Origin of the sequence: Archangium sp. (genome assembly GCF_036277355.1) — a bacterium.
Taxonomy (GTDB): domain Bacteria; phylum Myxococcota; class Myxococcia; order Myxococcales; family Myxococcaceae; genus Archangium.
This window is the reverse complement of the sequence record NZ_DASUNC010000085.1, coordinates 1-51,009: the sequence shown is the minus strand read 5'-3', so window position 1 is coordinate 51,009 and position 51,009 is coordinate 1. Positions and strand designations below refer to the sequence as shown.

The following is a 51,009-nucleotide window of genomic DNA, read 5'->3' as shown; positions in this document are numbered from 1 at the left end:
CGACCTGATGGACGCCATCGACAGCTATATCCCCGAGCCGGTCCGCGAGGCCGACAAGCCGTTTTTGATGGCGATCGAAGACGTGTTCTCGATCGAAGGCCGCGGCACGGTTGTGACCGGCCGCATCGAGCGCGGCATCGTCAAGGTTGGCGACGAGATCGAGATCATCGGCCTGCGCCCGACGCAGAAGACGGTCGTCACGGGCGTGGAGATGTTCCGCAAGCTGCTGGACGAGGGCATGGCGGGCGACAACATCGGCGCGCTGGTGCGCGGCCTGAAGCGTGAGGACCTGGAGCGTGGCCAGGTGCTGGCCAAGCCGGGCTCCATCACCCCGCACACCAAGTTCAAGGCTCAGATCTACGTGCTCACGAAGGAGGAGGGTGGCCGTCACACCCCGTTCTTCAAGGGCTACCGCCCGCAGTTCTACTTCCGCACCACGGACGTGACGGGCACGGTGAAGCTGCCCGACAACGTGGAGATGGTGATGCCCGGCGACAACATCGCCATCGAGGTGGAGCTGATCACCCCTGTGGCCATGGAGAAGGAGCTGCGCTTCGCCGTTCGCGAGGGTGGCCGTACCGTGGGCGCCGGCGTCGTGGCCGAGATCATCGCGTAGTTCCGTCGTTTTCTCCGCTTCCCCGGGCTTTTGTTCAGAAAAGTTCGGAGAAGTCGGAATAAGGTTGCATCCACCAGGGGCCGGTGGTACAAGCCGCGCCCCTTCGTTCGAAGAAATGGCTCTGTGACATCCAGGGGACGTTGGTCGTAGCGCCTCCCGAAGGCAGAGGCCGTTTAAAGAGGTTTTTGCGAATGGCGACACAGAAGATCCGCATCCGGCTGAAGGCGTACGACTCCAAGCTCCTGGATCAGAGCGCTGGCGAGATCGTGGAGACGGCTCGGCGCACGGGCGCCAAGGTGGCCGGTCCGATCCCCCTGCCCACGCGCATCAACAAGTTCACGGTTCTGCGCTCGCCGCACGTGGACAAGAAGAGCCGCGAGCAGTTCGAGATCCGTACTCACAAGCGCCTGCTCGATATCCTCGAGCCGACCCAGCAGACGCTGGACGCGCTGATGAAGCTGGATCTCTCGGCCGGCGTTGACGTGGAGATCAAGTCCTGAGGAAGCGGGGCTGAGCCCTCGCGGTTCCACTCCGTTCCCCAGAGGAAAGAGCCATGGCGAAGTTCGACGTAGTCGACTTGGATTTGAAGAAGGTGTCGGAGCTTGAGCTCTCCGACGATGTTTTCGGTGCCGAGCCGAACGCGAACCTCTTTTATGAGGTCGCGAAGATGCAGCAGATCAACCGGCGCCGGGGTACGGTGGGTGTGAAGAACACCTCGCTGGTGAGCGGCGGTGGCAAGAAGCCCTGGAAGCAGAAGGGCACTGGCCGCGCTCGTCAGGGTTCCATCCGCGCCTCCCACTGGGTGGGCGGCGGTAAGGCGATGGCCCCGAAGCAGCGGGACTACTTCTACCGTCCCCCGAAGAAGGTCCGTCGCGGTGCGCTCAAGGCGGCTCTGTCGCTGCGCGCCCGGGAGAAGACGCTCATCATCGTGAGCGACTTCAGCCTGTCGGCTCCCAAGAGCAAGCAGGCCTTCGAGGCTCTGACCAAGCGCCTGAAGCTGTCCGGCGCGCTGGTCATCGACGCCAAGGACAACACCAACCTGCACCGCAGCGTGCGCAACCTGGCGAAGTTCGACGTTCTGCCCCCCGAGGGTCTGAACCTCGAGTCCGTGCTCCGCCACAAGCACCTGGTGCTCACTTCCGCGGCCGCGAAGGCCATCGAGGGGGCGCTCTCGTGAATATCAACGACGTCATCAAGGGACCGCTCATCACCGAGAAGCTGGACGCGGCCCGCGAGAAGTTCCGGCAGTACTCGTTCATCGTCGACAAGAAGGCCAGCAAGTACGACGTGGCCAACGCCGTCGAGAAGCTCTTCAAGGTGAGCGTCGAGGGTGTGCGGACCAACATCGTGCGCGGCAAGACGAAGCGCGTGGGTCGCTCGATTGGCAAGCGGCCGAACTTCAAGAAGGCGGTCGTGACCCTGAAGGAAGGGGACAAGATCGAGCTCTTCGAGGGAGGCGCGGTCTAGCGCACTGCGCTGACCGTCGTTGAGGAACCACCATGGGCATCAAGAAGTACAAGCCGACCTCCGCCGCCCGTCGTCTGATGACCGCGTCTGACTTCGCGGACATCACCAAGGGCAAGCCGGAGAAGAAGCTCACCGAGTCCCTGTCGAAGTCCGGCGGCCGTAACGTCCACGGCCACATCACCCGCCGCCACCAGGGCGGTGGTCACAAGCGCCGCTACCGCGTCATCGACTTCAAGCGTCGGGACAAGGACGGCGTGCCGGCCAAGGTCGCCGCGGTCGAGTACGACCCCAACCGCTCCGCCAACATCGCCCTCCTGCACTACGCGGATGGCGAGAAGCGCTACATCCTCGCCCCGGTCGACCTCAAGGTCGGTGACACCGTCATGGCGGGTGAGGGCGCGGACATCCGTCCGGGCAACAGCCTCCCGCTGATCAACATCCCGATCGGTACCATCATCCACAACGTGGAGCTGAAGCCGGGCCGTGGCGCCCAGATCATCCGCTCCGCCGGTTCCTCCGGCCAGTTGATGGCCAAGGAGGGCCGCTACGCCCAGGTTCGTCTGCCCTCGGGCGCCGTGCGCATGGTCCTCATCGAGTGCCGTGCGACCGTGGGCCAAGTGGGCAACCTGGAGCACGAGATCATCCGCATCGGCAAGGCCGGCCGCAGCCGCTGGCTGGGCATCCGGCCCACCGTCCGCGGTCTGGCGATGAACCCCGTCGATCACCCGCACGGTGGTGGTGAGGGTAAGTCCGGCCAGGGTAATCCGCATCCGGTGTCGCCGTGGGGCCAGAAGACCAAGGGTCTCAGCACGCGCACCAACAAGCGTACTGACAAGTTCATCGTGAGCGTCCGCCGTCCGGGCGCGCGCAGCCAGTAGTCGAGGGTTCACACAATGGCGCGTTCGATCAAGAAGGGTCCGTTCGTCGATGGTTTCCTCGTGAAGAAGATCGAGGACATGATCAAGACGAACAAGAAGAGTGTTGTGAAGACGTGGTCCCGGCGTTCCACCATCCTGCCGGAGTTCGTGGGCCACACCTTCGCGGTGCACAACGGCCGCAAGTTCATCCCCGTCTTCGTGACCGAGAACATGGTGGGCCACAAGCTCGGCGAGTTCGCCCCGACGCGTACGTTCGGCGGCCACTCGGCGGAGAAGAAGGTCGCCAAGGGCAAGTAGCCGGCCCCGCTGACCAGCGGCGTCCGCCAGAGGAGATGACATGGAGTCGAAGGCACATCTGAGGTTCCTGCGCATGTCGCCCCGGAAGGTTTCCACGGTGGCGGCACTCGTCCGGGGCAAGCCGGTGGGGCAGGCCCTGAACATCCTGCGCTTCACCAGCCGCGCTGCGGCCGTTCCCGTGGCCAAGCTCATCAAGAGCGCCGTGGCCAACGCCACCGACCTGTCCAAGGGCCAGGTCGATGTGGACCGGCTGATCGTGAAGACGATCTCGGTGGATCAGGGTCCGACCCAGCGCCGCTATATGCCGCGCGCCATGGGCCGCGCCACGCGCATCAACAAGAAGACCAGCCACATTCACGTGGTGCTGGAGGAGGCGGCCAAGAAGTAAGGCCGCCCCCTGGCGCCCCACGCAACCGATTCGAAGGAGAAGCACGTTGGGCCAGAAAGTCCATCCCATTGGGTTCCGCCTCGGGGTCATCAAGACCTGGGACTCCAAGTGGTTCGAGCACAAGAACTACGCGCAGTGGCTGCATGAAGACATCCGCATCCGCGAGTTCGTGAAGAAGTCGCTCGCCCACGCGGGTGTCTCCAAGGTGGAGATCGAGCGCGCGGCGAACAAGGTGAAGGTCAACGTGCACACCGCGCGCCCGGGCATCGTCATCGGCAAGCGCGGTGCCGGCATCGAGACGGTGAAGAAGGACCTCCAGCAGTTCACCAAGAACGAGGTCTTCCTCAACATCGTCGAGGTCCGCAAGGCCGAGACGGACGCGCAGCTGGTGGCCGAGAACATCGCCACCCAGCTCGAGCGCCGTATCGCCTTCCGCCGCGCCATGAAGAAGGCGCTGCAGACGGCGATGAAGTTCGGCGCCAAGGGCATCCGCGTCTCCTGCTCCGGCCGTCTCGGCGGCGCGGAGATGGCCCGCTACGAGTGGTACCGCGAGGGCCGCGTGCCCCTGCATACCCTCCGCGCGGACATCGACTACGGTTTCGCCGAGGCCAAGACGACCTACGGCAAGATCGGTTGCAAGGTCTGGATCTGCCGCGGCGAGGTGCTCCCCACCAAGGGTGGCCAGGCCGCGCCGGCCGCCAACCGCTAACTCTTCCCCGGGAGCCGCTCCGTGAGGGGCGGCTCGCTCGGGCCTGAAGGACACCGACGATGCTTCAGCCTGCTCGTACGAAATACCGCAAGATGCACAAGGGCCGCACGCCCGGCCAGGCCCACCGCGGCAGCGATCTCACCTTCGGTGAGTACGGCCTGATGTCCCTGCAGCCGGGGTGGATCACCTCGCGGCAGATCGAGGCGGCCCGTATCGCGATGACGCGCCACATCAAGCGTGGCGGCAAGATCTGGATCCGCGTGTTCCCGGACAAGCCGATCACCAAGAAGCCCGCCGAGACCCGCATGGGTACCGGTAAGGGTGGTGTGGAGTTCTACGTGGCGGTGGTCAAGCCCGGCCGCATCCTCTACGAGATGGAGGGTATGACGCCCGAGGTTGCCACGGCCGCCATGAAGCTGGCCCAGGCGAAGCTGCCCGTGCTGACGAAGATCGTCAGCCGCAGCGAGCTGGCCCTCTAGTTTTCTGCCTCCGGGCGGCCCACCTGGTGTAGAGGGGCCGCCCGCTGGCTTGAAGGAGATTTGAAGATGGCGACTGCGAAGGAACTCAAGGAGCTCTCGGCGGACGACCTGCAGCGGCGCGCGGCCGAGCTGCGCGAGACGCTGTTCCAGGATCAGCTCAAGCGGGCCACCGGCTCGCTCGACAACCCGTCCGAGCGCACCCAGCACAAGCGCGACCTGGCGCGCATCCTGACCGTCCTGGGGGAGAAGTCCCGGGCGGAGAAGAAGGCTTAGGAGCTTTTCTCATGGCTGAAGCGACTCAATCCACCTCTGCCAAGATCTCCACCCGCGGCCGTCCCAAGACCCGCGTGGGGATCGTGACCTCCAACAAGATGCAGAAGACGGTGGTCGTCACCGTCTCGCGCCGCGCGTCTCACCCGAAGTACGGGAAGATCATGAGCATGCGCGAGAAGTACAAGGCGCACGTCGAGGATCACGACTATCCGGCCAAGATCACCATCAACGAGGGTGACCGGGTGCGGATCGCCGAGACCCGTCCTGCTTCCAAGGACAAGCGCTGGCGCGTGGTCGAGGTGTTGGAGAAGAGCAAGAACGTCTGAGCCGTCCGAGCTCGCGCAGCCCACAGGCGCGCGAGGCCGTGGCTCGAGCCGCGCGGTGCCCGTCCTCACCGGATGGGCCTGCCGTAGCTGAGATAGGAGATTCCAGATGATTCAGATGACGAGCGTGCTCGACGTGGCCGACAACTCGGGCGCCAAGAAGGTGTTCTGCATCAAGGTGCTCGGTGGCTCGAAGCGCAAGTACGCGTCCATCGGCGATGTGATCGTCGTGTCGGTGCGCGAGGCGCTGCCGAACTCCAAGGTGAAGAAGGGTGACGTGGCCAAGGCGGTCATCGTGCGCACCGCGCGCGAGGTGGGCCGTCCGGATGGCAGCTACATCAAGTTCGATGGCAACTCCGCCGTCCTCATCAACAAGGACATGGAGCCCATCGGGACGCGCATCTTCGGGCCGGTGGCCCGCGAGCTCCGCGCCCGCAAGTTCATGAAGATCATCTCGCTCGCTCCCGAGGTCCTCTAGTAGGGCATCAGGCGGTCCGCGAGGAGGGAGAGGAACCATGGAGAAGCTCAAGGTTGGAGACACCGTCCAGGTCATCGCCGGCGCCGAGCGCTCGGAGAAGACCCCGGCGACCAAGCGTGGCAAGGTGCTGAAGATCGACCGGGAGGCCCAGCGCGTGACCGTCGAGGGCCTGCGCCTGGTCAAGCGCCACCTCCGCAAGACGCCCCAGCAGCCCGAGGGCGGCATCGTGGAGAAGCCGGGCACCATCCAGATCTCGGACGTGCAGGTGGTTTGCGCCAAGTGCGACAAGCCCACCCGCGTCGGTGTCCGGGTTGATGGGGACAAGAAGAAGCGGTTCTGCAAGAACTGCGACGCCCTGATTGACTAGGGGTGCCGGTTCGGGCATGTATGCGCGCCCTTTGCCCTACCTCGGGTGAGGGGAGGGCGGGCGAGCATACCCGGGGCCCCGAAGGACCCGTGGGGGCTCCGGTGTTTCCAGTTTCCACGCAGCACTGATCGGCGCGCTGGGTCCACGGCGGCGCTCCGAAGCAGAGGACAAGACGATGGCTGAAGAGAAGAAGGACGCGGCGAAGAAGGAAAAGAAGGGCCGCAAGAAGGAAGAAGTCAAGAAGGCCGGTTTCGCGGCGAACATCGAGGAGGGTCTGAAGGTTGGCCCCGCGCGTCTCAAGGTGCGCTTCCGCAAGGAGGGCATCCCGGCGCTCATGAAGGACCTGGCGCTCAAGAACCCGATGCAGGTTCCCCGCCTCGAGAAGATCGTCGTCAACATGGGTCTGGGCGAGGCGCTCGCCAACAACAAGATCCTTGAGTCCGCCGTGGACCAGCTGGGTGCCATCACCGGCCAGAAGCCCGTGGTGACCCGCGCCCGCAAGTCCATCGCGAACTTCAAGCTGCGCCAGGGCCAGGCCATCGGCTGCGCCGTCACGCTGCGCGGCGACCGCATGTACGAGTTCCTGGACCGCCTCATCACCGTGGCGCTGCCGCGCGTGCGTGACTTCAAGGGCGTGTCCCCCAAGGCGTTCGACGGGAAGGGCAACTACACGCTCGGCGTCCGCGAGCAGATCATCTTCCCGGAAATCAACTACGACCAGATCGAGAAGGTGAAGGGGCTCAACATCAGCTTCGTCACCACCGCCGCGAACGATGAGCAGGGGCTGGCGCTGATGCGTCACTTCGGCATGCCGTTCCGCACGTAACGAGGATTCGCATCCATGGCCAAGCTCTCGAAGATCGCCCAGGCGAAGCGCAAGCCGAAGTTCTCCGTCCGCGCGTACAACCGCTGCCCGCTCTGCGGCCGGCCCCGCGCGTTCCTGCGGAAGTTCAACATGTGCCGTATCTGCTTCCGGCACCGCGCGCTCCGCGGCGAGATCACCGGCGTCACCAAGTCGTCCTGGTAGTCGGACGCGGGCTTCCGGACCTCGAGCAGGGGTCCGGGTGCCTGGTCCGCCCCTGAAGGGCGGGCCGAAGCAGTGAAATGCATGGCAGCCGTGGCGAACCCCCGGGATGGGCCCGGCAGGCGCGGCGGTTGCGAGCGCGGACGCGGTGAAGCCGCTCCGCACGGAAGGTACTTTCATGTCGGTTGTCAACGATCCCATTGGCGACATGCTGACCCGCCTGCGCAACGGCTCGCGCGCGCGTCACGACAAGGTCGTCATGCCCCACTCGAACCTCAAGGTCGAGATCATCAAGGTTCTCAAGTCCGAGGGCTTCATCGGGGACTACACGATCCACGAGCGCGCCCCGCAGAACGAGATCTCGGTCCAGCTGAAGTACGGCCCGGATCGCTCCCCGGCCATCACCGGCATTCGCCGCGTGTCCAAGCCCGGCCTGCGCCGTTACGTCAACGTGCGTGAGATTCCGCAGGTTCTCGGCGGCCTGGGCATCTCCATCCTCTCCACCTCGAAGGGCGTGATGGTGGACTCCGAGGCTCGCAAGCAGAAGGTCGGCGGCGAGCTGCTCTGCACCGTCTACTAGCCAGCCCCCCGGGTGCCGCGGCTCACCGCCGCGACCTGGACTGACTGCACTGAGGAAATCATGAGTCGGATTGGAAAGCTTCCGGTCAAGCTGGCGGACAAGACGAAGGCCACTGTGTCGGGCCGCCAGGTCAGTTTTGAAGGCCCCAAGGGCAAGATGGTCGTTCAGCTTCCCGCCAAGGGCGTGAAGGTGACGGTCGCGGGCGGTGAGGTCCGGGTGGAGCGCGAGGATGAGTCGCGCGAGGCCCGCAGCCTGCACGGCCTGACGCGCACGCTGCTGGCCAACGCGGCCAAGGGCGTGTCCACGGGCTTCGAGCGCCGCCTGGACATCCGCGGCGTCGGTTTCCGCGCCGAGGTCAAGGGCAAGACGATCAACATGTCGCTGGGCTACTCGCACCCGGTGGTGTTCAACCTGCCCGAGGGCGTGACGGCCGAGGTCGACAAGGCCGCGCGCACCGAGGACGGTCTGCCCACCCTCGGTCTGACGCTCCGGTCCGCGGACAAGGAGGCCCTCGGGGCCGCCGCCGTGAAGATCCGCGCGCTGCGCCCGCCCGAGCCGTACAAGGGCAAGGGCATCAAGTACTCGACCGAGAAGATCCGTCGCAAGGAAGGCAAGACGGGCACCGCCTAGTCGGAGTGAACACCCAACCGCGCGGCGCCACCTGGTGCCGCGCAATCATCCGGCGGTGGAAGTCCCCATCACCGCCGGACGGAGAAGGAATCATCCATGTCGAAGAAACTCGATCCGCGCCTCAAGAGGAAGGACCGCATCCGCCGGAAGCTCTCGGGTACCACCGAGCGCCCGCGTCTGTCGGTCTACAAGAGCCTCAAGCACATCTACGCCCAGGTGGTGGACGACACCACGGGCCGCACCCTGGCGTTCGCCTCGTCGCTCTCCAAGGAGCTCAAGGGCAATACCGAGGGCGACAAGAAGGCCGAGGCCAAGCGCGTGGGCGCCCTGATCGCCCAGAAGTGCAAGGCGGCCAATGTCGACGCGGTGGTGTTCGATCGCAACGGCTTCCCCTACCATGGCCGTATCGCCGCCGTGGCCGATGCCGCGCGTGAGGGCGGGCTGAAGTTCTAGAAACCTTTCGAATAAGGAAGTTCCCAAGTGGCAACTCCGATCAATCCAAACGATCTCGACCTCACCGACCGCGTGGTGAATATCAACCGCGTCGCCAAGGTGGTGAAGGGCGGCCGGCGGTTCTCGTTCGCCGCGCTGGTGGTGGTGGGCGATGGTGCCGGCCACGTCGGCATCGGCCTGGGCAAGGCCAACGAGGTCCCCGAGGCCATCCGCAAGGGTGGCGAGAACGCGAAGAAGAACCTGTTCCGCGTTCCGCTGCAGGGCCACACCATTCCGCACGAGGTGCTCGGGCACTTCGGCGCGGGCTGGGTGCTCCTGAAGCCGGCCGGTGAGGGTACGGGCGTCATCGCCGGTGGTGCGGTGCGCGCGGTTCTCGAGGCGGCGGGTATCCGCAACATCCTGACCAAGAGCCAGGGCTCGCGGAATCCCCACAACGTGCTGAAGGCCACGGTGGCCGGTCTGAAGACGCTGCGTTCGCCGGAGCAGGTGTCGCGCCTGCGCGGCAAGGACGTGGGTCCCCAGAAGTCCGAAGAGGCGAGGGGTTAAATCATGGCGCTCAAGGTCAAGCTGACGAAGAGCTTCGCGGGTTCGTCCGTGGACCAGCTCGCGACCATCCGGAGCCTCGGGCTGAAGAAGTTCGGCGACGAGCGGCTCCTCCAGGACACGCCGGCGATTCGCGGCATGGTGAACAAGGTGCGTCACCTGGTGACGTCCGAGACGGTGCAGGGCGACGCCCCGAAGACGACCCGTCGCAAGCCCCGGCACATCCGGGAGCGCGACGCCGCGCGCGCCAGCCAGGCCTCCAAGGCCTAGGAAGAGGGTTCAGACAATGACTACGCTCAACAACCTGAAGCGCCCGGCGAACTCGTGGCACCGCAAGAAGCGGGTGGGCCGCGGCCAGGGTAGCGGTCTGGGCAAGACGGCCGGCCGCGGTGGCAAGGGCCAGAAGGCCCGTTCCGGCAACATGCGGTTCGAGGGCTTCGAGGGCGGTCAGAGCCCGCTGCAGCGCCGGCTGCCGAAGTTCGGCTTCATCTCCCCCAACCGCACCATCTACGCGGTGGTGAACCTGGCGGACCTCGAGGCGTTCGACGCGGGCGCCACGGTGGACGAGGCGGCGCTGAAGGCGCGTGGCCTGGTGAAGGGCCGCTACGACGGCGTGAAGGTGCTCGGCAACGGCACCCTCACCAAGAAGCTGACCGTCCGGGCGCACAAGCTCTCGGCCACGGCTCGCGAGGCGGTCGAGAAGGCGGGCGGTTCCGTCGACGAGCTGCCGCTCGTGGCCCACAAGCCCGAGTCCGCCGCGAAGGCCCACAGCGGTAAGGGTGTCAAGAAGGCCAAGTCGTGAGGGTAGGGCGCATCACACTCCTAGTGGTGCGCGCCGCTCTATCCGTGTAGGATTCCGCGCCCCTGTCCGAATTCGGATGGGGGCGCTGTTGTTCTCGCTGAAACCTTTTTGGGGGATGGTTCCCACGTGGCTCTGAACGCCTTCGCCAACGTCTTCCGCATCGCGGAGCTGCGCAGCCGGCTCATCTATACGCTGGGGCTGCTCGCGGTGTACCGCATCGGTATCTTCATCAACACGCCCGGCGTCGACCGAGCGGCGATGAACGCGTTCATGGACGCTCAGCGCCAGTCGGGCGGCCTGTTCTCGCTCTTCAACCTCTTCTCTGGCGGCGCCCTGGACCAGATGTCCATCTTCGGTCTGGGCATCATGCCGTACGTGTCCTCCTCCATCATCATCCAGCTGCTGGCGGTGGTGGTGCCCAGCCTGGAGCGTCTCCAGAAGGAGGGGGCGGGTGGACGGCAGAAGATCAACCAGTATACCCGCTACGGCACGATCCTCCTGTCCGTCATCCAGGGCATCGGCATCTCGCGCTGGCTGGCCTCGCTCGGCCGCTCCGACGCGGGACAGAACGGCTTCAACCAGATTGTCGTCCCCAACGACAACGCCTGGTTCACCTTCATGACCGTCATCTCCCTGACGGCGGGCACCGCGTTCATCATGTGGCTGGGTGAGCGCATCACCGAGCGCGGCATCGGCAACGGTATCTCCATCATCATCTTCGCGGGCATCGTGGCCGGTCTGCTGCCCAGCGGTAAGACGCTGCTGGACATGATCTCCCAGGAGATCATCAGCGTGGCCGCCGTGGGCGCCCTCCTGGCGTTCATGGTGCTGGTGGTGGGCGTGGTCTGCTACGTCGAGCGCGGCATGCGGCGCATCCCCGTGCAGTACGCCAAGCGGATGGCCGGGCGGCGGATGTTCGCGGGCCAGGCCACCTACTTCCCGATGAAGGTCAACACCGCGGGCGTGATTCCGCCGATCTTCGCCGGCGCGCTGCTGTCCTTCCCGGCCACCCTGGGCACCTGGTTCCCGGCGCTGCAGACGGTGCAGCGCAGCATCGAGGGCAGCCCCTGGGTGTACAACGGCATCTTCGTGCTGCTCATCATCTTCTTCTCGTTCTTCTACACGGCGCTGACCTTCCGGCCGGACGACGTGGCGGACAACATCAAGAAGCAGGGCGGCTACATCCCGGGCATCCGTCCGGGCCGTCAGACGGCGGACTTCATCGAGGGCGTGCTCAACCGCATCACCTTCGGTGGCGCGCTCTACCTGGCCGCCATCTGCGTGATTCCGTCCATCATCAGCAACGTGCTGGGCGTGCGCTTCACCTTCGGCGGCACCGCCCTGCTCATCGTCGTGGGCGTGGCGCTGGACACGGTGCAGCAGATCGAGGGTCACCTCATCAGCCGCAACTACGAGGGCTTCGCCGGTCCTCGCGGCCCGCGCATCCGCGGCCGGGTCCGCGTGGCGGCCTAGTCGAGTCAGTAGTTTCCCTGGCGCTCCTCCCCCCTCACCCCGGGGAGGAGCGCCTCGTCGTTGCAGGGGTGTGTTGAGCATCCTTCCTGACGAGCTGAGAGGAATCGAATGAACCTCATCCTGTTTGGCCCGCCCTTCGTGGGGAAGGGGACCCAGGCGAAGAATCTGTACGCGGAGTTCAAGCTTCCGCAGATCTCCACGGGCGACATCCTCCGCAAGGCGGTCCGCGAGGGCACCGAGCTGGGCAAGCTGGCCGGTCCGCTGATGGCCGCCGGTGCCTACGTGCCCGACGAGATCGTCATCGGCATCGTGGAGGAGCGCCTCAAGGAGCCGGACTGCGCCCATGGTTTCGTCCTGGACGGCTTCCCGCGCACCCCTCCCCAGGCCGAGGCGCTCGAGCGCATGCTCGCCCGGCTGGGCAAGAAGCTCGACGCCGTGGTGTCCCTCAAGGTGCCCCACGAGAAGCTCATCGAGCGTGGCTCGGGCCGGCGCTCGTGCCCCACCTGCGGCTCCGTCTACCACGTCTACCAGAACCCCCCGAAGCGGGCGGGCTACTGCGACAAGGACGGCACCGGCCTGGTGCAGCGCGATGACGACAAGGCGGACGTCATCGAGAAGCGCCTGAAGAAGTACGACGCGGAGACCGCGGCCCTGGAGCCGTTCTACGCGCAGCGCGGCCTGCTCAAGACGATCGACGGTGTCGGCTCGCCCGAGGGCGTGTACGCCGACATCAAGAAGGCCCTGGGCAGGGGCTGAGCAGGCGGGCAGGGGCAGCCGTGGGCCAGGTCGCGATCAAGAGCCGGGAGGAGATCGCCCTCATGCGCGAAGCCGGGCGCATCGTGAGCGAGATCCTGGACGAACTCGAGAAGGCCGTGGCCCCGGGTGTCACCACCTGGGACCTGGATGCCCTGTCCGAGAAGCTCATCTACCAGAAGGGCGCCAGGCCAGCCTTCAAGGGCTACCATGGCTTCCCGGCCTGCCTGTGCGCCTCCGTCAACGACGAGGTGGTACACGGCATCCCCTCCAAGCGGCGCAAGCTGCGGGAGGGGGACCTGATGAAGCTGGACTTCGGGGTCGTCTACCGGGGCTTCTTCGGGGACTCGGCCCGGACGGTGCCGGTGGGGACGGTGAGCTCCGAGGCCCAGACCCTGGTCAACACCACCCGGGAAGCCCTCCACAAGGGCATCCAGGCCATGGTGCCCGGCAACCGGCTCGGCGACATCGGCCATGCCGTCCAGCGCCACGTGGAGGCCCGGGGCTTCTCCGTGGTCCGGCTCTTCAGCGGCCATGGCATCGGCCGCCGCCTCCACGAGGAGCCGGATGTGCCCAACCACGGCCAGCCAGGCAGTGGCCTGAAGCTTCGTCCAGGAATGGTCCTCGCGCTCGAGCCCATGGTGAACCAGGGCACGGATGAGGTGATGGTCCTCGAGGATCAGTGGACAGCCGTGACGCGCGACAGCAAGCTTTCCGCTCACTTCGAGCACACCGTGCTCATCACCGAAGGAGGGCCGGAAGTCCTCACCCGGCACAGGGCCGGGTAGGCGAGCGGAATATGATGTGGTATACAGGGGTTCGTAGAAATTCGGTTTTACCGCGCGAGGATGCTTGCCACTTCTGGACCAAAGTGTTATCCCGCCGCGCTTCCAGAGTTCCGGTGGTCCGCGAGAGGGTTATCTGATTGCCGAAGGATGATTCCATCGAAGTCGAGGGGACCGTGATGGAGCCCCTCCCGAACGCGATGTTCCGTGTGGTGCTGGACAATGGCCACAAGGTGCTCGCGCATATCTCGGGCAAGATGCGGATGCACTTCATCCGAATCCTCCCGGGCGACAAGGTCAAGGTCGAGCTGTCCCCGTACGATCTGTCCCGGGGCCGGATCACCTACCGGGCGAAGTAGCAAGGGCTCGGTTCCGCGGAATGGCGGACCGGCCCTCGAGGCTTTTCTTTTCTAAAGCGAAGGAAGGGAAGTACCGCCATGAAGGTTCGGGCGTCCGTCAAGAAGATCTGCGACAAGTGCAAGGTTGTCCGCCGCAAGGGCATCGTGCGCGTCATCTGCGCCTCCAACCCGCGGCACAAGCAGCGCCAGGGCTAGGCCCCTCAGGGACCGAGCTCCAGACCAACTCACCAGAAGGAACGACTCAAGATGGCTCGTATCGCCGGCATCGACCTCCCGCCCAACAAGCGCGCGGTGATCTCGCTCCAGTACATCTACGGGATCGGCAACAAGTCCGCCCACGACATCATCACCGCGGCGGGAATCGACCTCGCCACCCGGACCAAGGACCTGACCGAGGAGCAGACTCGCAAGATCCGCGAGATCCTCGAGGCGACCTACAAGGTCGAGGGTGACCTCCGTCGCGAGGTGACCATGAACATCAAGCGGCTGATGGACCTGGGTTGCTACCGGGGTCTGCGTCACCGCAAGGGTCTGCCGGTCCGTGGTCAGCGGACGCACACCAACGCGCGTACCCGCAAGGGCCCGAAGCGCGGCATCGTGCGCGCCAAGCCGGCGACGGCCGCTCGCTAGTTCTTCCACCTGCGCCGGCCCCCTGAGGCGCCGGCGTCGATCACCTACCTCACGGAGCAACGAGTTCCATGGCTGAAGAGACCAACGCGCCTGCGGCCCCGGCCGCTGCGGCCCCCGCGACGGGCGACACCGCCGCCGCTGCGCGCAAGAAGGGCAAGAAGGGCAAGAAGAGCATCCTCAATGGCGTGGTCCACATCCAGTCCACGTTCAACAACACCATCATCACGATCACGGACGTGTCCGGGAACGTGATCTCCTGGTCCTCCGCTGGCGCCCGCGGCTTCCGCGGCAGCCGCAAGTCGACGCCGTTCGCCGCCCAGGTGGCCGCCGGTGACGCCGCGGCCAAGGCCATGGAGCACGGCTTGAAGAACGTGACGGTGCTGGTGAAGGGTCCTGGCGCGGGCCGTGAGTCCGCCCTGCGTGCGCTCGCCGCCGCCGGCCTGAAGATCGCGCTCATCCGCGACGTGACGCCCATCCCGCACAACGGCTGCCGTCAGCCCAAGCGCCGCCGCGTCTAGTTCCATCCCGGGCCGCTCTCCTGAAGGGGAGCGGTCCAGACCACCTCTACACGGAGAAGCATCGTGGCCCGTTATACCGCCTCCGCCTGCCGTATCTGCCGGCGTGAGAACCTGAAGATGTATCTGAAGGGTGACCGCTGCTACACGGACAAGTGTGCCATCGAGCGGCGTCCCTATCCCCCCGGTCAGCACGGCCAGGGCCGCGTGAAGTTCTCCGGCTACGGCGTGCAGCTGCGCGAGAAGCAGAAGGTCAAGCGCATGTACGGCCTGCTGGAGAGCCAGTTCCGCGGCTACTACCACCGCGCCTCCGCCGCCAAGGGCAAGACCGGTGAGAACCTCCTGCAGCAGCTGGAGCTCCGCCTGGACAACGTGGTGTTCCGCATGGGCTTCGCGGACACCCGCGCCGAGGCCCGCCAGCTGGTGCGTCACGGCCACTTCACGATCAACGGCAAGCGGGTCAACATCCCGTCCTTCGCCGTGAAGCCGGGCACCACCATCGAGGTGGCCGAGAAGAGCCGGAAGATCCTCCGCATCTCCGAGGCGCTGGAGACGGTGGATCGCCGCGGCGTGCCGCAGTGGATCGACCTGGACAAGAAGGGCTTCAAGGCCACGGTGCGCACCGCGCCGAACCGCGAGGACCTGACCATGCCGATCCAGGAGCAGCTGATCGTCGAGCTGTACTCGAAGTAATCGGCCTGGCTCGCCTCTCCCGGGCGAGACCTACCGCTGGAGCTGTCGTACGCGCCCTGGCCTCACCGCCGGGGCGTCGTGCTTCTACCGCAGGCCCCTCCGTGCAGCCCCGGGGCCGGCCGTTATTCAAAGCAACCCCGCGTGGCCATCCTCCCACCACCCCGGTGGGTAAGTCGGTGGTGGCGCACGTTCCCAGGAGCAGAAGACCATGGCTGACTCTTTCCTCGCGAAGAACTGGCGTGACCTCATCAAGCCCCGCCGGCTCGAGGTCGATCAGGACTCCCTCACCCCTACCTACGCCAAGTTCGTGGCCGAGCCGCTCGAGCGCGGTTTTGGCACCACGCTGGGCAACTCGCTGCGCCGCGTCCTGCTGTCGTCCCTGCAGGGTGCCGCCATCACCACGGTGAAGATCGAGGGCGTGGACCACGAGTTCACCACCATCTCCGAGGTGGCGGAGGACGTCACGGACATCGTGCTGAACCTGAAGGAGGTCCTCCTCCGGATGCACACGAATGAGCCGAAGACGATCCGCATCGAGGCCGAGGGCCCCAAGGAGATCAAGGCCGGTGACATCATCACCGACCAGGACGTGGAGATCCTCAACCCGGGTCACCACATCTGCACCGTCTCCGAGGGTGGCAAGGTCCGCATGGAGCTGACGTGCCGCCGCGGCCGCGGCTACGTGCCGGCCATGGCCAACAAGGTGGCGGGCTCGCCCATTGGCACCATCCCCATCGACTCGCTGTTCTCGCCCATCCGCAAGGTGAACTACCAGGTGACCAACGCCCGCGTCGGCCAGGTCACCGACTACGACAAGCTCGCCCTCGAGGTGTGGACGGACGGCTCCGTCACGCCCCAGGACGCCGTCGCCTACGCGGCCAAGATCATCAAGGAGCAGCTCACCGTCTTCGTCAACTTCGACGAGACCGAGGAGCCCGTGGCGGTCGAGGCCCCGAAGGAGGAGGCCAAGCTCAACGAGAACCTCTTCCGCTCGGTGGACGAGTTGGAGCTCTCCGTGCGCTCGGCCAACTGCCTGCAGCAGGCCAACATCAAGACCATCGGCGACCTGGTGCAGCGCACCGAGGCCGAGATGCTCAAGACCAAGAACTTCGGCCGCAAGTCCTTGAAGGAGATCAAGGAGATCCTCGCGGAGATGGGCCTGTCGCTCGGCATGAAGCTGGAGAACTGGCCCCCGAAGACCCCGCCCGCGCCCGCTCCGGGTGCGGCTGCTGCTGCTGCGGCCGCCGCCGCGGCGACGGCGGGTGGCGTGGTGCCCCCCGGCGCTCCCAAGGCCTAGTAGACTCCCGCAGCACCTCGTCCCTCGGGGCGGCATGGCCGCATACCCCGAGGGAGGAGGGGGCCCTCCCAGGCCCAACACAGCAACGGTGGAGCCCGTGCCGGTTCCATCCTTCCCACCCGGTACCTCGTACGGCCGGAGTGGTGGGCCCCGAAAGGGCCCGAGGTCAGCACCATGCGTCACAAGGTAGGCCAGAGGAAGCTCCACCGCACCACGAGCCACCGGCTCGCGATGCTCCACAACATGGTCACCTCGCTGCTCGAGCACGAGGCCATCCGCACCACGCTGCCCAAGGCCAAGGAGGCCCGGGCGATCGCCGAGCGCATCATCACCCTCGGCAAGCGCGGTGGCCTGGCCAACGTGCGCCTCGCGGAGCGGACGGTTCGCAACCGCGTCATCCTCCAGAAGGTGTTCAGCGAGTACAAGGACCGTTACGCCAACCGCCCGGGCGGGTACACCCGCATCGTGCGCCTCGGATTCCGTCGCGGTGACGGCGCCGAGATGGCCCTGCTGGAGCTGGTGGATCGTCCCGCCAAGGCCGCTCCGGTCGACACCGAGGCTGGCGCCACGGAGACCAAGGCGGAGTAGTCGGCCGTCTCAAAGGCAGTGCACGGGAGCGTCCTTCCCTCCGGGGAAGGGCGCTCTCGCGCTTTCGGGAGTCCGCTGTGCGGGGAAGGGAAGGGCGGAGGGCTCCGGGTGCCCTCGACGCCCGCTCCGGGTTACTGCGCGTCCGTGAGGTTCTTGCCGTTCTCGAGCAGCACTGCGTCGCCGTCGTCGGTCCGCATCTCGACGCCGACGATCTTGATGTCCGAGGGCGCCGCCTGGCCGCTCGCGTTCAGCAGCTGCTTGGGCGTGATGGTGATGTCCTTGCCCGGCTCCACGCGCGGAACGAAGGCATTCCACTCCACCCGCCGGCTGTCCGTGACGACGATGTGGACCTTCTCCCAGGCGTCCTCGCTCTTGTTCATGATCGTCAGCGAGGCCCGGCTGGTGACGGGCACCAGCTTCGCGCCGAAGTCTCCCGTCTGCTTCACGTTGCCTCGGGCACAGGTGATGCCGAACGTGCTGACGGACAGGAACACCCAGCCCGCCACGATGAAGGCCTTGTACTTGAAGAAGCTGTCCTGCTCGCGGAACTCCTCCACCTTCTCCTTCACGATGGAGAGGGCGTTGAGGGCCACGTTGGCGGACTCGGCCTTCAGCTTCTGGCTGAGCGGACCCTGCTGCTCCTTGGGCAGGGGCGCCGTACGCGCGGCGCTCATCACGCGCGGATTGTTCGTCTGCGAGACGCGGGGCATGCTCGTCGACGACGGCGTCCCGCGCGGCTGCTGGGGCTGTTTGGCACCTTCACTCATCGAGTCCCCAGTGTAGAGGGTCCGGGCTCCCGCTGGCTACCAGGCCCTAGGGACTCTTCAGCTGCTGCAGCGCCCTCGACGCCACCGCGTTCTCCGGCTGGGCCTCCAGCACCTTGCGCAGCCAGCGCTCCGCCTTCCCGGCCGCCTCCCTCCGCTCCTCCGGCTTCGAGGACTGCTTCGCCTGCTCGGTGAAGAGGATGCCCAGCCGCAGCGTGAACTCCACGTTGTCCGGATCCTTGTCCACCACGTGCAGCAGTTCCCGCTCGGCGCCCGCCCAGTCGCCCTCCAGCTGACGCACCAGCGCCAGCTTGCCCCTCGGCGCCACCTCGTCCGGCGCCAGGTACGTCAGCACCCGGAAGGCCTCGCCCGCCGCCTTCAGGTTCCTCTGCTCCAGGTAGATGTCCCCCAGCCGGAACCACGCCACGTCCTGCAGCGGGTTGAGCTCCACCGCCTTCTCCAGGTGCGTCCGCGCCGCCTCCGGCCGCTGCCTCCCCAGGTACAGCTCGCCCAGGTAGAAGTGGTTCTTGCCATCCTCCGGCGCCAGCTCGATGGCCCGCTTGAACTCCTCCACCGCCCGGCCCGCGTCGTCCAGCCGCTGCCACGCCAGCCCCATCAGCGCGTGCACCACCGCCACGTCCGGGTAGTCCCGCAGCACCTCCTCGAACGCCACGATCGCCGGGTGCGGCGCGTCCAGCTCCCTCAGGTAGCGCAGGCCCTCCTCCAGCTTGGGCTCGGCCGCCTTCGGGAAGCGCGCGAACGGATCCGCGATCTGATCCATCAGCGCCCGCGCCGTGGCCACCTCCGAGGGGCTCGGGCTCATCCGCACCAGCGCTCCCAGTGCCGCCACCGCCCCCGCCGCGTCCCCCGTCCGGTGCAGCGCCTTCGCCAGCGGCAGGCGGATGCCCGCGCGCTCCGGGGCCAGCTCGGCCGCGCGCCGCAGCGGACCCACCGCCTCCGCGTACTGCTCGGACTCCAGCCGGGCCAGCCCCAGCCGGTAGTGCAGCTCGGGCTCGTCCGGCTTCAGCTCCACGGCCCGCTCGAAGGCCGCCACCGCCGGCCCCCCCGCGTCCGACGCCCGCGAGAAGTACGCCAGCCCCAGCATGTAGTGGTTCACCGCCCGCTCCGCCTGCGCGTTGCGGCGTTGCAGCTCGGCGATCCACGCGTCCGTGTGGCCCGCCTTCACCTGGGCCTCCGTCAGCATCCGCGCCAGCTCCAGGTCCTCCGGCGCCCGGGCGGACTCGGCCTCCAGCAGCGGCAGGGCCCGCTCGGGCTGCTTCTTCGTCAGGTACTCGCGGGCCTGCGCTCGCGCGTCCAGGGGGCGCTCGGCCGCGCCGCCATGGCGGCAGCCGGTGACCAGGCCCAGTCCGAGCACGGCCACACCCGCCCAGGTGCGCAGCCGGCGAACATCAAGACGGGAATCGGGGGAGGGAAGGCGCACGGGGAGACGGTCTCCTCAGGAGGCGTTGCGGCGGGACGGCGCGTTCCCCTCGACTCCGGCGGCGGCGGTGGCCCTGTCGGGATCGCCTCCCTTGCCGCCCAGCTCGAGGCTCTGCTGGATGATGACGTCGCGCACCGCCCGGGCCAGCCCCTCGCGGTCATCCTCGTCGAAGCCCGTGGTGTCGATGGGCTTGCCAATCTTCACGTACACGGGGCCCGGCTTGATGTTCCACGAGTTCTTCGGCATCACCGAGCCCGAGCCCTCGATGGTGATGGGCACCACCGGCACCCGGCTCTTGAGCGCCAGCGCGAAGGGGCCCTTCTTGAAGGGCAGCACGCTGCCGTCGTCCGAGCGCGTGCCCTCGGGGTAGAGGAACACGCTCGTGCCGGCGCGGATCTTCGCCGCCGCGGCGTCCAGCGAGGCGATGGCCTTGTCGCGCCGGCTCCGGTTCACGAAGATGTGCCCCGCGAACCACAGGTACCAGCCGATCAGCGGCACGTACTTGAGCTGGTGCTTGGCCACGTACCGGAAGTTCACCGGCACCGTCACGAAGTGGATGGGGATGTCCAGCGTGGACTGGTGGTTGGACACGTAGATGGTGGGCCGCTTCGGGTCCACGTTCTCCTGGCCCGTCACCACCACCTTCGCCCCTCCCGCCGCGATGAGGATGGGCGACCACAGCCGGCGCGCCACCCACACCGTGGCCCCCGGGTTCAGGGTGACCAGCGCCACCACCACGGTCATGGGAAAGAAGATGGCGGTGGCGACCACCGCGACCACCATGCACAACAAGTTGCGGAGCATCCTGGAAACCCTCGTCAGCGTCCTACGGGCAGCCCACCACGGCGCGCCGCCCGGTGTCCCGCCAAAAACGCCCGAACAGCGGGGCCGCCCACACCTCTTCCAAGGTGCCAGCGACCGCCCGCACGCTCGCGCGCCCGGCGATGGGAGGGGGTGGGACGGGTGGAGACATGAAGGCCCGTATCTAGCATGCCACCTTGGTTCTGGTGTGCGCCGCCCGGTGGGGGTACAAGCGCGGTGCTTTGGCCAAGAAGAAGTTCATCGCGATCGCGGGCAACATCGGAGCCGGAAAGACGGAGCTCACGTCCTTCCTCTGCCGGAAGTACGGCCTCACCCCCTTCTTCGAGCCCAACGAGGAGAACCCCTACCTCGCTGACTTCTACAAGGACATGAAGACCTGGGCCTTCCGCTCCCAGCTCTTCTTCCTCACCGCCAAGTTCCGCCTCCAGCGCGAGCTCGAGCGCTCGCCCGGCACCGCCCTCCAGGACCGGACCCTCTACGAGGACGCGGAGATCTTCGCCAAGAATCTCCACCGCCAGCGCTACATCGACAAGCGCGACTGGCAGATGTACTGCAGCCTCTACGAGACCTTCGCCCAGACGCTCACCCCGCCGGATCTGATGATCTACCTGCGCTGCCCGGTGAAGACGCTGCGCCAGCGCATCCGCCTGCGCGGCCGGGAGATGGAGCAGGACATCCCCACCGCCTACCTCAACCGCTTGAACGCCCTGTACGAGGAATGGTTCAGTGGTTACAAGATGTCCCCCGTCCTCGTTCTCCCGACGGATAAGCTGGACTATCTGACGAACCTGGTGGACCGCGTGGACCTCTTCCGACAGATCGAGAAGCACCTGTGATGGAGGTCTATCTCGTCGCCATCTCGCGCGCCTCGCCCGTCCCGATCGACGAGCTGCGCGGCGCCTTCGAGTCCGAGGAGATGGGCTTCACCACCGCCCCCGACGGCCACGGCTTCACCGTGGAGGCCGAGGAGTCCCGGGTGGAGATCGTCTTCGAGCAGCGGTCCGCTCCCGCCGAATGGACCCCGGACATGTTCTCCGGCAGCGAGCCCGCCCTGGAGGCGCTCACCCGCGCCCAGGCCTTCTACCGCTTCGCCTTCGAGACCAGCTCCACCCAGCCCACCGTGCCCGTCTTCGTGGCCCTCATGTGCGCCCGCATCGTCCTGGCCCACGTGGAGGGGGTGCTCGTGGACATCACCTCGTCCAAGGTCCACGAGTCCGAGGACGTGGCCGAGATCACCGAGCTGGACTTCGACATCCGCGACCACGTCAACCTCCACGCCGTGGAGGTGATCGAGGGGGAAACCCCCCTGTGGGTGCACTCGCACGGCATGGAGAAGTTCGGCGCGAGGGACTTGGAGATCTTCCACCTGGGCGAGCAGGACCTGCTGCCCGCCGAGGCCTTCCTCCACGAGCTGTGCACCGACCTGGCGTTCGGCCAGGGGCCTCCGCTGCGCAAGGAGATGGGGACCAGCGAGGGGCAGACCTTCATGATGGTGCCCTCGGAGGAGGCGCGCACCAACCTGCTCGGCGTCCCCCTGGAGGCCTTCGAGGGCCATGAGGGGCTCTTCCTCACCGTGGTGTCGCCCCAGGGCCGGCACAACACCGCGGAGCTGCTGCGCCCCTTCCGCGAGCGCTTCGCCCAGGAGCCCACCGCGCAGACCGAGTCCATGCACCAGGAGGCCCAGGCCCACCTGCCCGCCTTCAAGGCCCGCTTCCTGCGCCGCGGCCTCATGGAGCCGCTCACCTTCGTCGTGCGCGCCCCCTTCGAGACCCACCCCGAGGGCAACTCCGTCACCGAGCAACTCTGGTCCGAGGTGCTCTCCTGGGAGGAGGGCATCATCGTCGGCCGGCTCGTGGACGGCGCCGTCCACACCACCGAGTGGCGCAAGGGCGCCCAGGTGGAGATCGCCGAGGCCGATGTGAACGCGATCGCCCTCAGCCGCGAGGGACGTACCCTGGAAGAGGACGAGGTCCGCGCGCTCCTCAACGCCGAGCGCCCGATGTGAGCAGGGCGGTGGTACCATCCGCCGCCGCCCGCCATGCCCGCCCTGCTGCTCCTCTCCGGCCCCTCCGCCGGCCTGCGTTTCGAGATCCAGGCCGAGGCGACGATCGGCCGCAGCCCCTCGTGTGAGATTCCCCTCCCCGAGGACGACCACGTGTCCCGCCGCCATGCACGCTTCTTCGTGCAGGAGGGACAGGTGCACCTGGCCGACCTGGGCTCGCGCAATGGCACCTCCGTCAATGGCGAGCGCGTCTCCGGCGAGGTGCTGCTCCACCCCGGAGACCGCGTCCAGGTGGGCAAGACGACCGTGCTCGTCGAGCCGCTCGGCGCCGCCTCGCTCGCCGGCACCGTCCCCGAGGGCACCAGCCTCCTGCACGTCGAGGAGGTGCTGCCCCACGTCGGCACCGAGGCCGCCCTGTACTCGGCGGGCGCGGCGCTGCTGGGGGCCACCAGCGAGGCCATGGTGCTGCGGCGCATCGCCGAGGCCTCCCTCCATGCGCTGCATGCCGACGCGGCCGCGGCCCTCCTCGGCGACACCCAGGGGCTGCTCACCGCCGCCGTGGTGGGCAAGCCCTCCGTGGAGGTGCCCCGTGACATGGCTCGCGCCACCCTGGAGCACTCCGAGCAGGGCCGCGCCGCTGGCGTCCTGTGCTCGCCGCTCGTGGCCTCGGGCGGGCTGCCCTTCGGCGTGCTCTACCTGGAGCGCTCGGAGCCGGACTTCTCCGATGCCGACGCGCGGCTCGCCGCCATGCTCGGGCGGCTCGGGGGCGAGGCCTACGCCGCCGTGCGCTCTCGCGCGGGCACCCAGACCTGGCAGTTGGTTCGCGTGGACATGGCCGGCAACTCGCGCCCCTTCCGCAAGGTGGTGGAGCAGGCCCGCCGCGCCGCCGCCAGCGCCGCCCCCGTGGTGCTCTTCGGCCCGCCTGGCGCCGGCAAGTCCCTCTGCGCCAGCTACATCCACGCGCGCTCGCCCCGCGCCCTCGGGCCGCTCGTCCGCGTGGACTGCCGCGACCCCGCCTCCTCCCTGGAGGAGGTGCTCCTCGGGCGCTCCAGCGTGCCCGGACAGCCTCCCGTGGCCTCCGCCCTGCTGCGCGCCGATGGCGGCACGCTCCTGCTGCACCACGTGGAGCTGCTCCCGCGCCCCCTCGCCGAGCGGCTCGCCCGGTTGATCGCCCGGAAGACGGCTCCCGCCCTGCAAGGGGGCGAGGAGCCCGTGGACGTCCGCCTCATCGTCACCGCGAATGCCTCGCTCCAGGCGCTCGTCCTGAAGGGCGAGGTGGATGCCTCGTTCCTCCGGCAGCTCGCCGGACTCGAGCTGGCCGTTCCTCCGTTGCGCGAGCGGCGCGCCGACATCCCCATCCTCTTCGAGCTCTTCGCCGCCCGCGGTGCCCGTGCCATCCGCATGGAGCCGCCCGTGCTCGACCCCGACGCACGCCAGCTCCTCCGGGACTACGAGTGGCCCCACAACGTTCGCGAGCTGGAGCTGCTCGCGGAACGGCTCGCGCTGGTGCACGCCGGCACGCAGGTGCACGCGCTGGCGCTGCCTCCGGAGATCCAGGCCGGGAGTGCCTCGCCTCCCCAGCTGACGCTGCAGGAGCGCGTCTCCCGGCTGGAGCGCGATGCCATCGCCGAGGCCCTGCGCACCGCCGGGGGAAAGAAGATCGTCGCCGCGAAGCTGCTCGGCATCAGCCGCCCCACGCTCGACAAGAAGATCGAGGACTACGGCCTCACCGTGTCGCGGCGGCGCGCGTGAGGCTCAGCGCCTCCGGCTCACCAGCACTCCGGAGATGACCAGCAGCGCGCCCAGGGCCTGCATCCACGTGGGCCGCTCGCCTCGCACCAGCCACGCGGTGAGCGCCGCCACCACCGGCGTTCCGCTGTTGTAGATGGCCGTCCGGCTGCTCCCCACCTCCTGCACGCTGCGGCTCCACACCACGTACGCCAGCACCAGCGGGATGAGCGCCGAGTACACCACGCCGAACCACGCCCCCGCGCTGATGCTCTCCACCTTCAGCGCCATCACCGACGGCAGCCCCATCAGCACCACCCCGGGCGCTCCGGTGATCATCGAGAGCGCCGTGATGCGCAGCGCCGACACCTCGGGGCCAATCGTGCGGATGCCCACCGTGTAGAGGGCCCAGCACAGCGAGGCTCCCAGAATCAGGAAGTCTCCCTGGCGCGTCGATGCGTCCAGCTCGGGCCCTCGGGCGCTGACGATCAGCAGCATGCCCGGTATCGCGAGCAGCAGTCCCATCGCCAGCGGCCGGCGGAGCTTGTCCACCCCCAGCGCCGCGCCCAGCAGCGCCGTCACCACCGGCGTGCCCGAGGCGAGCATCCCGCTGTTCGCCGCCGTGGTGTGCGCCAGGCCCATCACGAAGCAGAACTGGTAGAGCGTGTTGCCCACCAGCCCGAGCACCACGAGCTTCAGCAGCGTGGCCCGGGGCAGGGGCTTCCAACCCTCGCGCGCGTGCAGCACCACCGCCATCGCCACCGCCGCCAGCCCGAAGCGCAACGCCATGAAGGCCATCGGCGGGAAGGTGCTCAGCGACTCCTTCACCACCGTGTAGTTGGTGCCCCAAATGATGACGACCAGGACGAGGGCGAGATCCGACAGGGAGAACGCGCGAGGGGCGGCCGGGGAGGGCACGGCGGTGGTGGTGGTGCTCAAGGCGAGGGCGGCATACCGCCAGCCGTGCGTGCTGGCAATGCTCCCGCGCTCCCAGACTCAGCGGCCTCTCCGGAGCAACACGGCGCGTCCGTCCACGTTGAGTACCTGTGCTCCTCCCGCCAGCTCCGCCAGCGGCTCGTCCCACGCCTGACCGGCGCCCAACGCTCCCCGGGAGGCGCCGTGTCTCCGTGCTTGTCCTGCCCTCGGGCCCGTGGCGTATATGCCCCCCATGGAACTGCGTTACTCCGAAGAGGTCCGGCGCGCGAAGGAGCAGGGCGTGCCGCTGGTGGCGTTGGAGACGAGCGTGGTGGCGCAAGGGCTGCCCTACCCGGACAACCTCGGGGCCGCGCGCGCCTGCGAGGAGGCCGTGCGCCGCGCCGGTGCCGTGCCCGCTCCCATCGCCGTGGTGGATGGTCAGGTGTTCATCGGACTCGAGGAGTCCCAGATGCGCCGGCTCGCCGAGGGCCGTGAGCGGCTCTTCAAGCTGGCCTCGCGAGATCTCCCCGTGGCCATCGCCCAGGGCGCCACCGGAGGCACCACCGTGAGCGCCACCTGCGAGCTGGCCGCCGCCGCGGGCATCCGCGTCTTCTCCACCGGTGGCATCGGCGGCGTCCACCGCGGCGTCGCCGAGCACATGGACATCTCCCAGGACATCTGGGCCCTGGCTCGCTTCCCCGTCGCCGTGGTGTGCGCCGGCGCCAAGTCCGTGCTGGATCTCCCCAAGACCCTGGAGGCCCTGGAGACCGCCGCCGTGCCCGTCATCGGCGTGGGCTCCGATGAGCTTCCGTCCTTCTACAGCCGCTCGTCCGGGCTGAAGCTGGAGCACCGGGTCGACGACGCCACCGCGGGCGCACGCATCCTCCGGGCCCGCTTCGACACGCTGGGGCAGGGTGGCGTCCTCTTCACGGTGCCTCCTCCCGAGGAGACCTCGCTGCCTCGCGCCGACGTGGAGCTGCACATCGCCGCGGCCATGGCCGAGGCCGATCGGCAGGGCGTCCGCGGCAAGGCCGTGACCCCCTTCCTGCTCTCCGAGATGGCTCGCCGCACCAGTGGCAAGTCGCTGCGCGCCAACCTCGCGCTCCTCGCCAACAACGCCCGCTTCGCCGGGCAGCTCGCCGTGGCCTACGCCCAGGCTTCACGGGGCTGAGCCGCCGTCCTCGTCCGAGCGCGGGTGGCACACCTCACCGTGCCACGTTTGCGCTCCAGGACGCATGCACCTGGATCGGGCGCAGCGTCACTGCACGTGGGACCCGGCATGGCGGTTGCTTCTGGCCTCGGAGCACGGTGGCTGGCCGGGAGATGGATCCGTCGTACCTGGAGGAGAAGTTTCCGCACGCCGAGCTGTTGCGGCGGGCGCTCTTCCTGGGCGGGCTGCTGGTGGCGCACGCGCACCAAGGCGTGTCCGAGCGGGAGGTGCAGGCGCTCTCGGCGCTGCTCGGCTCGGAGAACGTGGGGGCGCTGCCCTCCGTGGACGCCGCCCGGCGCGAGCTGAAGGACGTGGTGGCGCGGGTGCGGCAGGACGCGCCCCCGCTCGAGCGGGCCCGGCTGCTGCAGCACCTCACGCTGGTGGCGGCGGCGGACGGCGACGTGGCGCAGGCGGAGTTCGTGGAACTCCAGGGGATGGCCGAGGCCCTGGCCGTTCCCCTGTCGCTCGTCGACGAGACGCTGCGCGGAGCGGCCCACCCGCTGGATTGAAGTCATTCACGAGCGCCGTCCTCGCCTGGACCCCGGGAGAGGGCGGCGCGTGAGGTCGCCCCGCGAGGCGGCTCTACTCCTCCCCGCTCCCGCCCTTGCCCTTGCCTTTCCCGTGGCCCTTGCCTTTCCCCTTGCCTTTGCCCTTTCCCCCGCCGCCGGCCCCTTCCTCGCCAACGCTTTGCGTCCCGGACGGAGCAGGCTCTTTGCTCAGGGTGTCGGGCGTCTTCTCGGTGCCCGTGTTGGTTCTGGACGTGCCAATCTCCTTCGGAGCCGGGGCCGGGGCAGGAGACTTCGTCTCGCCGGTGCCCGTGTTGGTTCTGGGCGTGCCAATCTCCTTCTGGGCCAGGAGGACAGGAGACTTCGTCTCGGCGGGGTGAGCGGCCAGGGCGGTACCGGCGATGAATGCGAAGGCGGCGATGAGCTTCTTCATGCGGGGGCTCTCCAGGTTCGGACAGGGACGGGGCGCGACATGCGGCCGTCATCTCGAGCGGGAGCATCCACACCCGGTTGCCGCCGCTCGTGCGCGATCCTGCCACGAGGCCTCGACGTGTTCGAGTGGGCGGCGGACACGTCATGGACACGTCAGGGGCAGTGGGCCACGTGCTCGGGCCCCAGGTGGAGTACCGGCCCCGGGTGTTGATAGACAGGAGCCATGAACCTTCCTTCCCTTCGTGCTGTATCGCTCGTCGCGGTGTCCTTCCTCTTCGCCGCGGGCCTGACGGGCTGCAACGACGAGGTCAGCTCCGATGAGCAGGCCCGCCGTGCGTACCTCGGGCTCGACAAGTCCGTGGAGAAGTCCCTGCAGCTCGGCTTCGCCGGCTTCAACGCCGCCACGAGCGCGAACATCCCCGCCCAGACGGCCAATGGAGACGCCTCGGGAACGCTGACCATCACCGGGCAGGTGGACCAGGGGTCGTCCTCGAACAAGGGCATGCGGCTGCGCGTGGGGATGGCCACGTACTCCGACGGCGAGGTCACCCCGGCCGAGAATGAGAAGCCGGTGGAGATCGCCTACCAGACGGTCACCGATACGACGATGCAGCCGGAGCTGACGCTCTCGCTGCGCAACATCCCCAACGGCACCTTCACCGGGACGCTCGTGGGCACCTTCCAGATGGACGGGGACCTCGAGGGCGAGGTCACCCTGAACCTGACCATGTCCGGGCAGATCGAGGACGACGGGACGGGCAAGGTGCGGCGCAAGGCGGGGAGCACCACCATCACCGGGACCGCGAAGTCCGGCGGTGATGGCGAGTACCAGGTGAACGTCACGCTGTGAGTTGACGGGCTCGGAGCCGCCCACTCGAGAGCGCGGCTCCGCTTCGTCAGCGTTTCATTCCACTCCTCATGCCAGTCTTGCTTTCCGGCAGGAGTGCGGAATGAGCGTTCTTCGCGTTGTCTCGCGAGCCTGCGTGACCGCCATCTTGGAGCGGTACCTGGCCTCGCTCGAGGCGCCGCGTGCGAGGGAGACGCAGTTGCAGGGCCTCGGTGGCAATGCGCCGGGGTTGAAGGCGGATGGACGGACCGCGGGGGGCTGGCGGTTTTCCTCCTGGTGCTCCTGGCGGCCCTCGGCGCTCATGCGGCACCGCCCTCCTTCACTCTTCCAGGCCGCAAAGAGCAGGCGATCCGAGCCGCTTATGAAGGCGGCGAACGCCCCGCGGGCTTCCAGGGCCAGGTCTACCTGCCGGTGGATTGCCGCTGAGCGAGCGGGAAACATCCGCCGCCCTCGGAGTGCGCGAAGTCGCGAGCGCTTGAGGCGCATCTGTCCGCTGTAGTAGGGCGCAAGGCCATGACCTCGGAACAGGCTCCGGTGCTCGAGTTCCCAGCGTGGCTCTATGGCACCACCGCCGCCATCCTCCGCAAGGCGAGAACCGAGGGCCGTTGGTGGGCCCGGGAGTACCTCGAGACGGGTGCCTTTCCCCAGCCCCGGCGGATGCGGCCGGTGTCACCCGGGGAGGTGTTGGTGATGCACGCGGGGGCCGAGGATTTCGACTGGGCCCACCCGCGCTGGCGGGTGCACCTGTTCGCCGAGGTCTCCACCCACCTGGACGAAGGCGTCCAAAAGGAGAAGCGCCAGCGCATGGAGGGAGTCTTTGAGTCCTTCTGCCTGAACACCCCTTGGGGGGCGCTCCACCATGCCGTGTCGCCGCCACCGCCGTGGAGTGCTGCGCGCATGGCGAATCGGCTCGCCTCGCTGCTGCGCTTCTGGGAGGTACTCCAGGCGCCTCGCTACGCCTTGTGGTCCGGCAAGAAGTACACGCTGGAAGAGCTCATGGAGGACCTCTGGCGCAAGACGCTGGAGGCCTGGTGCCCTGGAGGTCCCCTTGCTGTCCGCGAGCACCTTGCCCTCACCGTGGAGCGTATGGCTCACGCCACCCGGGAAGAGTGCCAGGAGGCCGTGCTCCGGTTGATTCCTGTCCTCGTGGAGGGAGACAACGACTTGAAGCACCCCGAGGTGCTCCGCGACCCGGGCTTCTTGCGCGAGCGCCTCCGCGCGCTTCCGCCGGAGAAGTTCGAGGACGTCTCCAGCGCCGAGAAGTACTCGGTGGCCGCGCAGTTATCCGCCTGGGACAGGGCGTTGGAACAGGCTCGACGCTCCACCGAGTAGCACCGTTGCCTGGGGAGACGCTCAGAAGCTGACGCCCTCGGTGGCGGGGGAGGGGACGGTGAGGGAGAGCCGCTGCGTGGCGGCCTCCTTCCCGTAGAAGGACTGGTAGAGGTACAGGTCCGCCAGCACCTGCTTCACGTACCCGCGCGTCTCGCGGAACGGAATCTCCTCGACGAACAGATCCAGGGGCAGGGCGCCCTTCTCCTTCACCCACTTCACCGCCGCGTCCGGGCCCGCGTTGTACGCCGCCGCCGCGAGCGCCGGATGCGAGAAGCGCTTCATCAGCTGCGACAGGTACCACGACCCGTACCGGATGCTCAGCGACGGCGAGAACAGCTCCGCGGGCGCCGGCTCCGGCTCCGAGAGCTTCTTGGCAATCGCCCGCGCCGTCGGCGGAATCACCTGCATCAGCCCCCGTGCATCCGCGGCGCTCGCCACCTCGGGGCGGAACGCGCTCTCCCGCCGCATGATGGCCCACACGAGAAACGGGCTCACCTGGTAGCGCGTGGCCTCGCTCTCCACCGCGTTGGCGAAGGCGCGCGGATAGAAGGCCGCGAGCGCCTCGGGCACCCGCGCCCCGAAGGCCCGGCCCCACAGGTGTCTCGCCGCCACCGCGTGTGCATGTCCGTACTCACCCAGCCGCAGCAGCGCGTGCGCGAACGTCAGCGCCTGCTCCTGGTTGCGGATGCGCGAGGAGCGCGCCTGCACCTCCTCGGCCGCGTCGCTGAACAGTCCCGCTCCCGTCAGCGCCACCGCCAGCTTCAACTCCGGCGGTACCTCACCCGACTCCAGCTGCTTGGGCGCCTCGGGGAAGCCCGCGGGCGGCTGTCGGCCCAGCTCCCGCAGCCGCTCCGAGGCCAGCAGCGCGTAGTACGAGTTGGGCGCGGTGGTGATGACGGCCTCGTACGCGGGCCCGGTGACGTCCGCCTTGGCGCCCTCCAGCTCATGGCTGCGCGCCGACCAGTAGCGCGCCTGCGGCACCAGGCTGCTGCGCGAGAACGTGTCCACCAGCGTGTCCAGCACCTCGCGCGCCTTGCCGTACTGCTCCAGCCGGATGTGCGCCAGCGCCCGGTACCACAGCGCCTCGTCCCGCTTGCGCGAGCCCGCGTGCCGCTGGTCGAACGCCGTGAAGGACTTCACCGCCTCCTCGAAGCGACCGGCCTGCAAGTCCAGCCAGCCCACGTAGAAGCCCGCGTCGTCGGCCACGCCCTCCCTGGGCCACGTCTTCTCCACCGCGGCCATCAGCTCGCGGGCCTTCGCGTTGTCGTCGCTCTTGAGCGCGCGGCGCGCGGTGACATAGGCGGCCTCGGCGGCCACCGGGGGAGGCCCCTGCCGCGCCACGGCCAGCGCCTGCTCCGCCTCCTCGCGCTTGCCCGTGGCGTACAGCGCCTGCGCCCGCACCAGCGCCACCTGCGCCTTGTCCTGCTTCGTGCGCGCCAGCTTCGCCGCCTCGGCCTTCTCCAGCTCCGCCAGCGTGCGCTTCGCCTCGTTGGCGTCCAGCAGCCCACGCGCCCGCTGCAGGTGCTCGGCGAGCGTCAGCTTCAGCGGCGGCTTCTGCGCCTCGAGCTTCGCCAGCGCCTCGTCCCCGTACGGGTGCGCGGGGTAGCGCAGCGCCACCGTCTTCAAATCCGCCTTCTCGCCCGCGGCATCGCCCGCCGCCTTCCGCGCCTGGGCCCGCTGGTAGAGCAGCTCCGCCGACGGCTCCTCGGTGGCGGCGAGCTCCAGCGCCGGAGCGGCCTCCTTCGCCTTGCCCGCGGCCAGCAGTGACTCGCCCAGCCGGGCCCGCGCTCGGGACAGCAGGGCCGGCGGCCCCTTGTCCACGGCCCGCTGGAAGGCCTCCGCGGCCGCCGCCGCGTCTCCCGCGTAGAAGTGCGCCTGGCCCTGGTAGTACGCCAGGTAGGGCTGGAGCGGCTCGGACACGGCCGCGCCCGTCAGCAGGGTGCGCGCCTCCGCCACGTCTCCCTCGGAGAGGGCGAGCGTCCCGGCGAGCAGGGCGAGGCGGCCCTCGTCGGCGCACTTGGTGCTCCTACAACCTTCCAGGTCCTGTCGGGCCAGGGTGCGCGCCTCGGCGCGGTGCAGCCGGACGGCCTCCAGCGTCGCCGGGGACTGTGCCCACGCCCCCGTACCCACCACCACCGTGAGGAGCCCCGCTCCCGTCCAGCGCCGCATGTGCATCTCCTTTTTCGCTCCCTTCGAGAAAGCGAAGGGGCGGAGAACCTCGGGCCTTGCGCACTCATTCCCACCCTACATCCACTCACCAGGACAGAAAGCGCTTGCTCAGGGTGCGGTTTGACAGCCGGGCCGACAAGCCCTAGATCGGCCACCGCGACGACAGGACCAGCTGTTCGGCAGCTGTCAATTCATTCGCTGCCGGTATTCGTGAAATGAGTGTTACTGCTCTTGAACGGTCCTGGCCCGTTGCGTCAAAAGGGGGCGCTTCCTAGGTTGTGCGGCCGTTTCATCCGCATGACCTGGAAGGTTGCCGAAGTAGGTGACCGCGCGTTCCGGGCCGATGTTGGCTCCATGCGTTCGGGGGGGAAACAGCTGTAGAGGGAGGGCTCCGTTCCATGCTGAAGCCGTGTCCGAGTGATCTGCCGCAGACCATCAACCCCGAGGCTGGCCCGAAGCGGGCCGGTGTCGAGACGCACCGCAATCTCAACTGCAACTACTACGACAACTGCCTCGACGAGGCGGTGCGCCGTGGGTGGCAGTCGTTCACCTGCGTGAAGTGCCCGATGAACCAGCAGGTGGCGCCGCCGCAGATGGGCATTGAGGCCTACGCCACGCAGCGCCGCGCTATCTGAGGCGGCAAGCCGTCACGTGCGGATGGGCTCCCGGCGGCTGGCCGGGAGCCCCGCTCAGCGGGTGGCGGCGTAGATGATGACCATCCAGTACTGCCCCGGCCCGTAGGTCCTCGAGTCTCCTCGGACGACCCCCACGCCCACCTGCGTGTTCTTGCGGTCTCCCAGACTCTTGGAGTCCGGAAGCAGGGAGGGGCTCTCCGCCACATAGAAATCCACCGAGGCGCTCTTCGCGGATTCCAGCGCGGAGAAGACGCGGTCGTGCACCTTGGAGCCGGGCAGTTGCACGCGGGGCTGGTCCAGCTCGAGCGCGCGCCGGGCATGGTCCAGGGCAATCTGTTCCAGCACGGGGTTGCGCTCCAGGGCCGGCAGGCCGCGCGAGGCGCGGTGGGTGGCGAGGGCCTGGTAGGCCTCCTCGCGCGGGTTCTTCGCGGCGGTGGCCGGGGTGACGGTGGAGGAGAAGACCTCGGTGAGCAGGACCTGGTCGCGCCCGTCCACCTTCTGGAAGGTGACGCCGATGCCGGCATGGGTGAACTGGGTGCCGAGCAGGTTGCTGCGGTGGCCGGGGCTGTGCTCGATCCCGAAGTGGGCGGAGAGGGGACCGGAGGCCATGCCGAGGTTCTCGCCGGCGGTGCGGTACTGGGAGCCGGCGGCGGCGAGGCGGCCGCGCAGGTCCGCGCCATCCGGGGCCACGTGGGCGAAGAAGCCCTCGCGCGCCATGCGCTCGCTGTAGGCCTGGGCCACGCCGTTGAGGGTGTCGTCGAGGACGAGCGGCTGCACGCCATGGGCGCGGCGCAGGGCGTTGATGCGGGCGAGCACGGCCTCGCGGGCGTCCTCCACGGTGGTAGGCTCGACGATGCGCTCGCGCTTGCCGCGCGCCTGGGAGGCGCCCACGTCCACGAGGAAGAGCGAGGCGACCTCGGGCCCGCGCTCGCCGCGGCCGATGAGCTCCACGGTGTAGCGGCCGTCGGTGGGGAAGAGGAGGCGGGTGCAGAAGGAGGGGCCGGACTCGCGGGTGAGGGGAGGGCGCTCCACGCGGCCATCGGGGAGGGTGACGTAGACCTCGGACCAGCGCAGGGGCGGCTCGAGCTGGCCGCAGAGGCTCTGGCCGGTGCCGGGTTTCTCGAAGGTGCGGGGGAAGCGCTGGAGGGAGGCCTTGCGCTCGGCGAGCAGCACGACGATGGCGGCGCGCTCGCCGTCCACCGCGGCGCCCACGCCCACGTGGGAGGCGGGCTCCTGGTTGAGGTCCTTGCGGTCGAGCAGGGTGCCCACGGCGTGCTCGCGCACGGAGGCGCGGACGACATAGGAGCGGGGGCTGGGGTCGGCGCCCCCGGCGTCGCTGACGGCCTCGGTGAGGGCGAGCAGCTCCACGGCGCCGGAGGGGCTGTCATCGAGCGCCTCGCGGGCGAGCCGGCGCGCGGCCTGGGTGAGGGAGGGATCGGCCTGGGGGACACGCCGGCCCACGCGCTCGAACTCCTGGAAGACGTGGCGCGAAGCCTGCTGCTCCATGGCGGTGGGCGAGGGAGAAGCGGCCAGGAGGAGGCTGAGGGCGAGGGCGAGCATCGCTAGTCGAGGCGGAAGACGAGGGCGGACACGGCACCGGCGCCGAGCCGGGAGTTGAGCTGCTCGATCAGCGAGGCCTGTTGGCGGGACAGGGTGTGGGCCCACTCGGCGCTGGCCACGGTGACCACGAGGGTGCCTCCTTCGAGGGAGTGGGGCCGGGAGTGCTTGGAGATGTGGGGCCCCACCGAGGCGTTCCAAACCGGGGCGAGGGCCCGTCCCTTCCCGGACTGCTCGGCCAGACGGGCGAGGACGCGGGGGAGGAGCTGGTCGAGGGTCTGCGGATCGCGCCGGGCCATGGGAGGCCAATCATCGGCCGGGGGGCGGGGGGATGCCAACGGGGGAATGCAGGGCACGGGTGTCGGCCGGGTGGTGCTTGCCGCCCCGCCTGCCTTACGGGTGTGCCGGGTCGAGGAACCGGCGCCACCAGCGGCGCCACTCGTCTTCCTCGGAGGCCTTGCCCTGCCTTCGGAGGTGGTTCCAGGGAAATGGCTCCAGCCATGGCTCCAGCACCCGTGCGAGCTCGTGGTAGGCGGGGAGGGGTTGCCCCTGCTCCAGGTCTCCTGCTTCGGGCTCTGGCCCCAGGGTGACGACAACACGCTCGTCGTCCAGGGGCCGCACCTCGGTGGCGGGGGACTGGAGCCGGGCGCGAAGAACTTCGGCCCCGCCCAGCTCACCCAGCACGGGTTGGCCGAGGAAGTTCATCCAGTGGACGCCGTCCACCCGGGTTCCTGGCTGACTGTGAATGTTGGCGTCGCGAAGGTCGAAACCGGGATGACGGAAGATGAAGGGGCGCAGGACCTCGAGGCGGGGCAGACCTGTCGTCGCGATGTCGAGTGCGAGCCCCGTGTGCCCGGAGGCGAAGGGGAGCCGGGAGGCCATGTCGAGGGCGAGCTCACGCACGAAGTGGGCACCTCTCTCCTCGAGGTACTCGGTGGGCAGCGTGGCAAGGAGAACACTGGCCCTGATGGGGGAGGCTTCGCGCCAGGGAATCCGCGCGTGGTAGGTGAAGGAGTAGCCGCTGTCCTGCTCGCCGTAGATGCCGAAGTAGGGATCCGCGCCGTCCTTCAGTGGGGAGAAGGCCTCGTCGCGCGTGGAGTCATCGGCATATCGGCGCTCCTGGGGATGGAGGGTGGCCCGAATGAGCTCCCATCCCCGCTCGCCGAGCTTCGACGGCTCCCAATCGCAGCACGTGTACTCGAACAAGGCGCTGGGGCGCCCCTCCACGGCTCGCAGATAACTGTCGAGGGCATGCGATACCCCCGCGGCGATGTCGAAGTTGTCGCGAGGGACGAAGAAGACGATGCGCACGATGTCTCGTGCGATGAGGCGGTCCCACGCATGCTCGACGGTCCCTGACTCGGGAGTCCATGACGTGTAGGGGATGGGTCCCGGGATTCGAACGCGCGGGTAGGTCGAAGTCATCGGCTCACCGCGAGAGCGAGCAGGTGCCGCACAGGTCGCCGGGCTCGCGCCCGGGGCAAGTCAGAGTGAAGAGAGGACACCGCACACTCCAGGTCATGTCGCGACGACGCGTGCCGGAGTTACACGAGGATGCGGCTTCCTTCGAGTCTGTGGGCCCGGGTGGGTCTACTGGGGGGGAACAGGGCGGCGTTGTCGTGGGTGGAGGGGTGTTCAGGCGTGCAACCTCGCGGAATCCGGGCCAGGCACGGAACTGGCTAAGAGGAAGGCGCGACCTCCGCTTGACAGGCCCAAGGGGAGCCGCTTCCCTCGCCCTGACTGGAGCCGCCGATGAACCCCCCCCTTCGTCTGGCGCTATGCGCCGTCCTCTTGTCGTTCTCGAGTCTCTGGACCGCCTGCGGTGACGCCGGGCCCTTGCCGGAAGCGCCGGTGGACACACCGCGCACGGATGCGTGCCAGGTGGATCAGGACTGCCCGGATCCGGGGCTCTTCTTCTGCGACACGGTGACGTCCACCTGCAAGGCGGCCTGCAAGACGCAGGAGGACTGCACGGCGGCGAAGCGGGGCCAGTACCGGCTCGCGGAGTGCGATGGCAGCGCGCTGGGCTGCCGGTGTGACAGCAACCGGTGCGTGGTGGCGCAGTGCTCGGCGGACGCGGAGTGCGCGGCGGCGGGGCAGGTGTGCCGCAACGGCGGGTGTGGGCCGGCGCCGGAGGCGAGCGCGGTGGCGGCGTGCCGGGTGACGCCGGACTTCGTGGTGGGGAGGGAGGGGACGTTGGCGCGCTTCTCGGTGCTGGCGATGGACGCGGCGGGCCGGGCGGTGGTGGTGCCCTCGGGCGCGGCGTGGACGGCGCTGGACGAGAGCGTGGTGGTGGAGGGCGGAGGCACGGGCGTGGAGTCCGCCTTCGTGCTCTCGGCGGTGACGGAGGGCGCGAGGGAGTCGGTCCAGGCGCGGGTGGGTGGCGCCACGTGCTCGGCGCGCGTGTCGGTGCTGGGGGCGGCGGTGGTGCCGGGGCAGCTGCGCGCGGTGGTGAAGGACGAGCTGACGGGCCGTCCCATCGCGGGGGCGGCGGTGGTGGTGGCGGATGCGGCGGGGGCGGTGACGGCCACGGCCCAGACGGACGCGAGCGGCGTGGTGACGCTGGCGGCCCCGGTGGAGGCGGGGAGCGTCTCCGTGTTCCACGAGGACTTCGGCTACCTCACGGTGGCGCACGAGGGCGCGGCGGGCCCGAGGGACCTGGCGCTGCCGCTGCGGCGCAACCCGACGGACCGGTACGGCGGGTACAAGGGCACCTTCCGGAACATGCCGGTGAGCGCGGACATGCACACGGGGCTGGCGGGGCTGTCGGCGCCGGACGCGGTGACGGACGTGTCGGCGTCGCTGCTGGCGGGACCGGTGCGCGAGGTGGCCTTCACGATGGGCGGCCAGGCGCGCGAGGCGACGCTGCCGGCGGGGGCGTACGTGGTGCTGCCGGGCAGCACGCTGGCGGTGACGGACGTGTCGGCGCAGGGGCTGGCGGGCGTGTGCGGCGCGGCGCCGGAGGGCTCGGCCAGCGCGGAGGAGGCGATGGCGGCGGGGGCGTGCGGCACGCGGACGGCGTGGGCGCTGGGCGGTGACATTCCGCTGAACGCGCTGCCGCTGGTGTCGGGCGGGACGGTGGACGTGGGACAGCTGCTGGCGCAGACGATTCCGCTGCTGCGCACGTTCAGCTCCTCGGTGGTGCGGGACGTGGAGTTCCGGCTGAAGGAGACGCCGCCGGACCCGGACACGGGCGCGCCGGACTATCGGGACCAGGCGCACTTCGTGACGGTGGACCACGACTTCAAGGAGGACCAGCGGATGGGGCTGGGCTTCCAGTTCGCGGTGCGGGTGCCGGCGCTGCCGAGCTACCGGGGGTACATGGACAGCGCGGCGGTGCTGGGCGCGGTGCGGGTGCCGGGGCGGGGCGTGGTGCCGCTGGGCCTGGGCATGGGGGTGAACACGAACCCGGCGGATCTCAACACGGACACGCAGGTGGGCCTGCCGGCACCGGGACTGGTGAGCGTGCGGATGGCGCCCGCGCACCACGGGCTCGAGGGCAGCCCGTACGAGCTGATGATCACCGCCTCGTCCTCGGCGGCCAGCCGCGACGCGACGGCGGGAGCGGCCTCCAGCGCGCTCATCCACCGGACGCTGCGGAAGCTGCCGTTCGATCCGAAGGGAACCACGCCGGTGGTGGTGGCCGGGCCCTTCCTGCCGGTGCCGGAGGGAGCGCGCTACAACTACAACCGGGTGGCGGGGAGAGGACTGGAGGGCCGGCAGCTGCGCTTCCTCGGGGAGCCGGAGCTGCCCGCGGCGACGGTGCTGCGCGCGGTGTTCACGAACCGGGCGGAGCGCCGCTGGGTGGTGCTGATGGACGTGGCGAGGGCCTCGACGGGCGTGCGGCTGCCGTTGCCGCCCGAGGGCTTGGAGGATCGGACGTACTACGGGGACACGGTGGGCTCGCGCTCGCCGATGGGGATGCAGGCGCTGGTGGTGCGCCGGACGGGGACGTCGGCGGGAGCGGCGGTGAACCTGCACGGACTGGTGGAGGCGGATGGGGTGGACCTGGAGCACCTGGGCGAGCTCACGGTGGCCTGGTCGGCGCTGGACCAGGGGCGGCCGCTGGTGACGTGGCTGGAGCCGGAGGAGGACGGCCAGAGCGTGACGAAGGGCTCGAAGGTGAAGGTGCGCGTGCTGGGCTTCCGGGTGGGAAGCGGCCCCCTGGACGAGGGCTCGGTGCGGCTGACGTTCTCGGGAGGCACGGGCTGCGAGGGCTCCACGGTGAACGGGTACGTCGTCGAGGGCCGTGGTGAGGTGGAGTTGCAGTTGCCCACGAGCTGCACGGGAGCGGGGGTGCAGCTCAACGCGACCCTGGTGGACCCGGAGGGAGTGGAACTGAGCCCGCCGGTGACGAGCCAGCGCACCGTGACGATCAACTGATCCCCTCTCTCAACTCTTGAGACCGATATCCCCTCTCCCCTCGGGAGAGGAGCCCCCCGTCGTTCAAAGGGGGGGCAAGCCCCCCGGGGTGAGGGTGCCCGGGCCCCGGGTTGGACCCTGGCGCTGGCTCCCGGGGTTTTCCGGGTGCTACCGTCCTCTCCGGTATGGCGCAGAACGAGACGGTCGTCACAGTCATCTCGAAGATCTCGGAGCGGCCGGTCGATCACGACGCGGCGCTGGTGGTCATCTACGGCCTGGAGCTGGGCCGGAAGTACGACCTCTGCAAGGAGGAGACGCTGATTGGCCGCTCCGCGAAGGCGGAGATCCAGGTGGATCAGGAGTCCATCAGCCGCAACCACGCGTGCATCGCGAACACGAGGCGTGGGGTCTTCATCAAGGACTTGGAGTCGACGAACGGGACGTTCGTGAACGACGAGGCGGTGAAGGGCGAGAAGGCGCTGCACAACGGTGACCTGGTGAAGATCGGGCGGACGATCTTCAAGTTCATCGAGGGGGGGAACATCGAGTCGGCGTACCACGATGAGATCTACCGGCTGACGACGATGGACGGGCTGACGCAGATCTACAACCGGCGCTACTTCGAGGAGGCGTTGGAGCGGGAGGTATCGAGGTCGCGGAGGTACGAGCGGAGCCTGGCGCTGGTGATGTTCGACGTGGACCACTTCAAGCAGGTGAACGATCGGTACGGGCACCTGGCGGGGGACTACGTGTTGAAGCAGCTGGCGTCGGCGCTGAAGACGAAGATCCGGCGGGAGGACGTGTTCGCGAGGTACGGCGGGGAGGAGTTCGGGCTGCTGTTGCCGGAGGTGGACGAGGCGGGGGCGGTGCTGCTGGCGGACAAGGCGCGCAAGCTGGTGGAGAAGCAGCGCTTCGAGTTCGACAGGAACGTGATTCCGGTGACGATCTCGCTGGGGGTGGCGGTGCTGGCGCCGGAGCACCGGGGCCTGGAGGACCTGAAGCGGGCGGCGGACACGAAGCTGTACGAGGCGAAGGCCGCGGGCCGCAACCGCGTGTGCGCGTGAGGCGGCCCTTTGTTGTCTATTAGTCCAGATGGAGTCTCCTCCATAGGACCAATTTTTATCTTGAAGACCAGACTTGCTTGAATTCAAGCCCCCTCAATCCAGATGTCTTCCACAATTCAACGACGTGCTCACTAACAAAAGTGGGACTCACCCTGAGATTCGGGATTTTGAAGAAGTGAACGTCCCGTATGGCGTCTGAGCGGAAGACGTGGCGATTGATTCTCATGATCTGCTTATCGCTGAAGCGGAGTACAGAGGATGCCGCTTCGTCTAATGCATCAATGACACGGGTGGGATTGAAAAGCGAGATGTCTGCTCCATTGCAAGCTATCGGCAACAGCTCGCCGCAATCGCGCATCATCGGTCCGAGCACGTCAGTGGCTCGCGATCTGAACATGAGAGCATGCGACCCAAGCCATGGCGAGTCAGACTCCAAGAGTTTCCGTCCCTCATCCTCTCGGATTATCCGCATGACAATGGGCTTCCAACTTCCCACGCGGGGCAAACCGTTGACTTGGACGTTGATGTTCTCGAAGTCGTCTTGATTGATGGGATGGCAGAATTCATAGCCATCCAGTAAAGATGGTATGTAGACAGATATTTTCTTCTCTTTCATTAGAGTCCTCCCGTCAAGAGCGCTTGCCTAATCGCGCTAAGTACTTCCAGGGCCTGCTCCCGAGTTGTAGCCTGACTCAGCATTCCGTTCACGGCATCGTAGTACGCTTGAGTGTGCACTGTAGAATGGACAGCGGCTCCAGCCGCATTTGCTGAGGCCCGGTTAGCAGGTAGGAACACTCCGTTGGCCGCATCATTGATTCCTATACCAAATCTCTGAAGCACCGCTCGTGCCGGCGCAGCCGAACTGGCAGAACCAGCAACGATGTGATGGGCGGCCGATTGTGTTGGCCGTACGATGCCCGCAGCTTCAAGTGCCGCACCCAATGCTTTCGATGAAGGAGCTACTGCTGAACCAGCAGCTCCAGCGCCTGCCCGAGTCGTCAATGAGAGCGCTGCTCGTGGAGCATTTATAGCAGCTGAAGCGCCGAGGCTTCCTATGATTGAGATTCCCCCGTCAATCATCTCGGCACTATGAGGATCAACACCCGCAGCTTGCATCGCTTTACTGGTCAGCGAGCTTGTCTGTTTCCCTGTGATGAGTTGCTGCAGTCCTGAGGCTGCGACATCCGCCCCATGGATGAACACCGCCCCGCCAGCGACTGCGCCAACGCCGGTCCAAGATGTGGCGACTCCTACGGTTGCACCCGCAGCCGCTTCCGCAAGCCCACCGACGAGCTTGAGTGCCCCCATGGCACGATCCCAACAACAAGCACTACGGCCATCCGGATCCACGAACTTTAGTGGGTTGTTCGCCGCGTATGTGTATGTCGCTAGATTGAACGGGTTGTAGACACCGCCAAGCCCTTCCCCATCAATGTACCCGGTCGCTGCTGGATCTGTGCTTGCCCACAGCCCGACCCGTGGGTCGTAATAGCGCGCGCCAAAGTAATACAACCCAGTCTCTTGATCCAGTTCCTTTCCGCTGAACAGATGTGGCAGTCGCTCGGTATTCGATCGCTGATCGACCCACGGCTCGCCGGACGGGAAATACTGCATGTGCTCATAAAGCTCTCCCTCTGTATCCGTTACATAGCTCGTGCTGCCGATATGATCAGGGTGGTAGAAATATAGGAAATTCGTGTCCGGCATTCCATCGTCCGGCATTTCGCTCGGCACTTGGTAATGCGGGTTCATTTCCACATTGCGGCCGTGATTATGGCCATTCGCCGAGCGATGCTCCCACCACTTGCCTAGCATCACGGAGACCAAGTCATGCTCGTTCGGCCTCACGTGCGCATCACCCGGTGACAGCTTGGATGCAATGCGCGTCGTGCCTACATAGACATGCTTGGTTCCCACTGACCGGTTACGCACGGTCCATTTATCATTTACATAGACGGTTTCGCCCTGTGCTCCGGTCTTGATGATCCGGTTCCCACCATGGTCGTAGACGAAGCGCGTAGTCCGCCCATTATCGGAGAGCGAGCGGACGCGGTCCTCTTCGTCCCACATGATTGTCCGCCGTTGTCCGTTGAGGTCGTCGTCCCACCCGGTCTGATTTCCGTTGTCGTCGTAGAAGAACGTCCGGTCACCGATGTGCGTTGCCGCATGCGGCTTGGCCGATCCATATTCATAGGCCCATGAGTAGGTGGTTTTGTGCTGAACGATGTCCTTGCTATCACCGCGATTTCGGATCCAATGCCGCTGATCCTTGTTCCGGATGTTATGGATATCGTCGTACTGCAGCGTGTATGTGAACTGGTTTTTCTTCCCCGGCGGCTGGAGCCACGTACCGCTCGCGCTGGTCAACCGGTACAGATCATCATAGGAGAAGCTTTGCTCAACCCGTCCGCCGTACTCATTCGGCCTTGTATTCGGAGCGTCGTTGAGCAGACTGGTGACATTGCCGACCTTGTCATAGCCGTACTTGGATCGCTGGAACTCCCCGGCTGCCAGGGTATCAAGCCGACGGCTCCGTGGATCGTAGTCATAGTGCGTGCGGATGCCGTTGCCGGTCTGCATGAACTCCCGCTGCTCGAACCGGTCGTACTCCAGTCTAGCCATATATGGGAACTGCACCCCCAACTTGACACCCTCCACCCCGCGTACCTGTCCGCCCGAGTCATAGGCATAGGTGAGTACCTCTGTATCCGGGTAGAACAGTTGTTGCAGTCGACCCCATGTATCGTACAGATACCGTGTCACGTAAACTTCGGGGCTGTTGGTGCTATTGCCCATGGTATGGCTGTCGATGCTGCGCCGCTCGTAGACAACTTCACCGAGCGCACCGTATCGCCGTTCCTCGAAGCCACTATTGTCGTCTACGCGCACGATACGGCCCACGCGGTTGCCGCCCTGTCCGTAGAGCGAGGTGTCCCCCCAGACATAGGTCACATTGTTGTCCGAGAAGCGCGGATATCGAATTTCTATCAGGTGCGTAAAGTCATACCGGTACTCGATTGCACCACCCTCTCGTCGCAGGTTGGGCGTGATCCGGCGAATGAGATTGCCAGCCGAATCGTAGGCCAGTTCGATATGCCCGCTGTCGGGATGGACCACGTGGGTACGTCGGCCAGCAAGGTCATACTCTGACCGGGTGAGATTGCCTGCTGTATCGATCACGCGCCGGAGTTGTTGCAGCGGATCATACTCGTAGTGAGTGGTGAGCCCCCGTCCATCCAGATACTCAACCCCAGCCCGGATATTTCCTCGCGCATCGCGGTAGGCATCACGGCGATTGTCCTCGGCGTCGGTCGTGGTGGTTAGAGCCCACAAGCCGTCATCCGAGAGCGCTGGCACCAGCGAATAGGATAAAAGCATCCGCGTCTCATCAGGCAGCAGGATCTTGAGCTGGCGGTCAAGCAGGTCATAGGTGGTACGCGTCGGCGGTGCGCTGGTATCCACGGAGTGGCTGAATGCTTGGTTGAGCGCCGCGATCTTGGGCTCCTCGGTGGGATACCACTGCGCCACCACGCGGCCCCATGGGTCAAGGTGTCTGCGACCCGACACGATCATTGCGTCCTGTGCCGGAGCGCTCACCCCGCGATGCAGGGTCGCGTCTTTTTTTGTCTGGATGGAGCGCGCGAGACCATCCACGAAGAGCACTGTCTCGATGGGGTCAGCCACATTGCGGAAGACATCCATGTGCGCGGTAGCCGCGAAGGGCACTGTCGCGTCGGGCTGGTACGTGAACCGGAGGGCGTAGTCGAGCCCTCTCTCTAGTTCGTAGGGCCCACGAACACGCGCGACGCGGCCAAAGTCGTCGTAATTGGTGAGGACCGGGCTGCCGTTGATGTCGGTCTCTCGCGTGGGTGCACCAAAGCGCAGATCATGATCGGCCGTGGAGTAGTAGCCGAAGCTGTCGTCAATGCGGACTATATGGGTTTGCACTTCGGAATCGTAGGTGTAGCGGAGCTGGTAGCGCTGATTGTTGTGGTTGGGCGGTGCAGTCACGCTCCGCAGGTTGCCATCGTCGTCATAGGTGAGGTCGGTCTGCGCAACCGTAGTGCCGTCGAGGGAGACTCGGATCTGGCGCATGTCGCCTGTGCCACTGGCGCAGTCCACACTCGCCTCGCGCTTGCGCAGGAGCGCGCCAGCCGCATTGCGCACGGTGATGCTATCTGCCGTGCCTATGATGTGATGGGTACGACAGGTCGAGTGTCGGCCCGTGTACTGGATCTCCGCCCGGTAGTCGTCGCTCGCTCCCGGTCCACCCGCGTCGTAGAGCGCGATGACGTTGCCATAGCCATCGTAGTCCTGGGTGGCGAAGGTATGGATGGACGCGCTGGGATTGCCTTCATGACGGTAATGGTGTTCCTGCACCTGTGCCGGGAACACCGCCTCGTGGTGCGAGGCCTGAGCGGGCGTGAGTACGCGACCGTTCTCCACATCGCGGAGTTCGTACTGATAAGTGGCGCGCTCGAACACGGCGCCGTCTCCAGCTAGGGTGCGCGTGGCAGCCAGGAGGCCGCGCTGGTGGTAGCCGCTATTGTGATACTCAAGTTCCTGCCGCCGGTAGACGGGCAGGGCACTCGTGGACGAGACGCCATTCCAGCCACGCGTATCCAGCGTCTCTACCTCGATCTGGGCAAAGCCATAGAACTCTCGCTCGTAGCGGTCGTAACGGCCCCCGGCGGAGCGGATGCGCTGTAGAGTGTAATCGGTGACCTGTCCGAGCTCGGCCGAGTCGGCTTGGCCATCGTAGACCTTGACCTCACTCAGGGCCCAGCGGCTGTGGGGCATGTCCTGGGTGTTGCCGCTGCGCTCGTAGTCGAGCCAGATCTCGGCGCCCAGGGGACGCTTCACGTGGCGCAGGAGGTTGGTGCGGCCCGTAAGGTTGCGTGCCACCGAGATCTGGTGCGGATTGTCGGAGAAAAGTTGATCCGGGTAGCCGTCGCCGTTGATGTCTTGGAGGTTGTTCGTGGGCCGGCTGACGGACTCGCCGAAGTCGGCGCCCGGGTTGATGATGAAGCTGATGGGGGTGGGGGGAATGGGGATGATGATCGAGAAGTAGGCGCCGCCTCCCAGAGTGGTGGATTGACTCCTGGAGATATCTCCACCCGTGCCGCCACGCCAACTCACCGGGGCCGAGGCCATGCGATGCCCCAGGTTGAACCAGACCCGCAGCCCATCAATTGCCTGCTCGGCGCAATCGATCAGTCCGTCGCCATTGATGTCGAGCAGGGAACCGCCGCAGCTGCCGCCGCCTGCCTTTTGCGTCCCTGAGTCGCTTCTGCTGCCGTTGATTCCACCCCCGAAACCGTAGTTACCGGTGTTGAAGCTGATGGATGCACCGGCGTTCACCTCCTGGGTGTTGCCCTCATGGATGACCGCTTGTCCCCACGGCTCGTTCGCGGCGAACCGGTATCCTAGGTTGAGCTCCACCTCCAACCCTTCGCGGCCTTTGCGCACCCGGTCGGGCAGGCCATCTCCGTTGACATCTATGAGGTCGGCTTCGGAGGTGCTATTGCCCTTGCTTGCGCCCACGTTCAAAGCGAACCCGATGGGCTGCATCTGCTGCGTGCTGGCGGAGCCGCTCGGGGCCTTACCAGCACCGCCGCCGAACAGACCGCGCGCGCTGGAGACGGCGCTTGCGATGTTGCCTCCGATGCCAAACGTCGAGTTCCCGGTGCTTGAGGTCCGCAGATCGCGTTGCGGCACCCCATGTTGTTCGGCCAGGACTCCGAGGGGAGAGGTGTACTGGATGCGTGCCGGCGACACGACATCGGGAAAGCCATCGCCGTTCATGTCGAGGAAGTCGAGCAGGCTTTGGGACTCTCCTTCGGCTACGGAGGCAGATGCAGGACCGGCTCCGGCGCCCAGAGCCGTGTTGCGCGAACGGGAGATGCGCGGCACGGCGGCTGCTCCCGCGAGCTGGGCCGGAGTTGGCAGCCGCGGCATGGGACCACCCAGCCGCGTGGTCGCCATCTCGGTCGCCGTCACGTAGATGAGCTCGTGAGGCCCTTGCCAGTGCGCACCTCGCACGGGGCTACACTCAAAGGCATCTTCTGCGGTGTAGCGGCAGGGCATCGTGTCCGGCGTGGGCAGGAAGGAAAACGCCGTCATGCCCTTCTGGGCGAACTGACGCGCCATGTCCGGGGCCGCTTGTTCGTCGAGGGTCTCGCTGCCGTCGAAGAGCGGTGGGGCGTCTAGCTCGTCGGGTGGAATGGGCTGGTCACCCTGTGAGCCAGAACCGTTGTAGCCACCGTAGGACCAGCCTCGATACGCCTGCGAGAGTCGGCTCGACCTCGCTACGCCATAGTTGATGGTCGGGAGAGTGAAGAGACCATAAGCGGCGGAAGTCTGGATGGTGGCGAGCAGAGCCGGGTTGCTGACGGAGAAGGAGAAGAAGACCGGCTCGTTGGCGGTGACTGGCACGGCCAGGCTCATCGGGTGGTTGCCACCATTATCGATGGTGACCTGGGCCTTGCCGAGCAGACGACCCTGGCTCTTGGCCGTGAAGGTGACGGTCCCCTTGTGGGGGGTGCTCCCCGCCTTGACCCAGGCCATGACAGGGAGTGTATGGGTGAGCGTGGACACATACGCTGGTGCTGGGGTCTCTGGCGCCCGCAGCGAATACGTCACCAGATCATAGGGCAGCGGGATGTCCAGGAGCGGCTTGCCCTGATGGTCTACGACAGGCAGCGTCCGCCCATTTTCGTCCCGTGCGGTCACGTATCGCAACCACGGGCCATGTCTGACTCCACTGTAACCGCTGTTCACGGCCTCGAAGTTCAGCGCGGTCAGATCGATGGGCGAGTCGGTGTGGATGCGGAGCGCGACGGCGCTCTTGGCATTCACCCGGAGCGTCTCGTCGAAGTTGAGGGTGGTCTGCGATGTGGCGGAAAGCACCCGGGAGAAGGCCGGGACGCCATCGACCAGGAGCGAGAACGTGACATGGTCGGAGGTCTCACGCAGCTTGGTCAGCCGACCCGAGACCCGTACAGCACCGGCGAAGGGTACGGTCATGCTGGTGCCGACACGACCGGCGAGCGTGAAATCGGCTGCGGCATCGAAGCGGTGGATGTCGAGGCGGTTCTCGTCCTTGGCGGCAGTCTGATCCAGATACTGGACGACAGGACTCCAGAGCACCCGGTCATCCCACTCGTTGTCCCGCCCATGGATCCGGAAGAAGAAGCGGTCGCCGGCAGCGACATCGACCTCCAGGGCAGGTTGCTGCGGCTGGGTCTCCGCGGGGCCGAAGTCGTGGGTCCAGAGCCGTGTGCCCTCGTGCTCGATCGAGGCACGAAGTCCATCCCCACCGGGGCGCTGAGCCTTGGCCAGCCGGACCTCGCCCGAGATGCGCACATGGCCCGCATAGGGGGCTTGCCAGCTTCGGATGGTGTCCACGGGAGGCGCATGCTGATCGAGCTCGACACGGAGCTCGGGATCCTCGAAAGACGCTGGCAGCGCGTCGAGGGCCACTGCACTCGCTCCAATGCGGACGGGGGTACCACTGCTGTCGCCAGGGACGAACCTCGGCAGGCCATCCTCACTCAACACGTTGAAATAAACAGTAGAACCGGACACCAGATCCACGAAGCCATCGGCGTTGACGTCGGAGAGATAGGTGTCCTGCTCCGCGGACGAGAACGCCATGTTCGCGTGGAACTGGGCTGGGACGACATACGCCTCGGGACCAACGGACAAGCGCATCGTCGAGCGCTCGTGGGAGAGAGCTGGCAGGCCGTCAACGGGAAGCGCTGGTGTCGCGAAGAGCGGCAGACCCCCAGGGCCCGACTGATTACGGTTGAAGTAGAAGCCACCGCTCCCGCTGCGGAAGACTCGGTCGGCCAGGCCGTCGCCATTGACATCCACAAGCGCGACCCGCCCATTGCTGTCATCGGCCCGTCGGCCCACTTTTGCACCGACCGATAGCCACTTGTCCGCACCGAAGGAAATACCGGTGTACAGGTGACCACCGAACGATCGGGTCCGCGAGCCGCCCAAGGCACTGGCATCCGCTTGCCCGATGGAGCCGTAGAACCCGTCTGGCAGCACGAGCCCGGTATCGGGCTTTTCCGCCCCAGCATTCCAAGGCTCCACCAGAGCAAAGCCGCGGTAGATGCTGCTCGTCTCGGTCACCTCGTCGAAGTAGTCGAAGCTGTGCACGTTGCCAGGAAACGGCCGGTTGCCCACACCGAACTGGGTGAGCTGCCGGAGCCGACTCTTGCCGAAGGGCCCCTGATCGTACGTGAGCTGCCAGGCGCGCACGAGGGTCTGGCGGTAGTAGACCTCGATACGGCGCAGGCGCTCGCTGGTTACCTGCTTGAAGCCACCGCGGCCACTCACGAGGAGATCCGGGCGGCAGCCAGTCTGCCCCTCACTCGTGCACGCGGGCTCACGCAGGAAGACAACGCGGTACGGCGCCGTGGTCTCGCCCTCGCGCAGGGTGTAGTGCGCCGAGGAAAGGTAGAGGTCTCGGCCAGGGACTTGGCGCGGGGCGGTCCAGGTAACCGTGTCGTAGTCGAAACGCACGCTGTTTCCGTGGGTGTCACGCACTTCGCGCAGGCCCCAACGGAAGATGTTACCAGCATCATCGGTCAGGCAGGCCTTGGAGTCCCTGCCAGTCTCGGGCGTACCTCCATAGAAGGTGCGTGTGCCCTTGCGGTCGGTGACCTCCCACCAGTAATTGCTGGGGCTGTTCCCGTGGCGCACGATGCGCTGGAAGGAGCCCTCGATGCGAGGATGGAACAGTTTGACGTCTTCGCCACCCATGCGGGTGGTGCCCTGGGCGCGGGGGCGTGGCTGGGCGCGGTGCGCGGTGGGCGAGAGCTGGGCACCGTTGAGCACATAGGTTTCAGTCTCGAGCGCGGCGTCGTAGCGCGGAACGCCCCAACGCGTCTCGGCTTCGATGACTGAGGCGCTCATGTCCCAACCAAGGCCCACCCAACCGTTGCCGCGTGCGGAGTTGTAGCCGAGCGCGAAAGAGGGTTGGACACCCAGCCGGCCAGGCGGAAGCTCCAACGGGTAGTTCAGTGCCGCATCACCACGGGAATTTGGTTGCGGCGGAGCAATGAGCTGGATGCCCGCAGCAGGAGTGGCGGCTTTGATGCCCTTGAGGCGATTCGGATCGAAGGACGTGATCTGTGGGTGCTCGGGTGCCACCACGATGGCATTGATCATGATGGTGAAGTGATCCGTGAGACTCTCGACCACTTGCTTGTCGTGTGCGACCCTGGCACGGGCGAGCGGTTCCCAGCGCTTCAGGGTTTCGTCGTAGTAGAAGGTCTGGATGTTTTCGGGCACGTAACCCGGTGGAATCAGCGAGGCCTGATAGGGCAAGGTGACCTTCAGGGCGTCGTCGAAGAGTTCGCCGTGCGGCTGGAACTCGTAGGCGCGCCGGGCAGGCGCGGTGACGTTGATGAGGCCGGGATCGAGCGCGGGGAGCGCGTTGGAATCGAGCTGCTTTAGTGAGACACGCTTGCGCCCCTTCATGGCGGTAGAGGGGATGTCGACGGAGACATGGGTGCCGAGCGCGATACGCTTGGACTCGCCAGGTCCAACCTCGGCATCGGCGAGCTGCCCTACCTCCCCAAAGCGAGCGCGGCGCTCGTGCACGGTGAGGCCATCGTCGAGCGCGGGATCACGTGTCTCGGCTCCAGGCATGACGCCAGCGTCATGTTCGAGCACGAACTGGCGGGTGAAGGAACTGCCGTCGGCGAAGCGGGCGGTGATAGTCACTGGCCAGTCATTGCCGGGCCCGGAGCTGCGACGAAGCATGGACGCGAACATGCCCGTCGTGGTGTCCGTGTCCTTGCCATCAATGCTCACGCGCACGCCACCGCTCACGTGAGAGGGTGCTCGGGCCCAACCATCCACCCACGCCTCGTGGCCGAAGTGCTCGCGGGCCGAAGCGAGCACGATGCGTGGAAAGTCGATGCGGCGGCCAGCTCCCGATCCAGACACACGCAGTTGCGTGACCGTGACATCGGTGGAAGGACGCAGGCGAAGTCCAGCACAGCGCATGCGGCCCGCATCCTTGACGGCGTAGACGGACATGCCCGTGCCCTCCGCGACGACCGAGGTAGGCAGGTCATGCGCCATGGCGGCCGCGTCCACACAGCGCAACGACCATGTCGTGCCCACGCCAGAGGCGATACGGATAACGTCCGGAGCGAGCCAGCGCTCGAAGGCGACGACCAGTTCCTGGCCGGCGGGGACCGGGACAGGAGTGCCGCCGTCTTGGAGCAACGACATGGCCCCCTGTGTGGGAACGCCATCGAAGGGTCCTACCGAGATCGATTCGATGGTGTTGCTGCCGTGGTCGAGCTCTGCCACAAGCTCGACCACGCCAAGCTTGACCATGCCGCGAGCCTCGCCAGGCAAGCAGAACTCGAGCTGGTTGCGGCCAAGCTGTAGGTTCTCGATATCAATGGGATGGACGAATGCCCCTGCATCACTGGTCGGTGGCGGGAGCCAGAAACCGCGCTTCACCGGTCCACCGTTGACCACGCGCGTCAGGACCAGTGGGCGGAACACGCCCTCGGTGCGGTAGCGCAGCCAGGCGCGCCGGTATGCCCCCGGGTGGCGCGCGAGATCGAACGAGAACGTCACGCAACCCGGGAGACCTCTGGTCGGCTCCCGGCTGAGTGCCGCGTCTCCGCTCGCTACGGGCAGCACATCCGCAAGGGCTTCCGCGGGTGTATCGCTTCCTGGGGCTGCGGCTGGCTCCCACGACAGCGGCAGCGGTGTCGCCGTGCCCCAGAGTTCCACCTCGGGTACGGCCGCTCCGGCATTGCCCGAGAGTTCGAAGTTCAGGGTGACACGTGTCAGATGCTGGGGCTCATGGAGGAGGAATGTCGTCCACCCCTCTGGCAGGGTGGCCAGCTCATGGGGGCCCGAAATACGGGTGCCTTGTGCATCGATCAGCGAAAGGCGGTAGGGGCTCGGGCCGAAGACCTTGAGCGCGGCAAGCGCAGCATCGCCGTCTAGGCGGGCCACGACGTCTGCTTTTCCTGCATTTCCGGAGGGACTCCAACCGTTCGCGGTGTCGCGGTCGAAGAGTGCCCAGGTCGTGTGGTCTGCGACGGCTGTCTCCAGCGTCAAAGGCGTAAGCCTCCGCGCTCCCATCTCCTCACCTGTGGGCAGTGTATCCTCCCGATTCTGGCAGGACAGGACGCTAGCCAGAACCGCCGCAGTTACCACGGCTGTGAAGGATTTGAGTGGAGCAGTAACGCCATCTCGGCGAATGGGCATGCGGTATCCCGAAGCTTCTGGGAGAGAACCCCAGTTTGGTACGATGTTCTCCTAGATTAAGAATCAGTCCGTCAATGGAGTTATTTGTGCGCGTGCAGGCTACCTCATCCACCGTTACACTTTTCGGGGTCATTTTGATCGGCAGCCTGATGGCGAGCTGCACGAGCGAACCGCCGTTCCAGCGTGGGACGGTTGGAGAGAGTTGCCGGGCACGCAATGATTGCGTGGTGGGGCTTGCCTGCCTCAACGAGAAGTGTGTTCCAGACAGCCTAGATGTGAGCGTCACCGGTAGAGCGTGCTACCGGGTCGAGTGTGGGACCGATGCCGAGTGCTGTGCTGATTTCGTGCCCTCGGCGAGTTGTGCCTTATACGAGGCGGACTGTCAGTCCAATCCGAACAATTGCGAAGCCTTTCTCACGTATTGTCAGCCCATCATATTCATGACAACTGGCCCAACTCATGCATGAGAGCAGGAACCAGGGGCTCTTGTGAGCGATTTCGAGCACAGAACAGACGTCGGCCCTCCCGGGGGCGCGGGTAGCAAGCAGGACGGTTGGAAAGGGTGCG

52 protein-coding genes are annotated in these 51,009 nt (G+C 67.1%); 41 read left to right on the top strand and 11 right to left on the bottom strand.

The genetic code is table 11. The features are described 5' to 3' along the window. The 31 genes from VFZ09_RS22895 to rplQ form a co-directional block, all read left to right on the top strand. Window positions 1-616, top strand: a 616-nt coding sequence (locus VFZ09_RS22895) for an EF-Tu/IF-2/RF-3 family GTPase (RefSeq protein ID WP_329729764.1), incomplete at its 5' end; no start/stop codon positions are given. A gap of 191 nt (window positions 617-807) precedes the next feature. Continuing rightward, the gene (rpsJ, locus tag VFZ09_RS22890) at window positions 808-1,116 is read left to right on the top strand and encodes a 30S ribosomal protein S10 (RefSeq protein WP_002625389.1); all 309 of its coding nucleotides are present in this window, start codon (window positions 808-810) and stop codon (window positions 1,114-1,116) included. A 53-nt stretch (window positions 1,117-1,169) separates the two neighbouring features. Further along, a complete protein-coding gene (gene rplD / locus VFZ09_RS22885; RefSeq protein ID WP_329729763.1) occupies window positions 1,170-1,793 on the top strand; it encodes a 50S ribosomal protein L4 in 624 nt (207 codons plus the stop codon). Beyond that, window positions 1,790-2,083: a 50S ribosomal protein L23 gene (locus tag VFZ09_RS22880; RefSeq protein ID WP_043408997.1), complete on the top strand. Its 294-nt coding sequence runs from the start codon at window positions 1,790-1,792 to the stop codon at window positions 2,081-2,083. Before rplD ends, VFZ09_RS22880 begins: the two co-directional genes overlap by 4 nt. A 32-nt stretch (window positions 2,084-2,115) precedes the next feature. Beyond that, a complete protein-coding gene (gene rplB / locus VFZ09_RS22875; protein WP_043409000.1) occupies window positions 2,116-2,961 on the top strand; it encodes a 50S ribosomal protein L2 in 846 nt (281 codons plus the stop codon). Window positions 2,962-2,976: 15 nt separating this feature from the next. After that, window positions 2,977-3,258 (top strand): 30S ribosomal protein S19, encoded by a 282-nt coding sequence (gene rpsS / locus VFZ09_RS22870; protein ID WP_267537797.1) that lies wholly within the window; start codon window positions 2,977-2,979, stop codon window positions 3,256-3,258. A gap of 40 nt (window positions 3,259-3,298) precedes the next feature. Continuing rightward, on the top strand, window positions 3,299-3,646 hold the full coding sequence (gene rplV / locus VFZ09_RS22865; RefSeq protein WP_329729762.1) for a 50S ribosomal protein L22: 348 nt from the start codon (window positions 3,299-3,301) through the stop codon (window positions 3,644-3,646). Window positions 3,647-3,692: 46 nt separating this feature from the next. Next, a complete protein-coding gene (gene rpsC, locus VFZ09_RS22860; protein WP_043409008.1) occupies window positions 3,693-4,355 on the top strand; it encodes a 30S ribosomal protein S3 in 663 nt (220 codons plus the stop codon). A 59-nt stretch (window positions 4,356-4,414) separates the two neighbouring features. Further along, entirely contained in the window at window positions 4,415-4,834 is a 420-nt protein-coding gene (rplP, locus tag VFZ09_RS22855) for a 50S ribosomal protein L16 (RefSeq protein ID WP_329729761.1), read from the top strand. A 66-nt stretch (window positions 4,835-4,900) separates the two neighbouring features. Then, on the top strand, window positions 4,901-5,107 hold the full coding sequence (gene rpmC, locus VFZ09_RS22850; RefSeq protein WP_329729760.1) for a 50S ribosomal protein L29: 207 nt from the start codon (window positions 4,901-4,903) through the stop codon (window positions 5,105-5,107). Between the two features lie 11 nt (window positions 5,108-5,118). Next, complete coding sequence (gene rpsQ, locus VFZ09_RS22845) at window positions 5,119-5,433, top strand: 30S ribosomal protein S17 (protein ID WP_043409017.1); 315 nt, start codon at window positions 5,119-5,121, stop codon at window positions 5,431-5,433. Between the two features lie 106 nt (window positions 5,434-5,539). Next, on the top strand, window positions 5,540-5,908 hold the full coding sequence (gene rplN / locus VFZ09_RS22840) for a 50S ribosomal protein L14 (RefSeq protein WP_043409019.1): 369 nt from the start codon (window positions 5,540-5,542) through the stop codon (window positions 5,906-5,908). A 37-nt stretch (window positions 5,909-5,945) separates the two neighbouring features. Then, window positions 5,946-6,275 carry a 50S ribosomal protein L24 gene (rplX, locus tag VFZ09_RS22835; RefSeq protein WP_043409021.1) on the top strand — a complete coding sequence of 110 codons (330 nt, stop codon included), beginning with the start codon at window positions 5,946-5,948 and terminating at the stop codon, window positions 6,273-6,275. Window positions 6,276-6,450: 175 nt separating this feature from the next. Further along, complete coding sequence (gene rplE, locus VFZ09_RS22830; protein ID WP_329729759.1) at window positions 6,451-7,101, top strand: 50S ribosomal protein L5; 651 nt, start codon at window positions 6,451-6,453, stop codon at window positions 7,099-7,101. A gap of 15 nt (window positions 7,102-7,116) precedes the next feature. Then, the gene (locus VFZ09_RS22825; RefSeq protein WP_043409024.1) at window positions 7,117-7,302 is read left to right on the top strand and encodes a type Z 30S ribosomal protein S14; all 186 of its coding nucleotides are present in this window, start codon (window positions 7,117-7,119) and stop codon (window positions 7,300-7,302) included. Window positions 7,303-7,477: 175 nt separating this feature from the next. Then, the gene (gene rpsH, locus VFZ09_RS22820; protein ID WP_329729758.1) at window positions 7,478-7,879 is read left to right on the top strand and encodes a 30S ribosomal protein S8; all 402 of its coding nucleotides are present in this window, start codon (window positions 7,478-7,480) and stop codon (window positions 7,877-7,879) included. Between the two features lie 60 nt (window positions 7,880-7,939). After that, window positions 7,940-8,509 (top strand): 50S ribosomal protein L6, encoded by a 570-nt coding sequence (rplF, locus tag VFZ09_RS22815; RefSeq protein ID WP_047857266.1) that lies wholly within the window; start codon window positions 7,940-7,942, stop codon window positions 8,507-8,509. Window positions 8,510-8,605: 96 nt separating this feature from the next. Then, window positions 8,606-8,962, top strand: a complete 357-nt coding sequence (rplR, locus tag VFZ09_RS22810; RefSeq protein WP_043409034.1) for a 50S ribosomal protein L18 — start codon at window positions 8,606-8,608, stop codon at window positions 8,960-8,962. Window positions 8,963-8,989: 27 nt separating this feature from the next. Further along, on the top strand, window positions 8,990-9,508 hold the full coding sequence (gene rpsE, locus VFZ09_RS22805) for a 30S ribosomal protein S5 (protein ID WP_043409036.1): 519 nt from the start codon (window positions 8,990-8,992) through the stop codon (window positions 9,506-9,508). Window positions 9,509-9,511: 3 nt separating this feature from the next. Further along, complete coding sequence (gene rpmD, locus VFZ09_RS22800) at window positions 9,512-9,775, top strand: 50S ribosomal protein L30 (protein WP_329729757.1); 264 nt, start codon at window positions 9,512-9,514, stop codon at window positions 9,773-9,775. A 16-nt stretch (window positions 9,776-9,791) separates the two neighbouring features. Beyond that, complete coding sequence (gene rplO, locus VFZ09_RS22795) at window positions 9,792-10,307, top strand: 50S ribosomal protein L15 (protein WP_329729756.1); 516 nt, start codon at window positions 9,792-9,794, stop codon at window positions 10,305-10,307. A gap of 126 nt (window positions 10,308-10,433) precedes the next feature. Further along, window positions 10,434-11,780: a preprotein translocase subunit SecY gene (gene secY, locus VFZ09_RS22790; RefSeq protein ID WP_329729755.1), complete on the top strand. Its 1,347-nt coding sequence runs from the start codon at window positions 10,434-10,436 to the stop codon at window positions 11,778-11,780. Between the two features lie 108 nt (window positions 11,781-11,888). After that, window positions 11,889-12,536, top strand: a complete 648-nt coding sequence (locus tag VFZ09_RS22785) for an adenylate kinase (protein ID WP_329729754.1) — start codon at window positions 11,889-11,891, stop codon at window positions 12,534-12,536. 20 nt (window positions 12,537-12,556) lie between these two features. Further along, window positions 12,557-13,321, top strand: coding sequence for a type I methionyl aminopeptidase (gene map / locus VFZ09_RS22780; RefSeq protein WP_329729753.1), 765 nt, complete (start codon window positions 12,557-12,559; stop codon window positions 13,319-13,321). Between the two features lie 137 nt (window positions 13,322-13,458). Next, window positions 13,459-13,677 (top strand): translation initiation factor IF-1, encoded by a 219-nt coding sequence (infA, locus tag VFZ09_RS22775; protein ID WP_043409051.1) that lies wholly within the window; start codon window positions 13,459-13,461, stop codon window positions 13,675-13,677. 78 nt (window positions 13,678-13,755) lie between these two features. Next, window positions 13,756-13,872, top strand: a complete 117-nt coding sequence (gene rpmJ / locus VFZ09_RS22770) for a 50S ribosomal protein L36 (RefSeq protein WP_002633586.1) — start codon at window positions 13,756-13,758, stop codon at window positions 13,870-13,872. Window positions 13,873-13,923: 51 nt separating this feature from the next. Then, on the top strand, window positions 13,924-14,307 hold the full coding sequence (gene rpsM / locus VFZ09_RS22765; protein ID WP_047857270.1) for a 30S ribosomal protein S13: 384 nt from the start codon (window positions 13,924-13,926) through the stop codon (window positions 14,305-14,307). 68 nt (window positions 14,308-14,375) lie between these two features. After that, a complete protein-coding gene (gene rpsK / locus VFZ09_RS22760; protein WP_267537784.1) occupies window positions 14,376-14,825 on the top strand; it encodes a 30S ribosomal protein S11 in 450 nt (149 codons plus the stop codon). A gap of 63 nt (window positions 14,826-14,888) precedes the next feature. After that, the gene (gene rpsD, locus VFZ09_RS22755) at window positions 14,889-15,515 is read left to right on the top strand and encodes a 30S ribosomal protein S4 (protein ID WP_329729752.1); all 627 of its coding nucleotides are present in this window, start codon (window positions 14,889-14,891) and stop codon (window positions 15,513-15,515) included. A 208-nt stretch (window positions 15,516-15,723) separates the two neighbouring features. Beyond that, on the top strand, window positions 15,724-16,812 hold the full coding sequence (locus VFZ09_RS22750) for a DNA-directed RNA polymerase subunit alpha (protein ID WP_329729751.1): 1,089 nt from the start codon (window positions 15,724-15,726) through the stop codon (window positions 16,810-16,812). Between the two features lie 174 nt (window positions 16,813-16,986). Continuing rightward, window positions 16,987-17,400, top strand: coding sequence for a 50S ribosomal protein L17 (gene rplQ, locus VFZ09_RS22745; protein ID WP_329729750.1), 414 nt, complete (start codon window positions 16,987-16,989; stop codon window positions 17,398-17,400). A gap of 131 nt (window positions 17,401-17,531) precedes the next feature. Here rplQ and VFZ09_RS22740 read toward each other — a convergent pair whose 3' ends face one another. From VFZ09_RS22740 to VFZ09_RS22730, 3 genes are read right to left on the bottom strand one after another with little or no spacing between them, the layout of a single operon-like run. Next, window positions 17,532-18,167, bottom strand: coding sequence for a hypothetical protein (locus VFZ09_RS22740; protein WP_329729749.1), 636 nt, complete (start codon window positions 18,165-18,167; stop codon window positions 17,532-17,534). A 46-nt stretch (window positions 18,168-18,213) separates the two neighbouring features. Further along, window positions 18,214-19,605 carry a tetratricopeptide repeat protein gene (locus VFZ09_RS22735; RefSeq protein ID WP_414640731.1) on the bottom strand — a complete coding sequence of 464 codons (1,392 nt, stop codon included), beginning with the start codon at window positions 19,603-19,605 and terminating at the stop codon, window positions 18,214-18,216. Between the two features lie 15 nt (window positions 19,606-19,620). Then, on the bottom strand, window positions 19,621-20,409 hold the full coding sequence (locus VFZ09_RS22730; protein WP_329729748.1) for a lysophospholipid acyltransferase family protein: 789 nt from the start codon (window positions 20,407-20,409) through the stop codon (window positions 19,621-19,623). 239 nt (window positions 20,410-20,648) lie between these two features. Here VFZ09_RS22730 and VFZ09_RS22725 point away from each other — a divergent pair, with 239 nt between their 5' ends. The 3 genes from VFZ09_RS22725 to VFZ09_RS22715 are packed head-to-tail and all read left to right on the top strand — an operon-like array spanning window position 20,649 to window position 24,181. Then, window positions 20,649-21,263 carry a deoxynucleoside kinase gene (locus VFZ09_RS22725; protein ID WP_329729747.1) on the top strand — a complete coding sequence of 205 codons (615 nt, stop codon included), beginning with the start codon at window positions 20,649-20,651 and terminating at the stop codon, window positions 21,261-21,263. Beyond that, window positions 21,260-22,432 (top strand): hypothetical protein, encoded by a 1,173-nt coding sequence (locus VFZ09_RS22720; protein WP_329729746.1) that lies wholly within the window; start codon window positions 21,260-21,262, stop codon window positions 22,430-22,432. Before VFZ09_RS22725 ends, VFZ09_RS22720 begins: the two co-directional genes overlap by 4 nt. Before the next feature lie 33 nt (window positions 22,433-22,465). After that, the gene (locus VFZ09_RS22715; protein ID WP_329729745.1) at window positions 22,466-24,181 is read left to right on the top strand and encodes an FHA domain-containing protein; all 1,716 of its coding nucleotides are present in this window, start codon (window positions 22,466-22,468) and stop codon (window positions 24,179-24,181) included. A gap of 3 nt (window positions 24,182-24,184) precedes the next feature. On the opposite strand, the gene VFZ09_RS22710 is transcribed toward VFZ09_RS22715, so the two are convergent. Beyond that, complete coding sequence (locus VFZ09_RS22710) at window positions 24,185-25,096, bottom strand: DMT family transporter (protein WP_329729744.1); 912 nt, start codon at window positions 25,094-25,096, stop codon at window positions 24,185-24,187. Window positions 25,097-25,325: 229 nt separating this feature from the next. On the opposite strand from VFZ09_RS22710, the gene VFZ09_RS22705 reads away from it, so the two are divergent. Beyond that, a complete protein-coding gene (locus tag VFZ09_RS22705; RefSeq protein WP_329729743.1) occupies window positions 25,326-26,243 on the top strand; it encodes a pseudouridine-5'-phosphate glycosidase in 918 nt (305 codons plus the stop codon). Between the two features lie 152 nt (window positions 26,244-26,395). Continuing rightward, window positions 26,396-26,791, top strand: coding sequence for a TerB family tellurite resistance protein (locus VFZ09_RS22700; RefSeq protein WP_329729742.1), 396 nt, complete (start codon window positions 26,396-26,398; stop codon window positions 26,789-26,791). A gap of 73 nt (window positions 26,792-26,864) precedes the next feature. Here VFZ09_RS22700 and VFZ09_RS22695 read toward each other — a convergent pair whose 3' ends face one another. Further along, a complete protein-coding gene (locus VFZ09_RS22695) occupies window positions 26,865-27,221 on the bottom strand; it encodes a hypothetical protein (RefSeq protein ID WP_329729741.1) in 357 nt (118 codons plus the stop codon). Window positions 27,222-27,443: 222 nt separating this feature from the next. On the opposite strand from VFZ09_RS22695, the gene VFZ09_RS22690 reads away from it, so the two are divergent. Then, window positions 27,444-28,070, top strand: coding sequence for a hypothetical protein (locus tag VFZ09_RS22690; protein WP_329729740.1), 627 nt, complete (start codon window positions 27,444-27,446; stop codon window positions 28,068-28,070). A gap of 510 nt (window positions 28,071-28,580) precedes the next feature. After that, complete coding sequence (locus tag VFZ09_RS22685) at window positions 28,581-29,399, top strand: hypothetical protein (protein ID WP_329729739.1); 819 nt, start codon at window positions 28,581-28,583, stop codon at window positions 29,397-29,399. A gap of 21 nt (window positions 29,400-29,420) precedes the next feature. On the opposite strand, the gene VFZ09_RS22680 is transcribed toward VFZ09_RS22685, so the two are convergent. After that, complete coding sequence (locus tag VFZ09_RS22680) at window positions 29,421-31,568, bottom strand: transglycosylase SLT domain-containing protein (RefSeq protein WP_329729738.1); 2,148 nt, start codon at window positions 31,566-31,568, stop codon at window positions 29,421-29,423. Window positions 31,569-31,969: 401 nt separating this feature from the next. On the opposite strand from VFZ09_RS22680, the gene VFZ09_RS22675 reads away from it, so the two are divergent. Further along, window positions 31,970-32,203, top strand: a complete 234-nt coding sequence (locus VFZ09_RS22675; RefSeq protein ID WP_329729765.1) for a hypothetical protein — start codon at window positions 31,970-31,972, stop codon at window positions 32,201-32,203. Window positions 32,204-32,257: 54 nt separating this feature from the next. On the opposite strand, the gene VFZ09_RS22670 is transcribed toward VFZ09_RS22675, so the two are convergent. The 3 genes from VFZ09_RS22670 to VFZ09_RS22660 form a co-directional block, all read right to left on the bottom strand. Then, window positions 32,258-33,763, bottom strand: a complete 1,506-nt coding sequence (locus VFZ09_RS22670) for a CAP domain-containing protein (protein WP_329729737.1) — start codon at window positions 33,761-33,763, stop codon at window positions 32,258-32,260. Window positions 33,764-33,765: 2 nt separating this feature from the next. Then, window positions 33,766-34,059 (bottom strand): DUF721 domain-containing protein, encoded by a 294-nt coding sequence (locus VFZ09_RS22665; RefSeq protein WP_329729736.1) that lies wholly within the window; start codon window positions 34,057-34,059, stop codon window positions 33,766-33,768. Window positions 34,060-34,153: 94 nt separating this feature from the next. Continuing rightward, a complete protein-coding gene (locus VFZ09_RS22660; protein WP_329729735.1) occupies window positions 34,154-35,071 on the bottom strand; it encodes a type VI immunity family protein in 918 nt (305 codons plus the stop codon). A 441-nt stretch (window positions 35,072-35,512) separates the two neighbouring features. Between VFZ09_RS22660 and VFZ09_RS22655 the strand changes: the two genes are divergently transcribed. Further along, window positions 35,513-38,143 carry a carboxypeptidase regulatory-like domain-containing protein gene (locus tag VFZ09_RS22655; RefSeq protein ID WP_329729734.1) on the top strand — a complete coding sequence of 877 codons (2,631 nt, stop codon included), beginning with the start codon at window positions 35,513-35,515 and terminating at the stop codon, window positions 38,141-38,143. A 164-nt stretch (window positions 38,144-38,307) separates the two neighbouring features. Then, window positions 38,308-39,186 (top strand): GGDEF domain-containing protein, encoded by an 879-nt coding sequence (locus VFZ09_RS22650; protein WP_329729733.1) that lies wholly within the window; start codon window positions 38,308-38,310, stop codon window positions 39,184-39,186. A gap of 55 nt (window positions 39,187-39,241) precedes the next feature. Here VFZ09_RS22650 and VFZ09_RS22645 read toward each other — a convergent pair whose 3' ends face one another. Beyond that, window positions 39,242-39,802 carry an imm11 family protein gene (locus VFZ09_RS22645; RefSeq protein ID WP_329729732.1) on the bottom strand — a complete coding sequence of 187 codons (561 nt, stop codon included), beginning with the start codon at window positions 39,800-39,802 and terminating at the stop codon, window positions 39,242-39,244. Next, window positions 39,802-50,292, bottom strand: a complete 10,491-nt coding sequence (locus VFZ09_RS22640) for a SpvB/TcaC N-terminal domain-containing protein (protein ID WP_329729731.1) — start codon at window positions 50,290-50,292, stop codon at window positions 39,802-39,804. Before VFZ09_RS22640 ends, VFZ09_RS22645 begins: the two co-directional genes overlap by 1 nt. Between the last annotated feature and the right edge of the window lie 717 nt (window positions 50,293-51,009).

Bases quoted from the DNA above. Each gene is read 5' to 3' on its own strand.
- rpsJ (WP_002625389.1), top strand. From the start codon at position 808: ATGGCGACACAGAAGATCCGCATCCGGCTGAAGGCGTACGACTCCAAG.
- rplD (WP_329729763.1), top strand. From the start codon at position 1,170: ATGGCGAAGTTCGACGTAGTCGACTTGGATTTGAAGAAGGTGTCGGAG.
- rplB (WP_043409000.1), top strand. From the start codon at position 2,116: ATGGGCATCAAGAAGTACAAGCCGACCTCCGCCGCCCGTCGTCTGATG.
- rpsS (WP_267537797.1), top strand. From the start codon at position 2,977: ATGGCGCGTTCGATCAAGAAGGGTCCGTTCGTCGATGGTTTCCTCGTG.
- rplV (WP_329729762.1), top strand. From the start codon at position 3,299: ATGGAGTCGAAGGCACATCTGAGGTTCCTGCGCATGTCGCCCCGGAAG.
- rplP (WP_329729761.1), top strand. From the start codon at position 4,415: ATGCTTCAGCCTGCTCGTACGAAATACCGCAAGATGCACAAGGGCCGC.
- rpmC (WP_329729760.1), top strand. From the start codon at position 4,901: ATGGCGACTGCGAAGGAACTCAAGGAGCTCTCGGCGGACGACCTGCAG.
- rpsQ (WP_043409017.1), top strand. From the start codon at position 5,119: ATGGCTGAAGCGACTCAATCCACCTCTGCCAAGATCTCCACCCGCGGC.
- rplN (WP_043409019.1), top strand. From the start codon at position 5,540: ATGATTCAGATGACGAGCGTGCTCGACGTGGCCGACAACTCGGGCGCC.
- rplX (WP_043409021.1), top strand. From the start codon at position 5,946: ATGGAGAAGCTCAAGGTTGGAGACACCGTCCAGGTCATCGCCGGCGCC.
- rplE (WP_329729759.1), top strand. From the start codon at position 6,451: ATGGCTGAAGAGAAGAAGGACGCGGCGAAGAAGGAAAAGAAGGGCCGC.
- VFZ09_RS22825 (WP_043409024.1), top strand. From the start codon at position 7,117: ATGGCCAAGCTCTCGAAGATCGCCCAGGCGAAGCGCAAGCCGAAGTTC.
- rpsH (WP_329729758.1), top strand. From the start codon at position 7,478: ATGTCGGTTGTCAACGATCCCATTGGCGACATGCTGACCCGCCTGCGC.
- rplF (WP_047857266.1), top strand. From the start codon at position 7,940: ATGAGTCGGATTGGAAAGCTTCCGGTCAAGCTGGCGGACAAGACGAAG.
- rplR (WP_043409034.1), top strand. From the start codon at position 8,606: ATGTCGAAGAAACTCGATCCGCGCCTCAAGAGGAAGGACCGCATCCGC.
- rpmD (WP_329729757.1), top strand. From the start codon at position 9,512: ATGGCGCTCAAGGTCAAGCTGACGAAGAGCTTCGCGGGTTCGTCCGTG.
- rplO (WP_329729756.1), top strand. From the start codon at position 9,792: ATGACTACGCTCAACAACCTGAAGCGCCCGGCGAACTCGTGGCACCGC.
- VFZ09_RS22785 (WP_329729754.1), top strand. From the start codon at position 11,889: ATGAACCTCATCCTGTTTGGCCCGCCCTTCGTGGGGAAGGGGACCCAG.
- rpmJ (WP_002633586.1), top strand. From the start codon at position 13,756: ATGAAGGTTCGGGCGTCCGTCAAGAAGATCTGCGACAAGTGCAAGGTT.
- rpsM (WP_047857270.1), top strand. From the start codon at position 13,924: ATGGCTCGTATCGCCGGCATCGACCTCCCGCCCAACAAGCGCGCGGTG.
- rpsK (WP_267537784.1), top strand. From the start codon at position 14,376: ATGGCTGAAGAGACCAACGCGCCTGCGGCCCCGGCCGCTGCGGCCCCC.
- VFZ09_RS22750 (WP_329729751.1), top strand. From the start codon at position 15,724: ATGGCTGACTCTTTCCTCGCGAAGAACTGGCGTGACCTCATCAAGCCC.
- rplQ (WP_329729750.1), top strand. From the start codon at position 16,987: ATGCGTCACAAGGTAGGCCAGAGGAAGCTCCACCGCACCACGAGCCAC.
- VFZ09_RS22740 (WP_329729749.1), bottom strand. From the start codon at position 18,167: ATGAGTGAAGGTGCCAAACAGCCCCAGCAGCCGCGCGGGACGCCGTCG.
- VFZ09_RS22730 (WP_329729748.1), bottom strand. From the start codon at position 20,409: ATGCTCCGCAACTTGTTGTGCATGGTGGTCGCGGTGGTCGCCACCGCC.
- VFZ09_RS22715 (WP_329729745.1), top strand. From the start codon at position 22,466: ATGCCCGCCCTGCTGCTCCTCTCCGGCCCCTCCGCCGGCCTGCGTTTC.
- VFZ09_RS22705 (WP_329729743.1), top strand. From the start codon at position 25,326: ATGGAACTGCGTTACTCCGAAGAGGTCCGGCGCGCGAAGGAGCAGGGC.
- VFZ09_RS22700 (WP_329729742.1), top strand. From the start codon at position 26,396: ATGGATCCGTCGTACCTGGAGGAGAAGTTTCCGCACGCCGAGCTGTTG.
- VFZ09_RS22695 (WP_329729741.1), bottom strand. From the start codon at position 27,221: ATGAAGAAGCTCATCGCCGCCTTCGCATTCATCGCCGGTACCGCCCTG.
- VFZ09_RS22690 (WP_329729740.1), top strand. From the start codon at position 27,444: ATGAACCTTCCTTCCCTTCGTGCTGTATCGCTCGTCGCGGTGTCCTTC.
- VFZ09_RS22685 (WP_329729739.1), top strand. From the start codon at position 28,581: ATGACCTCGGAACAGGCTCCGGTGCTCGAGTTCCCAGCGTGGCTCTAT.
- VFZ09_RS22680 (WP_329729738.1), bottom strand. From the start codon at position 31,568: ATGCGGCGCTGGACGGGAGCGGGGCTCCTCACGGTGGTGGTGGGTACG.
- VFZ09_RS22670 (WP_329729737.1), bottom strand. From the start codon at position 33,763: ATGCTCGCCCTCGCCCTCAGCCTCCTCCTGGCCGCTTCTCCCTCGCCC.
- VFZ09_RS22665 (WP_329729736.1), bottom strand. From the start codon at position 34,059: ATGGCCCGGCGCGATCCGCAGACCCTCGACCAGCTCCTCCCCCGCGTC.
- VFZ09_RS22655 (WP_329729734.1), top strand. From the start codon at position 35,513: ATGAACCCCCCCCTTCGTCTGGCGCTATGCGCCGTCCTCTTGTCGTTC.
- VFZ09_RS22650 (WP_329729733.1), top strand. From the start codon at position 38,308: ATGGCGCAGAACGAGACGGTCGTCACAGTCATCTCGAAGATCTCGGAG.
- VFZ09_RS22645 (WP_329729732.1), bottom strand. From the start codon at position 39,802: ATGAAAGAGAAGAAAATATCTGTCTACATACCATCTTTACTGGATGGC.